Origin of the sequence: Paenibacillus turicensis, from assembly GCF_017873435.1 — a bacterium.
In the GTDB taxonomy this organism is placed as follows: Bacteria; Bacillota; Bacilli; order Paenibacillales; family Paenibacillaceae; genus Fontibacillus; species Fontibacillus turicensis.
In genome coordinates this window covers 173,015-226,209 of record NZ_JAGGKG010000004.1, presented here as the reverse complement: position 1 = coordinate 226,209, position 53,195 = coordinate 173,015, and the positions used below count along the sequence as shown (strand labels likewise).

The following is a 53,195-nucleotide window of genomic DNA, read 5'->3' as shown; positions in this document are numbered from 1 at the left end:
TTCCACACGTACCCATCCCGAACACGACCGTTAAGCCCTCCAGCGCCGATGGTACTTGGACCGAAGGGTCCTGGGAGAGTAGGACGCCGCCAAGCACAAGAACCACTGCCGATCATCCGGTGGTGGTTTTTTTATATTCATACATAGTTTTTAGTTTAATGCGCAAAATGACATATTCACGGCTCAAGGTTTCATGTACAATTACGTTATGCCGAATGTTTTATCTGGAAGGGGAACAGGAATGAAGCCAATTATTGATGTTGCACAAGACTTTGGGATACCTCAGGAAGAATTAGAGCTATACGGTTCTTATAAAAGTAAAATTAATTTATCCATAATGGATGATTACGCGTCACAGCCTAATGGTAAGCTTATTCTTGTTACAGCGATGAATCCTACGCCAGCGGGTGAAGGTAAAACCTTAACCACGATTGGTTTATCACAGGCATTAAATGTAATTGGGAAACGTACCATTGCTGCGTTACGTGAGCCGTCAATGGGGCCTTGCTTTGGAATGAAAGGTGGAGCGACAGGCGATAATAAGGCCAGAATTGAGCCATCTGAGGATATTAACTTACATTTTACTGGTGATATCCATGCTATTTCTTCTGCTCATAATTTGTTGGCGGCTATGATTGATAATCATATTTTTCATGGTAACACCTTAAGTATAGATCCAAAGCGTATTATGTGGAAACGTGTCTTAGATATGAATGATCGTAGCCTACGGCAAATTATAATTGGCTTAGGCGACAACAATGGTTCGACACATGAATCTGGATTTATGATCACGACGGCATCTGAGATCATGGCTATTTTATGTCTTAGTGAGAGCTTGGAAGATTTAAAGGATCGGTTGGGTCGTATTTGGATTGGCTATAACTTCAGTAATGAAATTGTGACAGCAGCACAGATCGGGGCTGTGGATGCGATGTTAGTGTTACTAAAGGATGCCATTAAGCCTAACTTAGTGCAAACGATCGAAGGAACACCTGTTATTGTCCATGGTGGACCCTTTGCAAATATAGCACATGGCTGTAGTAGTGTGCTCGGAACAAAAATTGCACTTAAACTCGCAGATTATGTCGTGACTGAAGCAGGATTTGGTGCAGATTTAGGTGCAGAGAAGTTTTTTAATATTAAATGTAGGCAGTCCGGCTTAACCCCATCTGCTGCTGTACTTGTTGTAACGTTAAAGGCACTAAAATATAATGGCGGAGTCGCTAAGGCAGAACTAGATTTGCCTAATTTAGAGGCAATGCAAAGTGGTTTAGCTAATATGAAAAGACATATTGAAAATATTAAGAAATTTGGAGTCCCTGTCGTTGTAGCAATTAATCACTTTTCTGCTGATTCCAAAGAAGAAATCAATTTTCTAGTACAATATTGTAATGAATTAGGGATTCGTGCTGAAATCTCCAATGTATGGGCAGATGGAGGACAAGGTGGAGTTGGATTAGCAAATGCAGTGGTTGAAGCGATTACTGAAGCTGAAGTTAAATCTATAACCCAGTTTCACCCGCTTTACGATCTAGAACTAAGTATTCAACAAAAAATTGAGAAAATTGTAACGGATATTTATCGTGGTAAAGATGTACAATTTTCGGCAAAAGCAATTAAACAAATTAAGGATGCCGAACAACTAGGGTATGGAAACATGCCTGTTTGTATGGCGAAAACCCCATACTCCTTTTCAGATCAGCCCAAGCTACTTGGTGCCCCAGAGGGATTTACAGTTCAAGTAAATGGCATTTCTGTCTCAGCAGGTGCCAAGTTTATTGTAGTGTACACAGGAGCCGTAATGACGATGCCAGGGTTGCCTAAGACACCAGCAGCGGAGCGAATTTATTTGGATGATAATGGGGAAATTCAAGGTTTGTTATAGTATGAATATTTTGCCTGCTTATATAATTAATTAATCTTATTAATAAATTAATAGCTCGACTCTGTCTCTTCGCTAGTTTGGTTAGCAGTCAAGAGCTTAGCATAGTAAAAGGGAACATATTTCTGCCGTTGTATGGTAAGAGGTTCTCTTTTTCTTTTGATTTTTATCTATCTTATTAACCTTTAAAGGCAATTGCGTCAAGCTGAAATAAAAGTCCCTCTTGTCCGCCACGATGTGCAAATTCAGTTTGGAACGATTTTCGGGCAGGATATTTATGATTAAACCTTTCCTTAAGCACCTTTTCTAACAAAGGGATATCCCAAATATCTCTAAATAAACAATCAATTTTCACAACAGCCTCTAAATTTAAGCCAATTAACTCTAATCTCTTCTCTAAATGATCCACTGCGCCATTAATTTGAGCTTCAATAGGCTGACCAATATTTCCAACACAATAACTTAAAAATGCAAAACCTCCAGCCTCAACAACACCAGCATGAGCCCAATCCTCGTTAACATCTAATCTATTAATAACACTCATACAATTCCTCCTAAAATTAGTAAAACTTATTAAGCATTACTAAGCATTACTAAGTACTCTATACACACTTTAATACCACTTTATACACTATTAAGTAGGAAGTTAAAAATAGGGAACATACGTTCTTTTTAAAAGATATCATAAGCTGTTAAATAATTCAATTATTATATTATAAATTAGTAATTTGAAGTTAATTAGAACTCTGTTGGCAGTCTATTATTAGTACTAAATAATTCGAATAAAAATTCAAACTGTATTTCGCATTATTGTCCCCTCAAAATTTGTAAGTTTTTCTTTTAGACTGATAAAGAAAACATAAACGCGATAGAAAGGGGTTAGAAAGTAAATGAAACATGCAAAATCATGGGCAGTATTGTTAATTGCAGTACTGATGGTAGCTTCACTAGCAGCATGTGGAGGGAATAGTAAATCTAGTAATGACACAAAAAAGCCTGAAAACAGTGCTTCAACAAACACAGAAACGCCAAAGGATGAAAAGGTTGAGCTTACATTTTGGTCATTAGGAACTACAAACTATGAGGAGCTTGCAAAGGAATACACAAGCCTTCATCCAAATGTTACGTTTAAGTTCCAAAACACTTCAGACCAGACTGCGCATCACAATAACTTGACTACAGCATTATCTGCTGGTTCAGGTGCTCCTGATATCTTTATGCTTGAAATCGCATTCATGGAGCGTTTTATTAGTGCACAAGATAAGTTTTACAACTTGTATGACTACGGCGCAAAAGACATTGAAAGTAATTATTTAGATTGGAAATGGAAGCAAGCCACTTCTGTAGATGGTACTTTCCAATTAGGTCTACCTACAGACATTGGGCCAACAGTAGCCTACTATCGTGCGGATTTGATAGAAAAGGCTGGATTACCTGCTGATCCAGACCAACTTTCAGCAGCAATTGATACTTGGGATAAATTTGCTCAAGTAGCTAAAACATTCAAAGAAAAAACAGGTAAGCCATTTGCGGATTTAACAGATTTAGTGTTTAACGGATTGCGTGACCAATCTCCAGATCAAATTTATTTCAATAAAGCAGACGGTGCATTTATTGGTGATACAAATCCTCAAATCAAGAGAGCCTACGACTTCACAGTTAAAGGTATCCAAGAAGGCTGGATTGCAAACTATCAGCTCTGGTCTCCAGAATGGAATAAGGCAATTAACGATGGTGAGTTTGGCGTTATGCTTGGACCAGCTTGGATGGCAGGAACAATTAGAAATGCTAAAGATACAGCAGGTAAATGGAAAATTGCTCAGCTTCCTGAAGGTGCAGGGAACTGGGGAGGTTCATTCTTAACATTACCGAAGGAAGGAAAACATCCAAAAGAAGCTTATGAATTTATTGCTTGGTTAGACAATAAAGATAATCAATTAAAATCATTTGAGCAAAGTGGTTTATTCCCTTCAATTCCAGCATTATATGAAGATCCTGCATTCTTGAAAGGTGACGATTTCTTTGGCGGTCAAGCGATTGCAAAGGAATACTCTAAATCTGCAGTTCGTGTAAAACCAGTATATTATGGTCCATTACATGACCAAACAGATACATTCTTTAAAAATGCGCTTAAAAACGTACTAGAGAAAAAAGCTGACCCAACTGCAGAATGGAACAATGCTATTGACCAAGCTAAAAAGTTAGCGGAACGTAGCTAGTTAAATTGAGAAGTTTGTATTCCTCAAATTCGCAAGAAGGTAAGCTCTTCTTGTGAATTTGAGGTTGTTAAGTTTAGTGAATGTACTTATTTTTATTACTTGTTTGGAGGTGCATGCATCAATGGCTGAACCAGTTGCCGCAGGCTTAGGGGACCCGGTTAAAAATAAGCGCCCTTTTTTAAATGAAACAAGAAAAAGTCGACTGACGGCATATTTTTTTATCTCACCATTTTTCATATTGTTTTCAATTTTTGGACTATATCCAATCGTGTTTACCATATACTTATCGTTTTTTAAATGGGATGCATTAAACCCGATGAAGTATGTTGGGTTAAAAAACTATTCCTTTGTTATTGATGATCCTACCTTTTGGATTTCATTTGGTAATACGTTAATTATGGCAGTGATGGGGACCTTGCCACAATTAATCATTGCCTTGTTTGTTGCAATTATGTTGCACTCAGCCTTAAATCGCTTCAAAAAAACGTTCAGAATTATTTATTTTATGCCAAATATTACATCCATCGTTGCCGTTACATTAGTATTTAGTACGATGTTCGGGAATAACGGAATGATTAACTGGCTACTAAATACGATGGGACTTGAAAATGTCGCCTTCAACTCGGGGTGGTGGGGAGTTAAAATTGCGATTTCTACAATGGTAATGTGGCGTTGGATGGGGTACAACGCAATTATCTTTTTATCTGGTCTGCAAAGTATTCCAACTGATTTATATGAGGCTGCTAAGATTGACGGGGCAAGTAGATGGCAGCAAATGATTTATATTACCTTCCCGTTACTGCGACCATTCATTTTATTCGTAACCTTAGTTTCAACAATCGGGGCATTGCAATTATTTACCGAACCATATGTATTCCTTGGACAATCAGGAACTGGGGCGACACGTCAAGAAGGGGTTACGATGGTAACGTACTTGTACAATGAAGCATTTAGTAATGGATTTTTTGGTACAGCTGCGGCATCTGCGGTTCTACTACTATTTGCAACTATAATTTTCTCTGTTCTTAATATGTTTATTTCAAGCCGTATGGGTGGAGAATCAGGGGGGAACAACTGATGAATGCAGTAGCAAATGTAGAAAAAACGCGTCGTCGGAAACCAGATGATGTACCTGTAGTGGGAAAAGTATTTTTTTGGTTGTTCTTAGTCTTAGGCGGACTATTATCTGTATTCCCGTTTTATTGGATGTTTGTTGTTGCTACAAATGATAAAACTGGTGCTTTTCATGTTCCGCCGTTATTGAAGCCAGGTGGGGAATTTTTTAATAACTTTCAGCGTGTATTAGATCGTACAGATTTCTTTACTGCACTAGGGAATTCACTTATTGTAGCTACAGCCGTTACTTTATCTGTTGTCTTCTTTTGTACATTAGCAGGGTATGCATTTGCAAAATATGAATTTCCATTAAAAAAGGTGTTGTTTGTATTCGTCATTGCAACAATGCTTGTACCTGCTCAATTAAGCGTATTGCCACTTTATGTTATTATGGCGAAGCTACAATGGATTGATAGTTATAAAGCATTAATTGTACCTGCGATGGTTAATGCGTTTGGTATATTCTGGATGAGACAATATATTTCATCTGCAGTTCATACTGAATTAATCGAAGCAGGGCGGATTGATGGCGGAGGGCATTTCCGTATTTTCTGGAATATTGCAATTCCTGTTGTGACACCTGCGATGGCGACATTAGGAATTTTAAACTTCATGAACGTATGGAACGATTTCTTTTGGCCATTAGTGGTATTAAAAAATAAAGAACATTATACCATCCAGTTAGCATTGCAGCAGTTATTTACCAATAAGGATGGACTTGATCTTGGTATGATTATGTCAGCAACCTTTACCGCAACCTTGCCGTTATTAATTGTATTCCTATTATTCAGCCGTTGGATTATTGCGGGGTTAACGAGTGGTGCGATTAAGAGTTAAAAAATATATGGGAACTTGCTAAAAAGTGGCAAGGATTTCATTAGCAAATGAAGAATAATAAGCTTAGAGGATGGATTGTGGAGGGAGGGGTATTAACGCTTGAAACTCCGGCGAAAAATCTTGCTTGCTATTATTCTTCTTGTGTTTATACCTGTAATTTTAATGGGGACAGTGTCCTATTACAGCTTTTCAAATGCGATGGAGAAAAGGTCCAACAACTTTTATTGGATCTCTTTAATGGATAGCGACCGCAAGCTGAAATATGCTTTAAATGAACTAACAGCCATTTCAAATTCTGCAATTACACAGCCTGTTATTCAGCGGGTACTTAAGCAAACAAATTTTATGGTTACGTATGAAACAAAACAGGAAATTAACAATCTGATCAATCATCCCATGATTACGTCATTTAGCATTTATTCAAATGATCGTTTGCTATATCAATATAATGATGCAATGACATTTAAAGAATTAAGCACACAGAGCTGGTTTCAAAGGGTGAAGGCAGCAGAGGGACGTCCAATCTGGATAGGCCCTGGCGAAAATGGTTCATCTTTGGCGGGGAAACCAGTTCTGATTCAGGCTAGGGTGATTAAAGATTATTATTCTTTAGAGAATATTGGGATCGCTGTCATTTACATTAAACCCGATATTTTGGAGCAGGTATTTTGGGAAGCAGCAACACTTAAGCAAGGTGATATTTTATTAGTAAATAAAGAAGGCAACATTGTATTTGATAAATCTGGAAAACACATTGGGGAGCAAAGCAACTTTCCATTTTTAAGAGAAAACTATACCAATCGTAAAGGCTATTATACAGATAGCTATTTAGGTGAAAAATCTTTAATTACGTATTTGCCGTCACATAACAAAGGATGGTATTTAGTAGCGATAACACCAAAGCAACTCATTACATCCGAGTCGGTTTCGATTCGAAATATTGCAGGAATATTGTTGATCGTATCATTAATCGCTGCATTTTTATTTGATCGCTTTTTCATAAGAAGAATGGTTCAAAGTATTATTAGTGCCGTAAATGGAATGAAGCGAGTACAGCAAGGGATTTTTGTTCCTATTAAATCAAAGCGCAGAGCCGATGATGAAACAGATATGTTAATTGACGGGTTCAACCGAATGAGCTCACAAATCAATGAACTAATTCAACAGGTGCAAACAGAGCAAGCGCGTAAGAAGGAAGTAGAGCTACGTGCCTTGGTGGCGCAAATTAATCCTCATTTTATTTACAATTCTTTAGAATCGATTAATTCTTTAGCGGTTATACATGGCAATCGAGATATTAGCAAAATGGTTATTTCACTAGGAAAGCTACTACGTATCAGTATTAGTGAAAACCAAGAATTAATCCCATTAACTATGGAACTTGAGCATGTTCGTCATTATTTGGATATTCAAAAATATCGCTTTGAAGATAAATTTTCATATGAAATTGATATCCCAGATTCACTGAAATATTTTATGACGCAGAAGTTAATTGTACAGCCTATTGTCGAAAATGCACTGTATCATGCCATCGAGCCGATGGAACAAAAAGGTTCAATTGCGATCGTGGCGAGAGAAGCCTCTAATGATATTTTTATTCACGTCATAGACAATGGACCTGGCTTTGATCCAATTACGTTAGATCTTTTATGGGAGAAAAATGATGGCAGTTTAAAAAAGTATCGTGAAAATGGGGTAGGCTTAAAAAATGTGCATGAACGCTTACATCTTCAATTCGGAGGATATTATGGCATTATGATTTGCTCTTCCCCTGGTTTTGGGTCAACGATTTCAATTCGAATACCCAAAATACTTCCATAGGAGGGGGAGAGACAATGAAGTGGTTAAGGAATTGGGGCTGGGGTATTGTTGTCCTCATTATTGTTGGAATAGTAAGCGCATTATTGCTATTAGTGTTACCAAAAAGCTCTGATATGGTGGAGGAAGTACAGGATGAGAAAATTACGCTAACCTTTCGCCATTTTTGGACGAAGGAGCATGATAAACCGATCTTAGCAATATTTGAGCGTATTATTGAACAATTTCAAAAGGACAACCCAAATGTGAAGGTCAGCTTTGAAGGTATGGATCAAACGGTTCATCGTGAACAAAAGCTAAAAAGTGAAATGGTCACTGGAACCCCACCAGATATGTTTGTATTGTTTGGTGGTGCTGAAATTGAGCCTTATGCTCGCAGCAATCGGTTAATGGATTTAACTGACTTTGTCCATAACAATGGTTGGTCTAATTCCTTTCAGGATTTGCAGCTGTGGACATTTAATGATCGAATATACGGTTTGCCCATTGAAGGGAACGCCGAGCCTTTATATTATAATCGCGCCATTTTTAAATCGCTTGGGATTAAAGAGCCAGTTACGATCGAGGAGCTTAATGAGGCGATTGTAACCTTGAAGAAAAATGGCTACACTCCATTTGCTTTAGGCAATGTAGATCGTTGGCCTGCCGCCATATTTGTGCATTATTTAATGGATCGCTATGCAGGACCTAAGGTGTTTGAGCAAATTGTTCAGCATGGTCATATCAGTTATTTAAACGATCAATATTTGCTTGCCTTTAAGCAATTTGAGCAATGGGTTGGAGAAGGGGCCTTTAGCTCCTCCGCAAATACTTTATCAACAGAGCAAGCGATAGAGACATTTACATCAGGGCAAGCTGCAATGTATTTGAATGGAAATTGGGATATTAACTTATTCCAAGATGAAAATGTTGATGCTAGTTTTCGTGAAAAAGTAGGTGTCCTTCCGTTTCCAGCACTGAAGCGTGATAGCCCAAGGTCGATGGCTGGGGGATATACGATTGGCATTGGTGTATCTTCTACGTTAGAGGAAGGGCAAAAGGAAGCGGCGTTAAAGCTGCTTCAATCTTTTTTTAGCACCAAGGTACAAAGTCAAATTGTGTATGCAGGCTTACGTATTCCAGCGGTGAAAATTCCATTTGATTCAACAAAAACCGGTTCTATTTTTATGCAGGTTATGAATGTGATGGAGCATAGTGAGGGTACATTTGTACCTTATGATAATGTGTTATCGCCTGAGGTGAAAAAGTCCTTTTTAAAAGTGATTGAAGAAATGATTGAGGGAAATATGAACGCAGAGCAGGCGCTAACCGCACTTCAATCTTCATCGCTGGATTATTGGAAGCAAAGAGAGAATGCTCTTCCGTAATACAATTGATAGCATTGGGGGAGGAAAGATGAACCAATTAGACCAACCTTTTCGTGTCATTCTTGTTGATGATGAACCTATAATTTTGAGAAGCCTGAAGGTAGCCATTCCATGGGAAGAGCTTAATATTTCGATCGTTGGTGAAGCAAGAAATGGAGAGCAGGCGCTAGCGATGGTGAATGAGCTATCCCCACATATGATTATAAGTGATATTCGTATGCCTGGGATTGATGGGATCACTTTAATGAAGCGGGTGTTATCTGATAATCCTAAACGGCTGTTTATTTTTATAAGTGGTTATGGTGAGTTTGAATACGCGCGAGAAGCATTACGTGAAGGTGCTTTTGATTATTTGCTAAAGCCAATTGATCATGAAGAATTGATAGAAATGATTAAACGTGCAAAAGTTAATTTAGAAAAGCAAATTGAAAATGATCATTTACTTCATTCCGTGCATGTGTTGTCCATGCTTGCGAAGGAGCGGATGATTGCTGAATTTATTGAAGGTGGAGCCCCTTCCCTCCAGCAGCTAGCTTGGCTGGAAAATAGTGAGCTTGAGCAAGAATATTTTATGGCCGTGGTGCAATTAGACCATTATTTGAAGCTAAATGAAGAGTGGGCAATGGAAGAAAAGCGTTTATGGTTATTTGCTATACGTAACATTCTTGAAGAGTGGTCAATCACGCATGATGGATTAACGGTGTTCCCTTTTCATACAGGAGAATGGATTTTGTTGTTCCGTGGCTCTCATCATAGGCGGAAGGAAGCATTAGGTGCTGATATCATTCAACAGATTAAAGCCAATACGAAGCTTCAATGCTCCATTGGGTTTAGCTTAAATGTAAATGGAATAAATCAACTTAGTCATGCCTATACCAGTGCAACCAAGGCGTTGTATAAACGCTTTTATCTTGGTAGTGAAGCTGTATTGGTGGATCAAGCTGTGCACCAAGAGTCAGAGCTACAGCAGACTGAGGTGAAATATCCTAAAAAATTAGAAAACGATATATTGGAAGCGATTCGTACATTAAACGAAAAAGTAATGTTATCGTTGCTAAATGATTTTCAAAGCTACATTGAAAAACAAGCGTTATCAAAAGTCACGGCGGAGGGCATTATTGTTCGTTTAACCGTGGTGATTTATCGTCAATTTGAACAATTAAATTTGTTGTTGGAATGGTCATTAGAGGGGCTTCTTCAGGAGCTACAATCACAAGGAACGTTGGTGGAAATGATTCAGGTGCTAAAAACAAACTTTAGCAAATGGATTAATGAAGGATTAACCAATCACAATAAAGAAAATGTTGAAACTGTGATCGCAAAAGCTCAAGATTATATTCATAACAATTATCATAAGGATCTAAGCATGGAAGAGGTTGCAGAGCTGATCGATCTGAGTATTAGTCACTTCTGCATGTTGTTTAAGCAGGTTTCAGGCTATACCTTCCTAGAATATTTAACTAAAATTAGAATGGATAAGGCAAAATATATTTTGAAAAATAGCAATGTCAAGGTGTATCAGGTTGCACCACTGGTTGGTTATCAAGACCCACGATATTTTACGCAAGTATTTAAAAAAATTACTGGCATGACACCGTCAGAATTTCGCGAGGAAGGCGCGTCCGTAACGTAGGAGGAGGCTGGGACATAACTCATTTTAATGTTGTTAAAGTCGAATAATAGCTACTTCATGTAAGCATTACAAATGATTAAAACCCGAACTATAACGGAATTCAAATAGAATTCCATAAAATAGTTCGGGTTTTTCATTAGCTGAAATGCTTTTGTCCCAGCCGCCTGTAGTTTCGTTCGCTTCTAACGTTTATTCTACTATGCCTTACAATGATTGAGCTTACAATACCCTAAACTTACGATGAAATTTAACGATAGACTTGCTAATTAGCTATGAGCGACTACGTAACAATGAGCTCATAATTAGGCTAACGATAAGCACTAATATGATTGCGCCTAACAGCGTTGGAAAAATATAAAATGTACCTAGCACAGGCCCCCAGCTTCCTAAAAATAAATTACCAATCCAAGCACCAACAAAACCTGCCACCACATTGCCTAAAACCCCACCCGGAATATCTCTACCTACAATGATCCCTGCAAGCCATCCGATACTCCCGCCAATTAATAACGACCATAATAAAAACATAGTTGAAGGCTCCTTTTCTATAACAATTTTCATTCTATTTTCATCATCTACTTCGTTAGCTTTTAGGTTTATTATGTAGTAGTTTGAGCATTTTCTTCTTAAATTATGTATAACTATGGTTGCATTACAATAAATGACGACAAATTATTTGCTCATTTTGCATTTAGCCTTATTTTCCTTCGTGACAGGTCCATATGTACCATATTTTGAAAAATAGTTATTTTAACTACTAAAGTTTGTAGAAAAAATATAGAGACTAGAATAGGATGTTTTAGCATGAACAAAGTTAAGTGTTTTTTAAATAAACTTAAGTGATAAAAAAATAAAGAGAGGGGTCTTGGAAAGTATGGCGATTCAGCTAAACAATGTATTGGTGAATCCGAGCTTTGAAGCAGGCTTTACTGGCTGGTTTCCAGTGAATGCTGTCATAAGCACAGGCTCCAAGGAAGGTTCTCGTTGTGCTGAGATGGCGGGAGGAACCGTCTCAGCATCTGTACAGCAAATAGTTGCTGTTCAACCAATGCAAGGTTATTATGTTGGATTTTCTTTAGCAAAAACTATCTCAACACTACCCAACTCAGGGATTGCCGTTACACTGAATTTTTTTGATTCTAGCATAAATTTTTTGATTACAGGAATTACTTTAGTTATTCCACAGGGCAGTCTGCAAAATACAAGCTGGCAGGTGTATGAAGGGGTGTCTATTCAAGCTCCAGTGAATGCTGCCTTTGCTCAGTTGTCTTTCAGTAATTTAGCAGCTGCCGGTACGAGTAGCACACTGATAGACGAAGTGGTGCTCATGCAGGCCATCAATACTACTCCGGGAATTACAGGCGCTACGGGAGTAACAGGAGCTACAGGAGCGACAGGAGCAACGGGAGCAACAGGTCCAACTGGAGGGGGAGCGACAGGTGCTACTGGGGCTACGGGAGTAACAGGAGCTACAGGAGCGACGGGAGCAACGGGAGCAACAGGTCCAACTGGAGGGGGAGCGACAGGTGCTACTGGGGCTACGGGAGTAACAGGAGCGACGGGAGCAACGGGAGCAACGGGTCCAACTGGAGGGGGAGCGACAGGTGCTACTGGTGCTACTGGGGCTACAGGAGCGACAGGAGCGACGGGAATCACGGGAGCAACAGGTCCAACTGGAGGGGGAGCAACAGGTGTAACGGGAGCAACAGGCGCAACAGGAGCTACAGGAGTGACGGGAATCACGGGAGCAACAGGCGCAACAGGGGCTACAGGAGTGACGGGAATCACGGGAGCAACAGGTGCAACAGGAGTCACCGGTGCCACAGGGGCAATCGAGCCAAATCCGTTTGAAGTTTATGTTCAAGCTGGTGCAGTAGGGGGAGACGGAACACAAGCCAGTCCGTTTGGAACGATTCAGGCTGGGCTTGCCGCAGTATCGCCTACAGGAGTTGTAAATGTATTGGAGGGTACTTATCCCGTAACGTCCACAATAACAGTCAATATAGCGGATGTAACCCTTAAAGGCTATCCTAATACACGAATTGTATTGCAAGCAGCTGTTATTGCGTTCTTGATAACGGGTACAGGAGTTACTTTTGACGGACTGACTATTACCAGTGATCTACCGTATGCCGTGGAGTTTATCCAATTAGCTGGCTCGAATCACAAATTGATGAATAATGTTATTTTCGGGCCTCCTCAGGCTGGCCCCTCTTCAGGTTGGGTTGTAAATCGCGGCTTTCTCACGCAAGGTGGTGTGACGAATCTTATTGCTCAAGATAACCTTTTGTATTCATTAAGACAGCCAGCTTATTTTAATCCTGGCTCTACAGGGTACATTCTAGATAATGTGGTGTATAACACCAGAGGTTGGGTAGTAGATGGAGCTATATTTGTTTTCTCCAACAACTCCTGGGGAATACCCCAAAACGCTGTTGATATCGCCTTATTGGTAGGTACTCCCACTGGTCCTCCATACGATCCAACTACTGCATTGTCCCAATACAATAGTGGTGCAAACATTAGCGACCAGCGTTAATTCTTAATTAGAAGCTGTTTCCAGCAGGGGGAAATTGTAATATATTCAAGAAGAATCAATAACGAAAGGCTGAGAATGATAAATTTTTATAAAGGTTCGATAAGTAAGTTAGTATCACATGTTTTAAATATAATGAAATTAAAATGAGTTCGTATAATACCGAACTCATTTTAATACAAGCTACCTAATGAAATAACCGTGTCAAACTTTTTAGGGGCCTTTTCATTGCTTATGGAGCACCAAGCCTCCATCTTAACCTTGAATGACATAAGTTTAAGATGGAGTAACGACCTCTGCGCCTCGTACTGCAACCTTATGATCTGCTTCTTGAGTTGAGCTAAGTGCCTTACATTCCCGAAAAGCAAAATGCTCACAGCCCAGACACGTTTTTCTTTTAATCTGACTTAAAGCATAGGCTAAGGCATCGCTAGTATGCTTATAAAATTGCTCTTCACCAATCAATTTATAGCAACCCGTCCGTTGTAATAAAGCTAAAGGCTGAGGCTGAATATCTGTAACGGCAAGCTTAATGCCACTAGCTTGAAGTTTTTTAACCAGGCTTGCGAAGTTGGCTTCACCAGTCGTATCCATAAAGGGTACTTTGCCCATTCTAATAATAATAATTTTGTGTCCAGCAGAATGCAGATGTGAATCCTCAAAAGGGCCTGATGCCCCAAAAAATAATGGACCCTCCACATTAAAAATACCGATCTGCGGGCAATTATGATCTTCAGTTACTACATGTGCTTCTACTTTATCATGTAATCTGGAGTGGTCAGGTAATACCTGATTAATTTTTAATGCCTCACTCATTCGTTTTACAAATAAAATGACAGCTAATATTAACCCCACCTCAACTGCAGTCGTTAAAGTTGTAAATACAGTCAGCAGGAAGGTAACTAACAAAATAATGGTATCACCACTGCGTGTTTTGTACATCGCGGCAAACGATTTGCGCTCACTCATATTCCAAGCGACCATCATCAAAATTGGAGCCATGCTCGCTAATGGGATATTTGAGGCATAGGGTGCAAATAAAACGACAATAAGCAAAACAACGACGCCATGGATAATCCCTGAGATGGGGGAAACCGCACCGTTTTTAATGTTGGTTGCTGTTCTCGCAATTGCACCTGTGGCAGGAATACCACCAAATAAAGGCGCAACAATATTAGCAACACCTTGCCCAATTAATTCTCGGTTACTATTGTGTCTGCTATTCGTCATCCCATCTGCAACAACGGCAGATAATAGCGATTCGATCCCACCTAACATGGCAATAATTAAGGCAGGCTGGAGCATTGAGGATATATTAGATAAGCTGAGATCAAGGCTATGAAGCTGTGGTAATCCACCTGGTATTGCACCATAGGAGGAACCGATGGTTGTCACTTTGCCTGGGAATAACCAAATGCTAGCGGCTGTTGATAACAGGATGCCTACAAGTGACGCTGGAACCTTTGGTAAATACTTAGGAGTAATTAATAATGCCGTTAAGCAGATGCCTGCTGTAATAATGCTGTATATGTTTATGGAAGAGATATGTTTTACAATTTCAGCCATGTTGTAATAAAAATATTCATGACGCTCAAGGCCACGTAGCCCTAAAAAATTTCCAATTTGACCACTAAAAATAGTAACCGCAATCCCTGCTGTAAATCCAATCGTAACGGGACGCGGAATGTATCTAATTAAGGCGCCTAACCGAAATACACCCATTAGCACCAAAATGATCCCTGCCAAAAAGCCAGCAATTAATAAATTTTCATATCCGTATTGCAAGACGACCGCTAACAGGATTGGAATAAATGCACCTGTTGGCCCACCAATTTGAAACTTTGACCCACCTAATAGTGAGATTAGAATTCCTGCAATGATAGTGGTATATAAGCCATATTCAGGCTTTACCCCAGATGCGATGGAGAATGCCATACCAAGTGGAATTGCAATGATCCCAACAATACATCCTGAAATTAAATCTTTACGAAATTTACCTGCATTATAGTTTAGATAACGACCGCGCCAATTCATTTTTTGAAAACCTTCTTTTCTGATCATAGTGAAGTTCTACTGTAATGTGTATGCAATGCAAATATCATGTCTAGGCAACGCACACAAAGATTCCCCGCACAGTGACGGGGAGATAGGTAAACAAATAAACAGACTTTACATTGACATAAACTAAATTTCCTTGTTGATTCCTTCTAGTAGTGAAATCGACTCGATTAAGTGATTGTTAAAAATTTGCTTCGCTACATCTAACAAATCCTTAATGAGTGGATCACGAAGAGAATAAACAACCGTAGTTCCCTCCTTCACGCTGTTAACTAAATTTTTAGCACGAAGAACAGCAAGCTGCTGAGATACAGCAGAACCCTCTGAGCCTAAAATGACTTGAAGCTCATTCACATTTTGCTCGCCTTCACTTAACACCTCAAGAATACGGATTCTCATCGGATGAGATAATGCTTTGAAAAAGTCAGCTTTAAATTGCTGAATACTTTGATTCTGATTCATATTTTTTAATCTCCATATATTCAAATCTTTGAATATTTACAATATAGCACAACAAAGCTTATTCAAACGTGATTTTTATTACAACATCATGAACGATTTCAATAAATTAGGTTTTTACGTGCTCAAAATTTACCGTTCACCTATGGACTTGTCTTTATCTGAATTGTGCAAACATCATACGTTTGGGTGAATTCGCGACCACGCCATATTTTTGTATGATAAAAAAAGAATCTAGTGTGTGTGGGGGAAGAGGGATGCTCAAAGAACGCATTGAGTTTCTATGTAAGAAAAAAAACATAACACGTAAGCAGCTGGTAGAGGGACTTGTTACAGGGACGCACTTTGCCAACATTTTAGCAGACCGCTATCCGTTACAAAGCGATCTTGGGGCAGCGGTGGCTCATCGCCTTGGTGTGAAGCCTTCATATATTACAAATGCATCTAAGCAAGATCAAGAAGTAATAAAGCAAGCAGAGTATGTATTTATGGAGTTTTCAAAGCCTTTCAAGGAGCAAACAGAGCACAATATTATTTTATTTGATGATCACCACGATGCCTTAGTAGTAGAGCTAACGGTTGCACTAATGAAAGCCGTTTATTACCAGCAGGTTCGTGATCAGGTGGCATATCAATATATCCATGAGCATTATTTAGATTTTTATTTGCATAAATACATCTACAAAAATGAAAACAGGTTGCCAAGCCCTTTAAACAAAGCATTATTATTTTATAAAATATATAAGCATCGTGAACAAAATGAATACGGGGAGCTTTTACGTTGTGCCAGCAAACTGGTACCACAGCTTGTGGTGGGAAGTGATGTTTGGTATATGATCCGTAGCTTACAATTAGAGGGAAGTGTACATACTACCCAACATGAGCAAGCCTATCATATATTTGAACAGTTATTGCAGCATAATGATGAGTATAATCGTGAGGATCGATTATCTTCTCTCTATATTGCCCATAGTGGAAATTGCTTTGCAACAGGAATGTACGGTGATGCATTAATGGCATTAACAAAAGCAGAACATCATCTTCATAACGCAAAAGAGAGAGAAGAATTGCAAAGTATCATTTTTAATAATCGAATTGTAATGTTGACAATGCTGGGACAAAATGAACAGGCGTTGGCGGAAATTGACGATTATGAAGCATGGCTTGCTAGTAGGTCTGCTGTTATTCAGCAAGCAATGAAGTCTACCTTATTAATTTATCGTGGTGAGCTTGCTTATATTGAAAAAAACTGGGGAGAATTAGGGGCAGTATTACACAGGTTGAATGGAGAGACATTTAATCTGGAGCAAGCGATGGCAAAAATTTTCTATTGTTCTCAATTTGCTTTATCACAAGGGGATTCTGATTCTTTTCTGAAATATAGCCTGGAATGCTTACCTTATTTTGAACAATCGGGACAAAGATTACGGCTAGAGCAGCTGTATGAATTACTTGCAATCGTATCGGAGGAAAATCGAAAATATAAGGATGCTGCGTTTTATTATCGCAAATTGTTAGGTCTAGTTAGAACTAGTGAAGCACGCTAGACAATTTTATGGAAAAGTAGCAAATATTATTATTGTATGAACTATGACAAGAGGATGGAAATATAGACGTATTTAATGATATATTAGTATGTATGATGATTTAGTATCATGAGTTTGGAGGTGGAATATGACACATTTGTTAGAAGTAAAGGATTTGGCGATATCATTTAAAACACATGGCGGTGAGGTTCAAGCTATTCGTGGTGTCAGCTTTCACGTAGATAAAGGGGAGACGCTAGCGATTGTTGGTGAATCTGGATCTGGTAAAAGTGTGACTTCTCAAGCGATAATGAAGCTTATACCTAAGCCGCATGGTCAATATAAACGTGGTCAAATCATTTTTAATGGTCAGGAAATTATTAGTAAGAACGAAAATCAAATGCGTAAAATTCGTGGTAAGGAAATTGGAATGATATTCCAAGACCCGATGACATCGTTGAACCCAACGATGAAGGTAGGCAAACAAATCATGGAAGTGTTAGTTACTCACGAGAACATGAATAATAATGCCGCTTATTTACGTGCAATTGAGCTGCTAGGACTTGTAGGGATTCCTGATCCTAAGCGTCGTGTAGATCAATATCCACATGAATTTAGTGGAGGCATGCGTCAACGTGTCGTAATTGCAATGGCACTTGCTGCTAATCCGAAGCTATTGATTGCGGACGAGCCTACAACAGCACTTGACGTTACAATCCAAGCTCAAATTTTGGATTTAATGAAGGATTTACAGCAAAAAATCGAAACCTCGATTATCTTCATTACACACGATCTTGGTGTTGTTGCCAATATTGCAGATCGTGTAGCTGTAATGTATGCAGGACAAATTGTCGAAATCGGAACGTCAGAGGAAATTTTCTACGATCCACGTCATCCTTATACTTGGGGCTTATTAGCATCTATGCCTAGCTTAGAAGGACATGATGATATGTTAACGGCAATTCCTGGTACACCACCGGATTTAATTCATCCACCTAAAGGGGATGCCTTTTCATTACGTAGTGAATATGCAATGAATATTGATCGTGAGAAGGAGCCACCATTGTATCAAGTTTCTGATACTCACTTTGTGAAATCATGGTTGCTTCATCCATCTGCACCTAAGGTAGAACCACCTGAGGTAGTGAAGAAAAAAATTCGCCAATTGGCAAATGCTTATGCAGAGCCAGTATTAGTGCAATCTTAATTTTGTTATTGTGATGCAAACATAATAAAATTAGTAATAAAAAACCCGACCTAATTTACGATACTCTAAAGGACTGAGTCCTGTGTAGAATGTCGTAAATAGCTCGGGTTATTTTTATCCACTTTGAGAGCCAGATCCTTCCTTACGAGGCCATAACGTGTAGCTAAAGCTGATAAGAAAATCGATCCCAAGTATCATCGTCCAAGTTTGAAAAAATTGCTTTAATGGCTCTGTTCGCTCAGGCGCACCTACGTACCAAATCACGCCGTAGAGACATAAGCAACCAATGACCCATGCTAATAAATGCTGTAGCCAGCCTATTCTTAAATGACGTGCATGAGCGGCTCCAAATTTTGGCTTCTTAACCGGGGCTGGTCCACCGGCAAAACGATGTGCAAAACGGACATCTGCCCATTTAATCATAGAGTGGCCAAAAGCGATAGATAAACCGATATAAATAGCGGCAAGTCCATGTACAAAATCCGCGGTAGCCCCGTTTTTTAAGTGCAGACTGGTTGTTACTAACAATACGATATCTATTATGGGTGTACAAAATAGTAAGAGCGCTCCTAGCCTCCGCATTCGTAACAAATATCGACACACTAATCCAGCTAAAACAAATACCCAAAATAAAACTTCACATGCAATGATAATTGCAAGCATCATTTGCCCCCTTTGTTGATGTCAGGATTCTTTAATTACAAATTGATTCATGGCATTTTATATACATAGACTTCGTAAATGCTCATTTATGATTTGTTCAGCCATGGCATGGGTAACGTGTCCTGGTTGCGTGATTAAGTGAACAGCCAGCCCATCCATTAAAGCACTGAGCTTGTATGTTTCTAAGGCTAGGTTTAAGTTAGGTTTTGCTAGCTTATAGACGGTGAGCTGTTCTAACACAAACTTGACCACACCCCGAATCCCCTCATACATTTGCTCACTAACGGCTTGTAATCCCGGATGTACTAATGTTTTTGCAGTAAACGAAAGCCAAACCTCCATCTCCATTTTTCGATCCTCATCAAAGGGTATAAACTCCATTAATATAGCTTGTAATCCCGTAAAGGGATCATTAGCAAAGAGATCATTATCCATATCCGTATTTCTGACTCGCTCTTGGACACGTTTAATAAATATGTTCATGCAAAAAGTAAACAAATCGGCTTGTGTGGAAAAGTAATGCCGCATTGAGCCTACCGATAATCCAGCCTCAACCGCAATATTCCGCACAGTGGCGTGTTCTAATCCTCCTTTTTTGATTAATCGTATAGCAGCATCGGCGACAAGTTGACGTTGTTTTTCATGATCTACAATTTTAGGCATAGCTAAAGTATACTTGTTTTTTTATTTAATACAATGTGCTAAAATGAAAATGAAATTAAATAATACGATGTATTAAATAAAAATTCTTAAAAGGAGTCCAATACAAAATGATACTAAATAAAGAAATTCAACAAAAAAATCAGCAAAATATAGCTAAGCAATCGCGATCTGATAATCCTACGGGGCAGAGAAAAAAGAAAAGGATGAGATTTTTTTATTTTAGTATTTTATTTATTGTTGTATTGATCACATCTGGATTTATATTTGAATGGATTGCTACTAAAAATGCGGAGAGTAGCTATCCTATGCCAGGGAAGTTGGTGGATGTAGGCGGTTTTTCGTTACATATCAACAAAATGGGGCAAGGATCACCAACGATTATTTTTGAGTCTGGGAGTGGTGAAACTAGCCTTGAATGGTATGATATTCCGAAGCAGTTATCTCAATACGCAACTGTAGTTACGTATGATCGTGCAGGTTACGGTTGGAGTGAGACTGCTACCCAAGAGCGAAGTGGTAAAAATATTGTACAAGAGCTGTATACCGCGCTACAAAAAGAGGGGCTTCATGGGCCTTATATTATGGTTGGTCACTCCTTAGGGGGAATGTATGCACGATTGTTTGCTCAGGAGTATCGGGATCAGGTGGCTGGACTTGTTCTTGTTGATGCAAGGCCTGAAAATGATGAACGTCTGACAGCTTCAATATATAAGCGAGAAAATATTAAGGGTCAACTCTCTTCTGGGTTGATCATGCTACTAAAGCATTCGGGTGTAATGCGTTTATTTAAGAATGTATTACTGGAAGGATTAATTGAGCCAGATAAACGTGATGAATTTATTAATGTGACTGCAAAAGCAAGCTTTTTTAAAGCCAAAGAAGAGGAAGGAACGTTAGCTTATTTAACTGAGGAATTAATTGCTGAACAAAACTTGGGTGAACTTCCTGTTAAAATTATTGCTAGAGGTATTGCTCCTAATTATGCTAGTTTGGGGATTTCAAAAGAGGGAGGGAAGCAATTAGAGCAAATTTGGATGGAGGGGCAACAGCAAATGCTAGCGATATCTAGCAATACGGAAATGATAATTGCGGAAGCTAGTGGACATTATGTGATGTGGGATCAGCCAGAGCTACTCATCGATATGATATTAGGCCTAATAGAGCGATAACCAAATTTCGTGTTTATTTGATTTTAAGCTACAATAGAAGCATAAGGCTTTAGAGGAGGAGAAAAAATGGGCAATAATTTTGATGTTTTATTAGATAAATATGCACAGTTGGTCGTTAAGGTTGGTGTAAATATTCAGCCAGGACAGCTATTACTTGTGCAGGCACCGATAGAAACATTTGAATTCACACGTCTGATCGTTGCAAAGGCATATGAAGCGGGGGCAAAATTTGTTGAGGTCGATTGGATCGACGAGCAGATTACGAAGCTTCGTTATGAGAAGGCTGCTGAAGACACGTTTGATTATTATCCTAAATGGCAAGCCGATAAGATGGAGCAATTGGCTGAAGCAGGCGGTGCCTTATTACATATAAAAGTGCCTGATCCGGAGTTATTTGCCGGTATCGATCCAACAAGAGTATCAAGATCTGTGAAGGCGGCAGCAATCGCACGTCAAAAATTCCAGCCATATACGAGAAACAATATTATTAGCTGGTCTTTAATTAAAGCACCAACAAAGGCTTGGGCTAAAAAGGTTTTCGCAGATGTCCCTGAGGAGAAGCAGCTTGATGCAATGTGGGAAGCCGTATTCCAAATGAACCGCGTAGGTGAAGGTGACCCTGTAGAGGCTTGGCAGGAGCATATTTCTTACTTAAAGCGGAGTCAGCAGTTTATGAATGAGAAGCGTTATAAGAGCTTACATTATACTGCACCTGGCACAGATTTACATGTTGAATTGCCAGAAGGCTACCTATGGTTAGGTGGGGGCGATCACAACGGCGCAGGCCATTATTTCGTTGCCAATATGCCAACAGAAGAAATTTATACGATGCCACTTCGCACAGGCGTGAATGGGACTGTAACTAGTACGATGCCACTAAATTTGAATGGCTGTCTTGTTGAAGGGATTACATTTACATTTAAGGATGGCAAGGTCGTAGAATACGATGCAAAATCGGGACGTGAGCATCTCACAGCGTTATTAGCAACAGATGAAGGAGCATCCCATTTAGGCGAGGTAGCATTAGTACCTCATGATTCCCCAATCTCCAGAATGAATCGTGTTTTCTACAATACAGGGATTGATGAAAATGCCTCCTGTCATTTTGCATTAGGAAGTGCATATCCCGTAAATATTGAAGGGGGAACTAAGCTAACCGAAGAGGAATTGCTTGAGCGTGGCGTGAATGTGAGCCTTACACATGTGGATTTCATGGTTGGCTCTGCTCAATTAAATATTGATGGTGAATTGTCAGATGGAACGATTGAACCTGTATTCCGTCAAGGGAACTGGGTAAATTTAAAGCTAGAAGATCAATAACAGAACAACATAACAACAGAGGGATACTTGGACTTGATGAACTTATCCTTTGCATGGAGGGAACTATGAATATCGTTGTAGGTATTGCAGGAGCAACGGGCACGATTTATGCCGTTAAACTATTAGAGGTGCTTAAAGCACAACCTGATGTGACGACACATGTCATTATTAGCAATTGGGCTAAAACAAATCTAGAGGTTGAAACGATGTACCAGTTAGATTATTTGGAAGGCTTGGCAGATGTATTGTATGACAATGCTAATCTAGGTGCTTCGGTCTCCAGCGGCTCATTTCTAAATGACGGTATGATTATTATGCCATGTAGTATGAAGACGTTGGCTGCAATCACACATGGGTATTCTGATTCTTTGATTTCACGTACCGCAGATGTGATGCTGAAGGAAGGACGCAAGTTAGTTTTATGTCCTAGAGAAACACCACTAAATGCGATTCATTTAGAAAATATGTTAAAGCTAGCCAAGCTAGGGGTTAGCATTGTGCCACCCATGCCATCGTTTTATAACTCACCCCAAAGCATTGATGATCTTGTTACCCATCAAGTAATGAAGGTGTTAGATCAATTTGGCATTCATATCCGACATGATAAGCGTTGGAGTGGGGTGTAAAGTAGTACTTGACAATAAGCAAACATAGCGAAGGGGCAGGGAGATGGTGGAGAAGCGATAGCGGCCGCCTTTAAGGTCACATTTTCATCATCTTTTCTCAAGTTATAAAAGAAAATGGGACCTTAACAGCGGTTGAAGCCACTCCCTGCACTGTAGCAACCTCCTAAGTATTGTCAAGCTCTGTTTACGCCCGATTTAATTATTTAATTTGGATAGCTCTACATCAAGCTCAGTTAGTTTTGTAGATAATTGTAGTAGCTCCTGTTGTAATTTTAAACGAGGTAACACTGCCTCATCTGACCATGCGTCGAAGTCTTGAGTAATGTATTTCTCATAAACGGCTTTATTAAGTTTAAGGATTTCAATTGTTAGCTTTAAACGTTTTTCTAATTCGTTAGTAATAACGACTTCAGAATGAGAACTGTTTTGCATGCTTAGTTGGCCAAACATAGCAATACTTGAATTGAAGTAGATAAGGCCAGGTGCATAGTTAAGGATAATAGGTTCATTAGTGTCTAACGGGAATACTTTTTTTCCATCGGGTGAGTTATAGTCTTGTACATAAGAGGCATAGGTTCGCTGGTCTTTATCTAAGTCAGCATAGAGTTTGTATAAAAGTAATATGTCGTGGCTACTAAGCTTTTTTTGATCTATCCCAGTTTCTATCATGGATATAATATCTTGTGAAATCGATATAATGCTTTGTTCATACTGAGATAACATTGTATTGTATTGCTTTTTCAAATAATCTGTTGAGCTTCTATTGTGTGAATTTGATTTATACAAAAATACATTTGTACCTAGAGAGGTTATGAAACCAAGCGTTAACAAGATGATTAGAATCTTTTTTCCTCGTTTGGACATTAGCGTAGTTTTTCTCCTTCTTACATACAGTTAAAAAATGATTACCCCATAACCTTAGTGTAGTGGGTAATCATCTTTTATGTCAAAATAGACAGTTAACCAATCGTTTCAATTACATTTCCATCCTGGTCTTTAATGTACGAGGGTTCGATATTAAATAAAAGCCCATTTAATTGAGGTATTGTAAATTGATTTGTGATAGGTTGTAGTTTAGGAAGTAACTCATTTACTAAGTCATGATTTAATATAATGCGAACAAAGTCGTTTTCTTCTATAATTTGTGGTTGTTCACCTGGTTCTAAAACGATCGAATGGTCTTTATTAGACAAGGTGAGATTTCGTCCCTTTAAAATACGGCCTTGGAGCATTTTCCCTAAAATAATGACTTGATTCGCTCCAAGCGTAAGCATCGCTGGAGAGCTAGGTGCATCATCTACAGCAGATTTCCATGAAAGCTTCTCGATAAATAAATAACCAGTGCTTGAACCGTCGGACAATATACCTTGCTCTACGGCTTGGCTAACTGCTGGAATAGACATCAATGAAGAGCGGTCCAAATCTGTAATCCATAAAGGCATATATTCCTCGCAGGCTTGTAGAAGCGCAGTCCCTGACCATAGATGCATCGCCTCAAACTCCTCTAAGGTTATCCCGACCATCTGAATAAACTCAACTTGCCCATTTGGAGTTTCCATTGGAGGTAATTGAGGATCGCTAATATATGCTAACGCTTTAAGCTCTGTATCAGAGCCTAAACAAATAGGGCCATTGGCATTTAAATAGTCACCAGAACGAAAAATATTTCCACTCTGAAACACATAACGCCCCATATTTTGCAACAAGTTTAACGCCCATGCAGGTGGTTCTGTTTCATCGCTATTTTTCCGTAAACGAAATGTAAGCTCGAAGCCATAGCCACTATATTCAAGATTGCTAGATTCCTTTTCATATAATTCTGAGAAGCCATACGTAACAAAATGCCAATGTGGAAAAGGAGCGCTGGCTTCAAACACACTGATCCCATCTAAAGGGTCTTCGCCACCAAGCATATAGGGGATCATCGTTCCATAATGCTTAGGTTGTTGATCACCATATAAGCGATGGACGGTCTCATCAATCGCATCCCAGCCTGGGGCTTGCACGTCTTCCGCCCCTAAGTCATGGTTTGCGTTAACATTGTCTTTTTCATCATGTTTATCTGTCATTTAAATCGCTCCTTTTTTAACGTACCTATGGAATTCCCACTATAAAATATATTAATATTAAATATATTTAATTTGAATACGCCCAAAGGTGGTTTTTAATATGGATTGGTTATCAATATGTAAGACAAAAGATGTGAATCAAGTATATGAAGCTGTAAAAATACTTGATGTAAACGAACGTGATGAAGCTGGTCGAACACCACTTATGTTGTTTTTAACCTACCGTATGCCGCTTGAAACGATTGCGTTACTTATTGAGCAGGGAGCGGATTTGGAAGCGGAGGATAGGCTAGGGGATAGTGTATTAAAAAAGGCGATAAAATTTAAGCAAAAGGACGCAATCTTGTTACTATTGGAGCATGGTGTACAGCTTGATTCTCCCAATGGGATTACCGCTACCGCTTGGTATTATGCTAAAGAAAAAGATCACAGCATTGCAGACATGCTACTTGCCACAAAAGGATCGGTGAGATCCAAGCTGACGCCACAAGAGCAGGAGATTGTGGATGAGCTATTATATGAAGAAAATCTAACTACGATTTGTGACAAAGTGAAAACTATAAATAGTGCTGAAATTTTACATGCCTTTGTAAACGAGTTTAACTGGGATGATGACCCCACCCCGATGGAGCTAGTGGCAACTAACCCTGCTTGTATGGAGGTAACTTTACATGATATGTATAAGCTAGTAGATGGGGATATGTGGCTTGAAATGGATGAGTATGCAGTTGATGAGGCTTACGATGGAACTCGGTACCGACAGCTAGCATTAATGTTAAAGGACAAGCTCACGAAGAACTGACCTCTATGGTTAAATAGAGATCAGTTTTTAGCGTAGCTTTGAATAAAGTGTACTCGTTATTTAGCTAGTTTCACAAGCTGATCGACAAGGGAATCAAGCACAGCATTAATCGTATAAACGTCTGCATACCAAGCCATTTTACTATTAATTCTAGCAATTTTGTTGTTTTTAACTGCCTCTAAGTTGTTCCAGATCGCGTCGCCACTTAGCTGTGTAGCAATCTCCTGATCACTTTCCTCTAAATAAACGATGTAATCTCCACTATATTTATCAATGACCTCCATGGAGATGTCTCCCCAATATTTGTCCTTGTCTATAACATCCTTTTGCACGGCTGGTGGTGGATTAAGACCTAGTGTTGTATATAATAAAGCACCGATTGAATATTTTTTCCCAGAAACATAAGGTGTTTTAGCGCCACCCATAATGGTTATTGTTTTATCATATAAGCCGGCTTCCTTCAGCTTCGCTTTCGCCTGTTCAACATTTTGATTAAATTTGCTGATCACATCCTTTGCCTTTTGTGGCTCATTAAAGATATCAGCTAACAAGGTTAGGCGATCCTCCATCGTCATATCATTGTCATAAGGAATGTAGATCGTAGGCGCAATCTGAGAATACATATCATACTTTTCTTTTTCAATGATAATAATGAGGTCAGGATCTTGGGCTAATACCGTTTCTTGCCCCCACTCTGTGTGGAAACCTAAATCAATGGAGTTAGCGGAAAGTGTCTTAAATGCGGCCTCCTTGTTCACCTGGGATACAGCAAGTGGCGTAATGCCCATTGCGTATAAATCACCCATCAAATATTGAACGACCACCCTTTTAGGGTGAGCAGGAATTTTAACATCGCCCATCACAGTTTTAATTACTCTTTCTTCGTTGGTAGCTTCTGTTGTTTTTTCTTTGTTTGATGAAATGCTTGGTGAACAAGCAGCTAATACCATGATGCAGATTATAGCAAACATAAACAGCTTGCCTTTAAAAAGTTTAGACATGAACAATGCTCCTTTTTCTCTATAATGAGTGTTAAAAACTTGAATTTAAGTTGATAAGATGTTTGATTATTAGCTATAGTAGATCCATAGAAAGTTTTTCCAAAGGAGGTATTCATGTAGATCTTCTCATTTATTATAATGATAATCATTCTCAATGTAAATAACATAAATTTTAATATAATTGGAGGTTCAGATGGACGCAAAAGCTAAAAAAATACTACAAACCACGTTTTGGTCCGCGCAAGGATGGAAGCCTAGAGGGAATTCATCACCTTTCCAAGGGGAAGATTTTGAATATGCTAAAAGCAAGGGGGTTATGTTCGATCCTGTTACGATGACTCATGATGAATGTGTAACGAGAATCCGGTATTTGCTTGAGCACGAAATTACAAAGGAAAAGGTAGCCTCAGCCTTTTTGCATAGTTTATCCACTAGAAAGGTATATTTGCGGAGCAGCTTATCTAGTTACGATTTAACAGCGTCATTAATCCAACATAATTACAATGATAAGTGGCTGGAGCGTGCTAACTATAGTCATTGCTTTTATTGCAACGATGCTAAGCTGATGTCGAAAGACGGTTGGGTGAATGAAGATATTAATATACTAAACTTTGAGCGTGTAAAATGGGGTGGCGTTCGCTTGAACTGGCTACTGTATTGCTGGATGGATTTAGAGCTGTTGGCAAAGGAAGAACCCGTAGAAGTAACCCCTGCTGATATTCAGATTCTCAAAAATTTATTGGCAGAGGTAGAGGCCTGTGCGGAGAAGGACACTGCACGTAAATTAGAGAAACGCTGGAAGGATGTATTGCCTTCTAATCAAAATGAGCGTGATGTCATCATGGAGGTATGGGGATTTGCAGGTATACTAGCTTCAGAGGAGCGACTTGGGCCTGAACGTGGTAGAGGAACAGATTTTGTATCTGTAGATTCATGGCTTGGAATAGATCGTTATGATAAACAAAAGGTTGATTTTTATTTTGGGGCTTATTTATAGGTAGGGAGGCTAAGTTTTGGGGCACTTTGGTTTTTCGTATATCGGACTTTTATTTCTACTTATGCTATTTATCCCAAATATAATTTATGCAAGTGATAAATCTGCACCTAAACCCACATTAGATGAAAATAAAGTTCTTGTATGGTTAGAACGTATAGGTCAAGCTTTAGTGACAACAATTGTCTTGATATTTTCAGATTTTAATGTGCAAGGCTGGTCACTCTGGACGATTTGGCTTGTTGTCGCCGTCATTTTTATGCTGATGTATGAATTGTGGTGGATTTGTTATTTTAGAAGCAGCAAAACATTAGCCGACTTTTATAGCTCCTATGCAGGTATCCCGGTTGCAGGGGCGACTCTACCTATCATTGCCTTTTTTCTATTAGGTATTTATGGTCAAGTAGTATGGTTAATATTTGCTGTGATTATCTTAGGCATTGGACATATTGGCATTCATATTGAGCATCGTAAAGCTTTAAAGTTATAGTAGTTGAAGAGAGGGGAAAGATAATAGATATGGGAAAACTGACAAACATAACAAACCAAGAAATGTTAAAAATAGCTATGGCTCAATCTGCGATTGATGCGAGTTGTAACGAACTAGATTTTACACGTAGTGATAATATGATTGTAGAATCTGTTAAAAATGCAGAGGCTAGAAAATATTTAGAGCTACCCTTTTACTGTAATCTAGTATCTTATGGTAATAATATCGTTGCATCGGTGAATACTGAAATTAAAGAGGTTGTAAAGGCTTACTTAGATAAGTATAAAGACTATCATTGCTTTGAAACTCCAAATATGCACATTCTTAATGATGAGCTTCAAAAGCGAAATATGCGAATTTGCCATATGGCGCAATACTTTTTACCAGATATGAAAGTGCTTCAACCAACACCATGTGATTATGAATTAAAGCTGTTATTGCCCGAGGATTTCACTGAGTTGTATTTAGATCAGTGGAGTAATGCGTTGTGTGAAAAACGTAAGCATTTGGATGTTCTAGGTGTAGGTGCCTATGATGGTGATAAGTTGATTGGATTAGCTGGTTGCTCTGCAGACTGTGATACGATGTGGCAGATTGGGGTGGATGTAGATCCCGAATATCGTAGACAAGGGATTGCATCTGCATTAACGAGTCGTTTAGCCATTGAAATATTAGAGCGTGGTAAGGTTCCTTTTTATTGTGCAGCATGGTCAAATATTAAATCGGTACGTAATGCGATCACAAGTGGATTTAGACCTGCTTGGATTGAGATGACAGCTAAAAGCAACGAGGTTGTTGCTGAGATGAATACGATAGATTGGTTATAATAGATTAGAACTAATAAATTGAAACTAATAGATAATACTTTAAACTATCAAACGACTATAGAATGAAGATGATCACATAGAAGAAAATTAAAGTAAGGAGAGATTAAATGACAGAGGTTACTCGATGTGACTGGGCAACTAAAAGTGAGCTTGAACAAAACTATCATGATGCGCATTGGGGGGTTCCCGTTCATGATGATAAGCAGCTATTTAAAATGATAATTTTAGAGGGTAAGCAGGCGGGACTTAGCTGGTTTACAATTTTGAAGAAAATGGAAACTTTATGTGAAGCCTTTGATAACTTTGATCCAGACCTGCTCATTCATTATGACGAGGATAAAGTGGAAGCGTTACTGCAAAATGATGGGATAATAAAAAACAAGCTCAAAGTTAAGGCTGTAATTAGCAATGCAAAGGCGTATTTCAAGCTGCGTGACAAATATGGCTCATTAGATCATTATTTATGGTCATTTGTAGATCATAAGCCGATTGTGAATGCGTGGACAAGTGTTGAGCAGGTTCCAGCAAGCACACCTTTGTCAGACAAAATTAGTAAGGATTTGAAAAAGCATGGCTTTAAATTTGTGGGATCAACTACAATTTATGCACTTATGCAATCGATTGGTATGGTCAACGATCACCTGACAAGTTGTGCATTTTATCATCGGTGATCTAGTAATATTGCTACCTTATTACCGACAATCTCGTTATATATTATGGATATATGATAGAAAATACAAAAAAAAGCGGCAATCGCCGCTTTTTCCCTTTACTTATAGTCATTTGTCTAGCTACATTTATTTATTCCACCACTGAAGCATACAGCTTTTTAATTTGGGATGAAAACTTAGCTGCACCTGGAATGCGTGTACGTTTATAATATGCGGTTAGTTGTTTAGGGTGGTTTTTGACCAAATCATACTCAATAATCGTATCTGCAATCACGGATCTTACAAAGCCTAAAACCTCAATAACCTCGGAACGATCCCCTTCAGCAAGCTCTTCACCCTCTGGAAATTCTCCATCTGGATCATCATCTAATTGCTCACTAAAGGTCAAGCGCGCCACAACGTAAGATATGATGTTCTCCTTCTCGTCGTTGTATAGTTCCATTAGCCAATTCACGCATTGTTCTTCTGTTGGTATTGATGCATTAAAGTCATGAAGAACATGGTTCCGTTCCTTAAACGAAGACATTAAAAAATCAGCCTCATAACTAGCATGATCAACAAACTTGATATGAGGTTTAAGCTGAATCACTTCAGTTAAAACCGCTTGATACCAGTCACTTGTTAAAAATTGTTCGATTGTTTTCATATTCATCCGACCTCAATCCCACCAGAAGTGCCAAATTTTGTGTTTCTTTAAGGAGTCAGCATATTGTCCTAGTGAATCCCTAGTTTCAAGCACATACGGGCAAAAGAAAAAATGCTCTCGTGCCAACCTTATGGCTTCCTCATCACTTTGTGGTGTATGATCCACTTGAAGCACCCAGCTACTCTCTGTAACAAGAATGGGTACTGCTCCATATTGGGTAAACCATTCCCTAAAAATAGCCGTTTGTACAATTGGCGTTGGGCATTCGTTGTATCCTCCCATAGGAACCCATAAAGGACTTAAATAGCTCTCTGAGAGCGGAAGCTGGAGTGAAATGCAATCTCCTTCAATGCGATTAGAAAACCACTCCTGATCTTTAAGAGCTTCGGGAACAGGATCACTATCGATGATCTTTTCATCTACTAAATCTGAATCCCAGCCTTTACGGAATATACTGTAGATTTCATCAAATGAAAGATTAGCTACGTTTTTTTCTTCTTCAGGTAAGTCCCAGAATTGAAAGTGAGAGTCGGCAATTTGTCTGAAGACATCAAGCTTATTTAAAGATTCAATTTGCTCTATTCCGTGTTCAACATATTGGGCTAACGTCTCATGTTCTCCTTCTTCCATGTACATTTCAAGCATTTCAGAAATATTATCATCTGGAATAATACATAAAGGCTGATCATTGCCTACTCGGGGGAGTGGGCAAGTAAATTGCGCTTGGTGAATGATTGCTGTATTGCCATAGGTAAGATGCTTCATTAAACTTTCAGGCATGTTTGAACCTCCAAATATTAATAATAAACTTATAAAATATTATGTATTTCTATGAATGAAAGGTTGTGAATACAGCCTGTTATCCCCAGGCGGAGATTAGTGTACAATAATATAAAGTTCTAAAAATAGATTTACCCATTATTTTGAAGTTAGAAACTAGTTTCCGTTAAGGGAGTGTTACTTATGATTATAAATGAACAAATCCGAGTGAGTGAGGTTCAGCTTACAGGTATCAACGGAGAGGACCTAGGCATTATGCGTACCGCAGATGCACTTGAATTAGCGCGTAAGCATAAAACAGATCTAGTCTGCATCTCGCTCATGTCCAGCCCACCTCCTTGTAAGCTGATGAAAAAGGGAGCTGCGAAGCAAGAGAAAACAAGCCAACAGTCAAAACAAAAGCAAAATCACCAATCTCAGAAGGGTTCTGGAGGGCAAGGGTCTAAAGTGAAGGTGAAGGAGATTAGGCTGACTGCTAATATTGAAAAGCATGATTTAGATACAAAGAAGAGACAAGCGATTAAAATGCTAGAGGCTGGAAAACCTGTACAGATTGTTATCGCAGCCAAAGGCAAAGAAGGTATCAGAGCAAAGGAAACACTAGAGGAATTGTTAAAGGAGCTTGCTCCATTTGGGAAAAAGGAAACAGGTATTCAGCAAAGTGGCAAAGGGGTTACGGTGAAGGTAAACCCTGTATAATGAACTGACTAGATGATAGGTGGGTACTAAATGAATATAGTTAAATTACTAATGACCGTCATATATCTTATAGTAAGCATGTCAATTATTTGGTTTATGGATGCTTACTCATCATACCGTAATGGGGCTTTAGTTGTTTGCATATTGCTCTATTATATTAGTGTGAGATTGTATAACAAGAAATTGAGAAACCAAAAAAACGAAAACAAATAGAAATGTAAATAAATAGTGATTAAAATAAATAAAATTTAGTCCTAAACTATAGAATGGAGGTCATGGAAAATGGCTGGAAACAAAAAAATTCCAAAGGAAAAAACATACTCCAGAGAGCAACTGAAGAAAAGAGCAAAATTATTTCGATTAATGTCTTCCTTTTCTCCTGCAGGTAGTAGTGTAAGCAAAAAACCAGCAGGCAAAGAGTTACTTTTGCCGACAGAAGCAGGTCAAGTTAGAGTGCTTACTTACAATATGGAGTCAGAACAAAAGCTTCCTTTATTTATTAATATCCATGGTGGAGGTTTTGTAATTGGCAGTCCTGAGATGGATGATCCCTACTTAATGAATGTGGCGCACCAGGCCAACGTTAAAATTATTAGTATCGATTACAGTCTTTCACCAGAGGTTGTATTTCCTACGGCACTTAATGAATGTTATGCAGTCGTGAAATACGCGAAACAACATGCCGATCAGCTAGGGATTGATCCAGAAAATATTGCGGTGGGTGGACATAGTGCGGGTGGTAATCTTACCGCGGCCATTTGCTTGAAGGATGCACTTGCCCCTGAACTAAATCTCAATCTCAAATGTATTATTTTAGACTATCCTCCGCTAGATTTACATAGTGATGCTTATTCAAAGCCACAGCCGAAGGGAGCAATACCTCCTAAAATGGCTAGAATGTTTGATGCTTGCTATACGATGGAAAAAGAAGAACGTTTAAATCCACTAGTATCACCCCTGTATGCATCACTAAATGGCTTAAAAACATTCCCACCAACGTTACTTTTAACAGCGGGTCATGATTCCTTGCTTCAAGAGGAAGAGAGGTTTAGAGATAAGCTTGTTGAGGCAGGTGTGGAACTGACGTATAAATGCTTTGAAAACTCCTATCATGGGTTTACGCACAGCGATAAAGAGGATGCCGTAGCAGGTTGGCAGATGATGATTGACCATCTTAAACGCTATTTAATATAAAGAGGTTCATCAAAGAATTCGATTTTAGCTAGAATATAACTTTAATAGCTTTTGCGCAGATAAGTTGTTTTTACTTATGTCTTTCAACTTGTTTTAACTATATTTTGCTGGAGAAGAACCTCATTTGGGAAAACAAATTGTCCGAAATCATTATTTCTAGTAAAAGTATTAATAACCAATAAATCAGTAGCCTTTTCATATGAAAAGGCTTAGTTTTTGTTATCCTGATCTTTTTCCCAAAAAGCAACAAACTGATTTACGCACTCATTTGCTGAGGTTTAATCACCTTAGGCTGGAGGACATGACTTCTACGACCTGCAAAGTTATTAAAGACTAAAGCAAATATGATCAGCAATGTGCCGTATAATTCATACATATTAATATGATAACCTTGCAGTGCCATAATTAAAAACGTAGTTACAGGTACAAAGTTAATAAATAAAATTCCGTTAATTGGTGATAACAGCTTGAGACCTGCATTCCAACATAATAAAGCGGCTAAGCCGGGCAATAAGATCATAAAGCTCATTTCATATTTAATAGTTCCTAGCTGTTGGAGGGTAGGGATATTCAGCACACCTATACCTGTGCCAATACTAATAATGACAAACGAAACCAAGGAGCCAAGCAAGCAAGTCAACGTCGAATAACGAAGGATTGACCAATCACTATAACGTGAACCTCCCATAGAATAGATCACCCAGCCAACCACACCAATAAAAATAAATAAGAGTGGAAATACATTTTGAGCAGCATTGGAGAAAAAGCTCAAATCCCCACGTGTACTAACTAAAAATGCCCCAAGGGTAGCAATGACAATGCTAATGATCGTAAAAAATGGAGGAGCCTTTTTCGTTGTAATCCATAAAAAAGCAATGGAGATCATTGGCATCATCGTTTCCATAATCGAAGCAGAGATGGGTCCCGATTCCCCTGCCATATGTTGCCCCATAAACACACACATGTTATAAACCGTAAAGGCCATACTGCCATAAAACGTTAGCATAAGCCCTCTTTTTTCTAAACGGAAAGCTTTTTTCCCTTCCTTTAACCCTAACATGATCGCTAAAATGATCCCTACAACGAGGTATCGAAGAAATGAAAAATAAAATGGGTCAATATGCGCTAGTGCCACATGTGCAACTGGAAACATTGCCCCCCATGAAATACTTGCGATTAAGCAAAAAATCGCCCCTAATATAAGCCGTCTCGATGTCATAATTCGCTGTGCTTCCTCCTGTTAACTTTATTCCGATTTAAAGACCTGCAACTAATCATAAGGAAATAAATCACAGTTGTAAAATGATTGAAAATGATCTGTTTAATCATTTATGATGATATCTAGATAGAAATGGGAGTGAGAAGGGAGGAATAGCGTGGACATTAATGATTTACGTATTTTTCAGGTGGTTGCAAACCATGCAAGCATCAGCAAGGCAGCCAAGGAGCTGTCTTATGTACAATCCAATGTGACAGCAAGAATTAAGCTACTAGAAAAAGAGCTGAAGACGCCATTATTTGATCGACATAAACGGGGAGTTAGTTTAAATAGTGAGGGTAAAAGGTTGTTGGAATATACCAAAACGATTTTAACCGCCTTTGATGAAATGCAACGTTATTTCCATAGCACTTCACAGCCTGCGGGCATTATGGATATTGGTGTTGTAGAAACCGTGAGTATATTTCCTGCGCTTTTGTCCCAGTATTGTAGTAAATATCCCGATGTAGATTTATCGATACAAAGTGGGGTTACCAATCATTTAATTGAAAAGGTATTAGAAGGTGAGCTTGATGGCGCCATCGTGACTGGGCCGATCCAGCATCCATTTATTGAACAACATGAGGTCATTCAGGAGGAGCTTGTACTTGTCTCAAAAAGTAAACATTTTTCATTAGAAGAAATTACGCAAAAGCCCATGTTATTATATAATAAAGGATGTGGGTACCGTCAAAGGCTAGAAGGTTGGCTCAAGGATGCCGGCATTATTCCTAAACGGATTATGGAATTTGGTACATTTGATATGATATTAGCTGGAGTACAGGCTGGTATTGGCTTAACGATTTTGCCAAAAACCGCAGTCGCTCATCTAACGGACTCATCCGCTGTCTTCTGTCATCCAGTTCCTGCATCTTACCGCAAAATTACGACGGTATTTATTCATCGCAAGGATATTTATTTAACGAGTACGATTCAAGCCTTTATTGACATGATTAAAGTAAGCAAAATTTAAGGAGGTACCAACATGAGTGTTCATATTGGAGCTACACAAGGACAAATTGCAGATACAATTTTGCTTCCGGGAGACCCGTTACGTGCAAAATATATCGCAGAAACGTATTTAGAGGATGTAACGTGCTACAATCAGGTTCGAGGCATGTTAGGTTTCACTGGTACATACCAGGGCAAACAGATTTCTGTACAAGGAACAGGCATGGGGATTCCATCCATTAGCATTTATGTAAACGAATTAATTTCTGAATATAAAGTGAAAAACTTAATTCGCGTTGGAACATGTGGCGGGATGCAAAAGGATGTACACGTCAGAGATGTCATTTTAGCACAAGCATCCTGTACGGATTCAAGTATGAATCAGCACATCTTTGGTGGCTTTGATTATGCACCAATCGCTAACTTCTCCTTGCTAAAGGCGGCTTATGATGAAGGCACAGCGAGAGGGCTTAAATTGCAAGTAGGTAACGTATTTAGCTCCGATATGTTTTATCGTGATGATAAGACCTATGTACAAAAGCTAATGGATTACGGCGTGCTTGGCGTAGAAATGGAAACGACTGCGCTTTACACATTGGCAGCTAAATTTGGTGTACATGCCTTAGCAATTCTTACAGTAAGTGATCATCTTATTACAGGGGAAGAAACGACTGCAGAGGAACGTCAAACCTCCTTTAACGATATGATTCAAATGGCGTTAGCTACAGCAGCATCACTATAATCTAATAACGCATAATAGACCATAATCGACGCATCACCACGAAACATCATGAGCATTTCCAAATTAAGATTAAGTCTTACTGGAGGAATGTGGATTGATTTTCACTGTGGGGATGCGTTATTTTATTTATCCTAGTTCATATTCTGTTCATCTTGCCGTCATTTTAAGCACATCTTTGTTCGGTAAGCTTAAATAATAGCCTTAAGCAAATAAGTCAGTAGCACTTAGATAACAGCCTGATAGGTTAATATATTTGTTATAACAGGAGTTGATTACATTTGATTCAAACAGCAGATAAGGGAGCTTCTAGAGGGAAAAAGGCAAAAAAAGTGTTAAATATTTTACTTAAAATTATCGTAGGTATCATCATAGCAATTTTGCTTTTTATAGCTATCGTGTTTGCCGTTAATAAAATTAGTGCCAGTTCAGAGCAAAAAAGGCTAGAGTCTTATGGTCAGCAGGTTGCTGTGGATGGCAAAAAGATGAATGTGTTTATTCAGGGACAAGGGGCGGAAACCATTGTTTTATTGCCTGGGTTTGGAACAGCTTCACCTGTTCTTGATTTTAAGCCATTGATCGAAGAGCTAACACCCTATTATAAAGTAGTTGTAGTTGAACCGTTTGGGTATGGTTTAAGTGATCAGACCGATAAAGAACGCACCACAGCAAATATCGTAAGTGAAATCCATGAGGCATTACAGAGCTTGAAAATTAACAATTATACCTTGATGGGACATTCGATTTCTGGCATTTATAGCTTAGCTTATGTGAATCAGTATCCTAATGAAGTAAAAGGATTTGTAGGGTTAGATAGCAGCGTTCCAGCGCTAAAAGAAGAACAGAAAATTGACTCATCGGTGACAACTCCAATTAAATGGTTCCGAGACTTGGGTTTCCATCGTATTCAATTAAAGCTGTCAGACGACCAATATGAGGGACTTCCTTATGATGAAGCAACAAAAGAGCAAATTAATATTTTGATACGCAAAAATATGTACAATAATACGCAATTAAACGAAGCAGAGCATATGAATGCTAACTTTACTGCTGCTGAATCGTTGGTTTTTCCTGAAAATCTACCTCTGCTATTCTTTGTACAGGCTAACAATCCGGCCACAGATCGATGGATTCCTGAGCATGAGAAGCAAGTGAAGCAAACTAACCATGGAGAGATGGTCTTATTGGAAGCAGGACATTACGTACATCGTACTCATTTTAAAGAAATCGGTGAAAAGGTAAGAGCGTTTATAAGCAATGCTACTACGAGCGGAACTAACAGCAAAGATGCTAACAATAACCATGCTGACACTAACCAGACTAACAATATAGAAAGTAGCTTATTAACCGAATCTGAGCAAAAAATTTATGACGAACTACTTCAAAAGCTAGATAAGCAAAAGCTAAACGGACTTGAACCACTTAGTGTTGCCAAGCTGTACGTTCAGGCGAGCTATGACCAGCAACACGATTTGCAATATTTCCTTTATACGACGAGAGAGGGACATGTGCAATGGACAAAGGAAGAGCATGATCAAGATTTACAAAAAAAAGATACCTCTAGCCTTGCTGATGAGTTAGAAAACAGTAAACGACAGTTCCAAAATATTGAAAAAGGTACCTTTGTGTCTACTAGTGACTATGAAGGATATATTAAGTTTGAACCATCCGCTGATAAGGATGCCGGGTTTCAAATGATTCAGGATGAAGATGGAATTTGGAAGGTTGCCTTCATGCCTATTCAATAGTTATTCCTCAATGTGATTTTCGATAAAGTGTTCTTTAGCAACCTCTAAGGTTCCCTTTTTCGGATTCTTTTAAATAATCTTCGTAATATTGCATTAGTGATTTAGCAAATGGCGACATATTTACATGCTGGAATAAATCCGTAATCATTTTAATGTTATCAGGATTCCTATGAATTACATGATATGTTTCATTTGACCGATCATTTTGCAGTAGTGTCTCATAAAATAAAGCCATTACTTTATAAAAAAACAGCTCAGGAAGGTTGGGGGCATCCCTCAATACTTGCAAGGGCTGTTTTATTTCATTTTGTTTATGATGCTTAATACATGCGGCAATATAGTTTAAACAAATCGTTAAAATAATTTGCTTGCTTCGGTTATCTTTATTTAAGCGCTGTAATGCTTTAGGACGTAGGATGGTTTGAATCAATAAAGTTGCTCGTTCAAAAGGAAATAAATATAACGTGTTGGCAAATAACATCAGCGAGTAGGGTGTCCACGATTCTATACGTATAATCTCTTCGTAAATAAGGTCAATTTCGACCTGCTCTAATTGTGTAAATGTCCCTTCTAAATTCGCAATCGTCGTTTTTAGTTGAGCAATCCATAAGGATGGGTTAACAAGGCTAGTGAGTTGATTGTCCGTTAGTAGCTTCTTTAACGCCTTAATGTCTCCATTATAGAAATGCTGATATATGAGTTGGCGCATCTGTGCTTCATGATCCTCGACCTGGTAGGAGGCAAGTGTGTTCATAAACGTCTCGATGGGAATCTCATTTTTACTCAAGATTTCAAATAAATCCTCTGCACTAATACGGTGCTCCCCATGCTCCACTTTAGAATAAAAAGGAACAGAAACAACCCCTTGTGCAAAGTCCACTTGCCGTAAATTTTTTAACGTTCTAAAATGCTTTAATGCCTTCCCAATCTCCATCGTAATCCTCCATTTTAGGTCGTGTCCCCAGTAGTTCCCGTCTGATGTTCTCTATTTTCTAGCATGAATTTCATGATTTTCGTATACGAAAATAATATCACAGGTTCATCGGTTGATGTTAATTTTAAAAAAACGAGAATGAAATGGAAATGGGGAATGATGATGCATTTATTTTTAAGAAATGCTAGCTTTAGAAAACTGTCTTTAGCCAATATTTTTTCTGTTTTTGGTGATAAGCTGTATTATTTGGCTTTAATTACATTTGTAAGTACATTTGAGCAAGCCAACCTTGCAATTGGTTTAGTGTCAATCTCAGAATTATTTCCGCCCTTGTTATCTACCTTTACAGGGTATAAGGCGGATTCTACCGTAAATCGAGGTCGATACTTGTTAATCTCAGGTATAGCCCGTAGCTTTATGTATCTCATTATTGGTTTGACCTTTACGCTCCAGCTATCTCAGTGGAGTATTTTAATCATTGCGGTCATCTTAAATTTTATATCTGATACATTAGGGAGCTACTCCAGTGGCTTAACAACACCCTTAACAGTAGAAGTGACTGGAGAAAAGGATTACCCGATTGCATCAGGATTTATGACAGGGATTGGCCAAATTGTTGGCTTAATTGCTCAATTTATTGGGGTTAGCTTATTATTTATCGCTTCTTATTCTCAATTAGCCTTTATCAATGCTTCAACCTTTTTTATATCGGTGCTCATTTTGTTATTATTTTTCAAAACCAATGCATCACTGTATAAAAGACAAGTTTCACAATCAGCTCAATCGACTAAGCAATCAGCACAATTAGCCCAATCCGACGAGTCGGTGTCATCTACCGGATACCTTTCAGCGTTAAAGCAAAGCTTCACTTATTTAAAACAAGAAAAGCAACTGCTACCGATCATCATCTCGATTTTAATGCTTAACACAGCGTTATCTAGTATTACACCTATTTTGCAAATGATGATTGCTGGCAATGTGAATTTAATCATTTTTTCTTATAGTTTAACTGTCACAATTGTTGGTGCTGTTATCACGGTAAGTATGTCTATAGGTGGTGTGTTTGGCGTACCATTGCTTAAAAATTATAGGCTCCAAAGCATTACCTTTAACTGTCTCATTGCATTAACTGGCTTTTTTCTAACCTTATTTCTACAAAACATTTATATGATATGTGTATTTCTAATACCTGTTGGATTTTTAGTTGGGGTATCGATCCCGAAGCTCTCCGCATGGATTGTAGGTGCTGTAGCTAGAGAAAACTTAGCGACCTCAATTGGGATCATTAACACGATACTTGTTGGCATTGCCCCGTTATCTACGTTAGTTTTTGTTACAGTGGCTAGCACCACCTCACCGATGGTGTCCGTAACGATTTTGATTATGTTCTCTGTTGTTATGGCAGTGATACAAGTAGTGAGCACATTAAAGGAAAGAGGAAAAAAGTTGGGAGTACGAGTGGGAGGATAACAATTAAGAATGAATTAAGAAATGCATAAAGATCAATTAAGTATTTCCTTTGTAAGATTAAACAAAATCACTGCAAAGGAGATTGAAATGAAAAAGTTAGTTATACTTGCACTCAGTACAATACTGTTAACCACGTCACCCCTTTTAGCTGTAGGATCAGAAAGTCAAATACCAGTTGATTTGAATAAAGAGAATGTGGTGAAATTTTCTGATAACTTTTTTAAACAACAAGAGGTAAAAGACCAACTAGCGGGTGCTGGAGTTGTTATTGTGAAGGACAACAAGATCATACTTAATGAGGGATATGGCTATGCGGATGTTGAAAATAAAACCCCGTTTGATGCTGAAAAGACAATATTTCGGCTAGCATCTGTATCTAAGTTTCTCACCTCGATTGGGGTTATGCAACTAGCAGAAAAGCAGCAGATTGATTTAGATCAAGACATAGGACAGTATTTACCTCAATTAGGTATTGAAAATACTACGGGTGCTCCGCTAACTGCTAAGCATTTAATGACAAATACATCAGGCTTTGATCTCGGTCGCTCAGCGGTTCGGGGGAAAACCTACACCTTAGAGGAATATGTAAAACAAACAAAGCCAAGTGTTGTGCTTAAACCTGGAGAAGCTTATAAATATAACAATTACGGATTTGCATTATTAGGTTACTTAATTGAACAAAGAAGTGGCCTGTCTTTTGAGGCGTATATGTTGCAGCACCTATTTAAGCCGCTTGGTATGGAACAAAGTTATGTTCTGATGAATGAGGAAGTGAAAACCAATCTTGCCACTCCATACGATGCCATGCTTAATCCGTTACCACAGATGCCTAATATTCCTGACAGCTTACCCGAAGGGGGGATGTTTTCTACTGGGAACGATGTGGCGCAATTACTTTTAGCCGTTCTTAATGGTGGGGAGCTTCAGGGCAGACCAGGTTCATCGATACTCAGTAAAACTTCACTACAGCAAATGCAAAAGAATAGCGTATCAATAAATCCTGCTATTGCAGGTAGTGGCTATGGACTGGAAGCTTCATATCCACATTTATACAATGGATACAATGTAGTAGAGAAAGGCGGAGATTTGCCAGGATTCCACACCAGCTTGTGGTTAATGCCTGAGGAAAATGTAGGTATCTTCATCGTGTTAAACCGAGATCAAGGTAATTTGCGTCAGTTGTTCCTTCAGCAATTTATGAATCGATATTTCCCTGCCAAGGACAGTCAGGCTCCACCCTCTGTAATTACGAAGCCAACAAAAGGAGTTTTGCTGAGCTATGAAGGCATGTACAAGGATTTACGATTTCCAGCATGGCGATATGATATTAAAGCAAACGTTGAACAGGGTACACTTATCGTTACTAGCCCATTAGGGAAGCATGTGCTTACTTGGGCAGATGATCATTTATTTTATGACAGCAATGGTACGCCTGCGGGGTTTAAAGGTAATAAAACAGGAAATATGTATTTTTTCTATAACAAACCAGGCAGTTGGTCACAAAAGATGCCAACACCAATTTTGTATGATGATGTTCCAACAAATTATCCCTATGCTAATTATATTTATAACCTGACACAGATGGGATTGTTTGCTTCTGATTCTAGTCTGTTTCAGCCAGAGAAACCTATGAGTAGAGGAGATTTTATTGCACTGCTACTCAGATTAACTGATTTCCCCTTGTCTGTAAGTCCGTCTTCATTTGAAGATACAATAGGTAATCGAAATGAAGCAGCAATTCAGACCGCGATTGAAGCTGGTATTGTATCTGGTTTCTCTGATGGAACATTTAGACCAGATGAAGTCTTAACTCGTGAGCAAGCAGCTACAATATTGTGGAAGCTAGTTAAGTATGGATTGGGGGCTACTCCTGTAGAAGCGAAGCTCCAAGGTGAAGTATCACCGTGGGCAAATGAAGCAGTTCAATATGTAGTAGGACGTAAAATGTATGGACCCGATGTGAACGAAACAGCAGATGGAGTTGATTACTTAGCGAAAAACTATTTGCTGAAGCAAGAAGCAGCTGTGCTTATTGATTTATTTTCACAAAATTTATACAAAAGATAGAGGTAGAGTGGGGGAGAATAACCATTCTCCCCTGTATGTGGAGGCAAGTTATTCACTACACATATCCTTTGCTATTTTTAGAGCCGTTGCGGCGCGTGGCCAACCTACGTAGAACGCAAGATGTGTGATCACTTCAACGATTTCTTCCTGTGATATACCATTTTCTCTAGCTAACTTTAAATGGTAAGGAAGCTGATTCGTGTGTTCGCCTGCGATTAATGTGCTTAGTGTAATAAGACTTCGTTCTCGTAGTGGTAAATTTCCTCTACGCCATACATCTCCAAATAATATATTTTCGGTATATGCTACAAATGCAGGTGCGAACTCTCCAAAATTCGCTCTTGCAGTAGAGGTGATTTTTTTGTTTTTCATTGTACTCCTCCGTTATTTAGCTCAAAAGCTTGCGCAAGCCCATTGCCAAAGGACCAGTTTTCACGTTCAGATTCTACCAACATAATAAATACATCTTCTTGTCTGATGCTACATGTAGTAGATAAAAGGCAGGAAAGCTTTTGATAAAATTCAAGCTTTTTGAGTTGAGACCTTCCAGGGGCTAATGTCACGTAGATGTATAAAAGCTTGTCTGTTCTGGCAACATTGAAGTATTCAGGGTCATAATAAAATTCAAAATCTTCATGTTTCTGATAAATTTGAAAGTAATCTTTAGATGGAACATTGAATTGTTCAATTAGAACGCTTTGTATAGTTTTACTAATGCTACCTAACTGCTCCTTAGTATACTGACCTTTCATGTAATCCACTCGTACAAAGGGCATAACACATACCTCCTTCTGTTTTTATAGTTGAATTGTATAGTACATATGTTTATTTGTATAATTGAATATAGTGCACAACATTATCGAAATTATAGATGGAGATTAATATTATGGATTTAAAGGAATTAATCACGTTCCGTACAATTATTGAGGAAGGAACTTTCTCCAAAGCAGCTGAAAAGTTACACTATGCCCAATCTACAGTTACAAATCAGATCCAACGACTTGAAAAAGAACTTGGATTAACACTATTTAAAAGAGGATGGGATGCCGAATTAACGGAATCTGGTAAAATCTATGCGAAAGAGGTAAACATGCTAATTAACCATTGGTATGCAGTTGCACAAAAAGCCGCAGCCTTACAAAAAGAGGAAATTGGAAATATCCATATTGGTATTAGTGAAATATTAATTGATAAGGTGCTTCCCAATGCATTAAAGAATTTTAGTGTATATAAGCCAAAGGTGAGTTGTCATTTTGTAGTTGGAAATACGGATGAACTATCAAAAAAATTAATGGAAAAACCTAATCTTGATTTTGTTATCTCAGGAGAACCGATGGATATGTCTCAGTTGCAGTTTCAGCATTTATATCATGAAGAAATAAAGTTTATTGTCCACGGCGATCATCCACTTACTAAAGAAGAGGGTATAGAACTGAGTGATCTGATTACATATCCTTTAGTGACGGGGGGATCTAATTGCTTATACAGATTACAGTTAGAACGAGAACTTTCGGTTTATAAGGAGACACCATTTTTTCATTCAATAAGTCAAATTTCCGCGATTCCTGCTATGATTACTCAGAACGATTATGTAGGGGTTGTGTTATCATCAACACCACTGCCGCAAGATGTAGTCATTTTATGTGTTAAACTGATAAATCCTTTGATCTCAATAGGTATCCTACAAAGTAGGCACTCTAATTATATGTCTGAAACAAAAAAGCTTTTACTTCAATGCTTTACAGAGGAGTTCATGGCGTTAACTGTAAAATAAGAAAACACCTACAAGCGTATGCTATTCACATTGTTTTTATTATTTATAAAAAAAATGTGGAAGCGCACACATTTATGCTTGCCAAATAAAAAAAACAGTGGTAATCTAAGTGTGGGATTGTTACTGAAAAGGCAAAACCCAGGGCATGTTGAAGATCTAACATGTTTTGGGTTTTGCCTTTTTTCTTATCCCTGATATATGCCGTACAGGTTTAACCGGTAAACATTTTGCCGAGGGGTGTGTGATGTGTAAATGGCTAAGTAGATGAAAATTATTATTTGTCCGCATTGCAATGTATACGTTTTCATCATTTGGTTAAAGTTGACTTTGAAGGTGTGCAAACGTGATTACGCCCAATGTCTAAATCCTATCCTTAAGACGAATAATAGGTAAAGGGGGGCGCTCAAATGATTATCGAAAAAGTGTTTAATAATAATGCGATCATAGCAAAGGATAAAAATAAAGATGAATTTGTTGTGATGGGACGTGGAATTGCATTTAAAAAAAGTGCAGGTGACCTTGTCCAACAAGATTTAATCGAAAAAGTGTTTATTCTTAAGCAGAAGGATGCTTCAGAAAAATTCAAATTGCTACTAGAGGATGTACCTTCAGAATATGTAGAGTTATGTTATGACATTATTGAATATGCAAAAAATATTTTAGATGTACATTTGAGCGATTATATTTATGTTTCCCTAACGGATCATATCAATAATGCATTTAAACTTTTGGATCAAGGCTTTATCAATGTGAATCCGCTATTGTGGGAAATTGAGAAGTTTTATCCTAAAGAATATGCAGTAGGAAGCAAAGCGCTTGAATTTATTGAAGAAATGACAGGTAGGCAATTGTCCAAGGATGAGGCGGGGAACATCGCCATGCATTTCATTAATGCACAAATGAACAGCCACAATGGAAAAATCGCTGATATTGCTAAGCAAGCTGAAAAAATACAAGATATATTTAATATCATTAAGTATTCTTACAATATTGTGATTGATGAGAAATCGATCAGCTATGAACGATTTGTAACCCACTTAAAATTTTTCTTTCAGCGTTTAAATAAGAGGGAGAAAGTGAATTCCCTAGACGATTTTTTGCTAAAGCAGGTCAAGTCGAAATATAAAAAGGCTTATAGCTGTATGCTTAAAATCGAAAAGTATTTAAAGGTTGAGCTGTCAGATGATGAGAAATTATATTTAACCATTCATGTACATCGTGTTACTCATCGGGATACAGATACAGATTCAGAAACTTGAATAAAATAACGGATCGTTACTGGTAACGCAGGCGAAACCACCTTTCAGATTAAGTAATTGGTCTGGAATGTATGGTTTCGCCTTTTTTATAAAATATTATAAGTAGCATTATTACTTCAGGAGGGATTCCTATGAAATACGAAGATTTAGCCAAAAGCATTATAAGCAATGTTGGTGGCAAGGAAAACGTGAACAGCTTAACTCACTGTGTAACTCGTTTACGCTTTAAACTAAAAGATGAGGGTAAGGCGAACACAGATTTTCTTAAAAATATGGACGGTGTTGTAACCGTTATTCAAAGTGGTGGACAATATCAGGTTGTTATTGGGAACCATGTACCAGAAGTATATGCAGCTGTAACAAGTGTTGCTGGAATTAGTGATGGTTCAGTGGAAGATAATAGCTCTAACGAAAAAATGAGCATGTTTAGCCGCTTTATTGATATCATTTCAAGTGTATTTGCACCAACCTTAGGTGTACTTGCCGCAACAGGGATGATTAAAGGTTTTAACGCTTTATTTGAAGCATTGGGATGGCTAACCAAAACGGATGGTACGTATCAAATTTTGAACGCAGTTGGTGACTGTCTATTCTACTTCTTCCCAATTTTCTTAGGATATACGGCTGCGAAGAAGTTTAACATGAACATATTTATAGGGATGGCAATCGGTGCGAGTCTTGTGTATCCTTCATTCACAGGTCTAATGGATGCATCTAATACGCCTTTATATACTTTGTTTACAGGAACCATTTTTGAATCCAATGTATATATTACGTTTTTAGGGATTCCAGTTATTTTAATGGGGTATTCATCCACTGTAATTCCGATTTTGATATCAACTTATGTTGGTTCTAAGCTCGAAGGTTTTTTTAAACGAGTAACTCCTAGTGTAGTTAGAACATTTTTAGTTCCATTCTTTACGTTGTTAATTATTGTTCCATTATCTTTAATTGTGATTGGTCCAATTTCAACATGGGCAGGCACATTGCTAGGCCAAGGGTTGTTATGGGTTTATAACTTAAGCTCTGTTGTAGCAGGTATTTTAATTGGTGGCTTCTGGCAAGTCTTTGTTATTTTTGGTTTACACTGGGGACTTGTGCCAATCGCGCTCAACAACCTCGCTGTATTGAAATATGACCCGATTCTTGCCGCAACATTTGGTGCATCCTTTGCACAGATTGGCGTAGTGTTAGCAATTCTGTTGAAAACTAAAAATCAAAAATTAAAATCAATTTCAATCCCAGCATTTATTTCTGGTATCTTTGGAGTTACTGAACCAGCAATTTACGGGGTTACGCTTCCTAAGAAGAAGCCATTTATTATTAGTTGTATTGCAGCGGCAGTAGGTGGCGGTATTATTGGCGGACTTGGTGTTAAAGGTTACATTATTGGTGGTTTAGGTATTTTCGGTATTCCGAGTTATATCGGTCCTAATGGTATTGATATGAACCTATGGGGCGTAATTATCGCAATCATCGTGAGCTTTGTATTAGGATTCTTGATGATGTACTTTGCAGGCTTTAAGGATGACGAAGAAACAGATAACAAATCAAGTAATAACAATGGCCCTACAAAAGGTGAAACACTAGTTACCCAAGAAACAATTAGCAGCCCAATTAAAGGTGAAGTAAAAGCTTTAAGTGAAATTACAGACGAAGCTTTCTCCTCTGGCGCTATGGGTAAAGGGGTTGCTATTGAGCCAAGCGAAGGAAAAGTATATTCGCCAGTCGATGGTGTGCTTACTTCATTATTCTCTTCTGGTCATGCCATTGGCGTAACAAGCAACAACGGAGTAGACATTCTGATCCATGTTGGTAAAGACACTGTAAAACTAAAAGGTAAACACTTCACTGCGAAAGTAGCACAAGGAGATACCGTTAAAAAAGGTCAATTACTAATGGAATTTGACATGGCAGCAATTAAAGAAGCAGGGTACACATTAACAACACCAGTTATTGTTTCTAACACTGCTAATTATCTTGATGTGATTGAGACCGACAAGAAAACAGTAGACCTACAAGATGATTTGCTGACTGTCGTGATTTAAAAAATATTTTAAAAGCCTAATGTTTAAATGAAGATGATGAAGCCTCTAAACCACCTTAAGCCAGTGGGATTAGAGGCTTGTTTTATGCTTGTTAGCTACTCGAAAATTTGATGTGTAATTTGTAGGGATTCTTTCATCACTTTTTTATCCACCAGCTAGAGGTCTGATAAGGGCGGAAACCAATACTATAATAAAATTGCTGCGTTGAGCCAACGATGGCTTCTTTTGCGCCTAGTGCCCCACATCTCCGAATGCCCTCTAACACTGCTGCTTTTGCTAAACCAAGTCTACGATAGTTTGGATCAGTTGCAACAGGTTCAACGACGGCATATTGGGACTGAGGATCGTACCACATCCCACAATAGGCTACAAACTCCCCGTCTGTATTCACAACGGCTATTTTCAAGTCAAGGTTCACATTAGGGCGTTTCATCTCATTTTGCAAAGCAACTAACTGCTCCTCGGAGGGATTAAAAGGTCCTTCTCCATCTAATTCATGGTTAAAACCCCTCCAAAGAACGTTCCCATATTGAGTTAAGTCATAATTGTCTGCCATACTTGTGATTCTAAAGCCATCCGGTAAGCTATAGCTTAATGGATGTGAATCTATAGGTAAAAGTGCCTCTTCTTGTTTCCCTTGTGAAGCGATAAAGCCAGCAGTAGCCGCAATATTTTGAAACTCATAGTCAGAGTCTAAAATTAAAACCTCAAATTTCTCCTTCGTAGACAAATGTTGCTCTGCATAAGCTAACATTTCTGACTTTAAATGCTTAAAGCCGTCTAGAGTATAAATGTAGCTTTGCCCAAGCTCACAATCAAATGTAGCTAGCGCCACGATTTCTGAATCATGCTCCCATACTCCAATTTTACTTATTGCGGATTGATCGAGGTCACTATGTGTAACCATCCAATCCCATCTGCCAAATGTAAAGTTGGGTTGGTTTAGCTTTAAGAGAAAGTCTCTAATTTTATAATAATCCTCACCAAAGTTAACGATACTGCAGTTGTTTCTAAAATGAATTTGCATAGAACAAAACCCCCATAATTATTGGCTAACAATATTATGGAACAATGTAGGAGCCAAAAATATGTAAAGGTTATTTTTAAATATACTGTACCTAAATAGCCAAAAAGCCCAACAGAAATATTAATTTCCATTAGGCTTCATTTATTTGTTTATTTACGATATACAATTTTTTTAATGCTATCTACGGATAAATAAAAACTGCTCGATAGCTGTTCTATTCCTTCACCCGCTTTGAAGCGTTGCTTAATTTGATGATTTCGATTGGCTATAATTTTGCGGCTACCTGTTGCTTCTCCCCACTTTTTATGGTCTTTCTTAGGTGTAGGAATATATAACAAACCACTCGGAACATATTTTTGTAGTTCCACTAGAAGTTTGGTCGGTAAAACCTCATCTGCTTTAACATATTTCACTCTTGCCAGCTCCTTATTTTAAAGTGCAATAAGGTACAAAGCTTTTACCAAGAATGAAGTTTACTTTTATGGCGATGGTGTTAAGTTACTCCATGCAAAGTATCGCCTTCATCTTAATATTGGCTTTGCATGAAGAGCTTTCTGTACATATCCGATACATACATGGTATAGGTTATACATATCTTTCAACTCCTTGAGTGAAATTGAGAATTGCATCCTACTGATAAATTAAATCCTACTGTCAAAGTATCACAAAGAGGAAAATATGTGTATATAAAAAATCACTCCAATGGGGAGGTTATCTAAAGGAAATTGTAAATAAATAGCGAATAGTAAATGAAATTATATTTTCGTCTCATGAATACAACGTTAACGTATAAGGAGGAATAATAATGGCGCTACAGGCAGAAGCTTTGGTGGAGGAATGGCTTTCTAAAAACGGTTATTTCACCATTAGAGGGATGAAAGATAAGCTTGATGAGATTAGCTTCCTTGCAGTTCGTTATCATGAAGAAACAGGTTGGCAATATGTGCATTGTGAAGTACAGGTGAGTGTTCGTCCTGTCACTTATATTAGTAAGCTGACGAAGTCGCAAATGGAAAAGCTAGGCGTGAAGTCTAAAACTAGCTCGAAGCTACGTAATTCAGACAGCTTAAAAACTAGTGTAAAGGCATGGACAGAAATCAAATTCACCTCGGATAAAAAACGTAAAATAAGAGACAGCCTTGTTCCAGGTGTAGAATGGGAGTATTGGTTTGTGCATGGGAAGGTAAAGGATGAAAATGAACTGGAGCATATTCAGAATGCATCCGTTAAGTTGATTCCAATCCAAACCGTGCTGGAGGATCTTACTCAAAATGATACTTCATTTAGCTATGGTACATCTTCCGCTGGCGATTTAGTGGCATTACTTCGATTATTAAATGAACCAAATGCAGAATAGATTAGCTTAGGTTAATATAAAACGATGTAAGGTGAGAAAATAAATCTTACCCTACATCGCTTTTTAATTTTATTTATTATTGTCGCCAAACGTAATATTAATTTGCACGATTTCTGAGCGACTCCCTAGACGAATAGGCGGTCCCCAAAAACCATATCCTGAGGTGACAACCGAATGCATATTACCCTTTTTTAAATAACCCCAGTCATTTTCATAAATGGCCTTCGTAATGAGATGAGCAGGTGCAATTTGGCCCCGATGTGTATGTCCAGACACCATAAGATCGATTCCTTGTTCATTTGCAAGGTCTAAATCATACGGCTGATGCTCTAACAAAATAAGTGGCTTAGACTTGTCGATGCCTGCCATAAGCGAAGAAAGTGGATTGCGATCCTTTTCCGTTCGATCCTTGCGTCCAACTAGGGTAAACTGGTCGTTAATCGTAATGTTCTCGTCATACAATACAGACATATTGCTTTGCTTCAGTGTATCAATAATATTTTGAATAGGACCATCGTATTTATCATGATTGCCAAGTGAAGCAAACACACCGTATTTGGCTTTTACATCACTTAATATTTTTACAAAATCACGATTGCGATACGCATCTAAATCATCATCAATAATATCTCCAGGGTATAATACAAGATCAGGTTGTAACTCATTAATCGTAGATACCATCCGCTTTGCATGATTTTCGCCTGATAATAGACCAAAATGCATATCAGATGCCATCACAATTTTTAATTGGTCTAACCCATCCACTTTTTTATTGATATGAAGGTTATATTCCCTTACAACTGGATTGTACGCCTGATAGGAACCGTATCCAAGTAACAACAGTAAGGTTGCTAACGTAATGAATCCTACCCATTTTTGTACGCGATGCCTAGGCAGTGGGGTTAAGCGGGATAACCAAATACTTAGATGTGCAATAGGTAATAATAATAGTAGTAATGAGAACACCGCTAACCAATAGGAGCCAATCATGGACAGGATGGAAATGCTTCCAAATACTCTGCCTAATATTAATGATATCGCAAGGAAGGAAATGATTACGATATAAAATAGCTTAAATCTCGCAGATACAACAGGTCTCATCCATCGCCAGCCACTCCACCCGATATAAAAGACGAGAACCCCATAAATAAGTAAAAAAACAAGACCAATCAGGATAAACATATTTCAACTCCTCTAAGTGTAAAAAATACATACAAAAATAGTCGTTCATATTTGTTACTTTATTATGCTTACTTACTAAAGTATCATGTTTAAGTATGATTTCTCAAGTTTTGAAAATAAAGCATGTACACGGTATATTTAGTTCAGTATGTAAACATGTTAAAATAACCGAAGAAAGGTGGGATCGTGATTCCATGTCAAAGCTATTATGGATTACACCAAAGGATTATGTTGCATTTGAAAATGAAGCTGAAGCGATAGATAAATGTAAGGAATGGGGCTTAGTCACCCCTAAAGCAACAAAAATGAAAGCTTTTTATCATAAAGGGACAGGGAAAAATATAGCTTGTGAAATTGTTGGTTATGTGGATGATATTACGTCAGTGATTAAACTGGAGACAGGCGAACTCCACCTCATTCATCCTTCTTATCTCAAGGAAATGCAGGCGGCGAGCTATGGCAATAAGGGCACTGGGACGGGTAGTGAATCAAGGGATAATGAGTCAACTAGTAATGAAGGAATCAGCCATAAAACAGTAGATGATGAAGCTATAAGTGATGAAGCTGCTGAAATGGATCTAGATGCAGTAGCTAAGATAGAGGAAGTGGTTGGAGAAAAGCCATCCTTAGCCACCACTGTAGAGACTTTAGAGGGTGTTGTTGATATTAGCTTTCCATCAGAGGATGAAGCTTTGTCTCCTGAGCCGATTGTGAAGCTGAAGGAAAGTAAGGCGAAAAAAGCGAAGCAACCCAAGCTGGAATTACCTGTTGATAAGGTGAAAATGAGTGCAAAGGTTGCTGAGTTTACAACGGTTCCGAATCACTTCTCTGAAAGTGAGGATGAGGTGATTATTTACGAAGAGGTGAAGGTGATTGAACCTGAGCTATTGATTGGCGAAGCTTGGTCAAGCCATAGTGCCACCATGAAAAAACAAGAGTTGGAAGTCGGTGATGTGCTTACATTTGAGGCTAAAATTGTAGCTAAAAAGTTAACGAAGCATCCTGTCGCTTATAAAATAAATAACCCTTCGAAAATTCAAAAAAATGAAGAATCATAGTGGGAAAGTAATAACTGTAATTTAAAAATGTAAGACGGTAAAGGTAGAGATCATGTGCCTTTAACCGTCTTTTTTCGTTTGATTTGTACTTGGTTTGATGTTATCAAAAAAAGAGCATTATATATTTCTATTGACAAAGTGTATTAACTGTACTAATAATAGTAATACAGTTAATACACCTGATCGACAGAAAGAGAAGGGAGGGACAACATGTTTGAACTTGACGTGCGGAGTCGGAAGCCGATTTATGAGCAGCTAATGGATAAAATTAAAGAAATGATCGTATATGGCGTACTTCAGGTGGATGAGCAGTTGCCATCTGTACGTACTTTATCAACCCAACTCACAGTGAATCCAAATACAATTCAAAAGGCGTATAGAGAGCTGGAACGAGAGGGCTATATTTATTCCATGCAAGGAAAAGGGAGCTTTGTGGCTGAATATACGGGAGGGCAAAATTCAGAGATGTTGATACAATTACAAGCTGGATTTGTGAAGCTAATTGCGGAAGCAAGCTATTCGGGATTAAATCATCAGGATGTCGCGCAAGCTTTTGAAGCCGCGTTAAAGCAAGTGCAGGAAAGCCACACAGATAAAGAAGATAAAGAAGAAGACGAGGAAGAAGATAAAGAAAAAGAGAAGGAAAAGGAGGGTCCTCATGATTCGCATTAATCAGCTATCTAAATCATTTGATAAAGAGCGAGCTATAGACGAAGTCAGTCTTCATATACGAAAAGGCTCAATTTACGGCTTGTTAGGCTCTAACGGCGCAGGCAAAACAACCTTGCTGAAGGTGCTTGCAGGTATATATCGCGCAGATCATGGCAGTGTTCAAATTCATAAGCAGGATGTATTTGAGAACATAGAGTTAAAAGGGAAGATTATGTTTATGGCGGATACGCCGTACTTTTTTCCGCAGTCATCCATTTTACAAATGAGTAATTTCTATAAGCGGATTTACCCCTACTGGAGTGAGCAACGTTTCCATGAGCTGGGTCAAATATTTAAGCTTGATCCGAAGCAAAAACTACACCGTATGTCTAAAGGGATG

Annotated in this window: 49 protein-coding genes, 1 rRNA gene and 2 pseudogenes (1 of these 52 cut by a window edge); 33 read left to right on the top strand and 19 right to left on the bottom strand. The window is 38.4% G+C overall.

The features are described 5' to 3' along the window. Positions 1 to 95, top strand: a 5S ribosomal RNA gene (rrf, locus tag J2Z32_RS06625); the annotation flags it as partial. A gap of 146 nt (positions 96 to 241) precedes the next feature. Then, positions 242 to 1,885, top strand: a complete 1,644-nt coding sequence (locus J2Z32_RS06620; RefSeq protein ID WP_210088384.1) for a formate--tetrahydrofolate ligase — start codon at positions 242 to 244, stop codon at positions 1,883 to 1,885. Between the two features lie 175 nt (positions 1,886 to 2,060). On the opposite strand, the gene J2Z32_RS06615 is transcribed toward J2Z32_RS06620, so the two are convergent. Continuing rightward, a complete protein-coding gene (locus J2Z32_RS06615) occupies positions 2,061 to 2,426 on the bottom strand; it encodes a RidA family protein (RefSeq protein WP_210088383.1) in 366 nt (121 codons plus the stop codon). Positions 2,427 to 2,772: 346 nt separating this feature from the next. Between J2Z32_RS06615 and J2Z32_RS06610 the strand changes: the two genes are divergently transcribed. The 6 genes from J2Z32_RS06610 (at position 2,773) to J2Z32_RS06585 (ending at position 10,872) form a co-directional block, all read left to right on the top strand. After that, entirely contained in the window at positions 2,773 to 4,101 is a 1,329-nt protein-coding gene (locus J2Z32_RS06610) for an ABC transporter substrate-binding protein (protein WP_210088382.1), read from the top strand. Positions 4,102 to 4,222: 121 nt separating this feature from the next. Beyond that, positions 4,223 to 5,179, top strand: coding sequence for a carbohydrate ABC transporter permease (locus tag J2Z32_RS06605; protein ID WP_210088381.1), 957 nt, complete (start codon positions 4,223 to 4,225; stop codon positions 5,177 to 5,179). Next, on the top strand, positions 5,179 to 6,054 hold the full coding sequence (locus tag J2Z32_RS06600; protein ID WP_210088380.1) for a carbohydrate ABC transporter permease: 876 nt from the start codon (positions 5,179 to 5,181) through the stop codon (positions 6,052 to 6,054). The genes J2Z32_RS06605 and J2Z32_RS06600 overlap by 1 nt, the downstream gene beginning before the upstream one ends. A gap of 99 nt (positions 6,055 to 6,153) precedes the next feature. Next, positions 6,154 to 7,875, top strand: a complete 1,722-nt coding sequence (locus tag J2Z32_RS06595; RefSeq protein WP_210088379.1) for a sensor histidine kinase — start codon at positions 6,154 to 6,156, stop codon at positions 7,873 to 7,875. A 14-nt stretch (positions 7,876 to 7,889) separates the two neighbouring features. Beyond that, on the top strand, positions 7,890 to 9,239 hold the full coding sequence (locus J2Z32_RS06590) for an ABC transporter substrate-binding protein (protein WP_210088378.1): 1,350 nt from the start codon (positions 7,890 to 7,892) through the stop codon (positions 9,237 to 9,239). A 28-nt stretch (positions 9,240 to 9,267) separates the two neighbouring features. After that, complete coding sequence (locus tag J2Z32_RS06585) at positions 9,268 to 10,872, top strand: response regulator (protein ID WP_210088377.1); 1,605 nt, start codon at positions 9,268 to 9,270, stop codon at positions 10,870 to 10,872. A 270-nt stretch (positions 10,873 to 11,142) separates the two neighbouring features. Here J2Z32_RS06585 and J2Z32_RS06580 read toward each other — a convergent pair whose 3' ends face one another. Beyond that, positions 11,143 to 11,400 (bottom strand): GlsB/YeaQ/YmgE family stress response membrane protein, encoded by a 258-nt coding sequence (locus J2Z32_RS06580; protein ID WP_210088376.1) that lies wholly within the window; start codon positions 11,398 to 11,400, stop codon positions 11,143 to 11,145. Positions 11,401 to 11,746: 346 nt separating this feature from the next. Between J2Z32_RS06580 and J2Z32_RS06575 the strand changes: the two genes are divergently transcribed. Next, positions 11,747 to 13,411 carry an NTTRR-F1 domain gene (locus J2Z32_RS06575; RefSeq protein ID WP_210088375.1) on the top strand — a complete coding sequence of 555 codons (1,665 nt, stop codon included), beginning with the start codon at positions 11,747 to 11,749 and terminating at the stop codon, positions 13,409 to 13,411. A 273-nt stretch (positions 13,412 to 13,684) separates the two neighbouring features. On the opposite strand, the gene J2Z32_RS06570 is transcribed toward J2Z32_RS06575, so the two are convergent. Together J2Z32_RS06570 and J2Z32_RS06565 are read right to left on the bottom strand one after the other, a co-directional pair. Further along, the gene (locus J2Z32_RS06570) at positions 13,685 to 15,442 is read right to left on the bottom strand and encodes a SulP family inorganic anion transporter (RefSeq protein WP_210088400.1); all 1,758 of its coding nucleotides are present in this window, start codon (positions 15,440 to 15,442) and stop codon (positions 13,685 to 13,687) included. Between the two features lie 150 nt (positions 15,443 to 15,592). Beyond that, on the bottom strand, positions 15,593 to 15,928 hold the full coding sequence (locus J2Z32_RS06565; protein ID WP_210088374.1) for an ArsR/SmtB family transcription factor: 336 nt from the start codon (positions 15,926 to 15,928) through the stop codon (positions 15,593 to 15,595). Between the two features lie 254 nt (positions 15,929 to 16,182). Between J2Z32_RS06565 and J2Z32_RS06560 the strand changes: the two genes are divergently transcribed. After that, positions 16,183 to 17,472 (top strand): XRE family transcriptional regulator, encoded by a 1,290-nt coding sequence (locus tag J2Z32_RS06560; protein ID WP_210088373.1) that lies wholly within the window; start codon positions 16,183 to 16,185, stop codon positions 17,470 to 17,472. Positions 17,473 to 17,599: 127 nt separating this feature from the next. Then, positions 17,600 to 18,658, top strand: coding sequence for an ABC transporter ATP-binding protein (locus J2Z32_RS06555; protein ID WP_210088372.1), 1,059 nt, complete (start codon positions 17,600 to 17,602; stop codon positions 18,656 to 18,658). A gap of 114 nt (positions 18,659 to 18,772) precedes the next feature. Here the strand turns inward: J2Z32_RS06555 and J2Z32_RS06550 are convergent, their stop codons facing one another. Next, positions 18,773 to 19,324, bottom strand: a complete 552-nt coding sequence (locus tag J2Z32_RS06550) for a hypothetical protein (RefSeq protein ID WP_210088371.1) — start codon at positions 19,322 to 19,324, stop codon at positions 18,773 to 18,775. A 54-nt stretch (positions 19,325 to 19,378) separates the two neighbouring features. Beyond that, positions 19,379 to 19,984 (bottom strand): TetR/AcrR family transcriptional regulator, encoded by a 606-nt coding sequence (locus tag J2Z32_RS06545; RefSeq protein ID WP_210088370.1) that lies wholly within the window; start codon positions 19,982 to 19,984, stop codon positions 19,379 to 19,381. A gap of 203 nt (positions 19,985 to 20,187) precedes the next feature. On the opposite strand from J2Z32_RS06545, the gene J2Z32_RS06540 reads away from it, so the two are divergent. The 3 genes from J2Z32_RS06540 (at position 20,188) to J2Z32_RS06530 (ending at position 23,099) form a co-directional block, all read left to right on the top strand. Beyond that, positions 20,188 to 21,153 carry an alpha/beta fold hydrolase gene (locus J2Z32_RS06540; protein ID WP_210088399.1) on the top strand — a complete coding sequence of 322 codons (966 nt, stop codon included), beginning with the start codon at positions 20,188 to 20,190 and terminating at the stop codon, positions 21,151 to 21,153. A 66-nt stretch (positions 21,154 to 21,219) separates the two neighbouring features. Further along, positions 21,220 to 22,473, top strand: coding sequence for an aminopeptidase (locus J2Z32_RS06535; RefSeq protein ID WP_210088369.1), 1,254 nt, complete (start codon positions 21,220 to 21,222; stop codon positions 22,471 to 22,473). A gap of 65 nt (positions 22,474 to 22,538) precedes the next feature. Continuing rightward, positions 22,539 to 23,099, top strand: a complete 561-nt coding sequence (locus J2Z32_RS06530) for a UbiX family flavin prenyltransferase (protein WP_210088368.1) — start codon at positions 22,539 to 22,541, stop codon at positions 23,097 to 23,099. Positions 23,100 to 23,294: 195 nt separating this feature from the next. Here J2Z32_RS06530 and J2Z32_RS06525 read toward each other — a convergent pair whose 3' ends face one another. Together J2Z32_RS06525 and J2Z32_RS06520 are read right to left on the bottom strand one after the other, a co-directional pair. Continuing rightward, complete coding sequence (locus tag J2Z32_RS06525; RefSeq protein WP_210088367.1) at positions 23,295 to 23,963, bottom strand: hypothetical protein; 669 nt, start codon at positions 23,961 to 23,963, stop codon at positions 23,295 to 23,297. Positions 23,964 to 24,058: 95 nt separating this feature from the next. Further along, the gene (locus tag J2Z32_RS06520) at positions 24,059 to 25,168 is read right to left on the bottom strand and encodes a suppressor of fused domain protein (protein WP_210088366.1); all 1,110 of its coding nucleotides are present in this window, start codon (positions 25,166 to 25,168) and stop codon (positions 24,059 to 24,061) included. 100 nt (positions 25,169 to 25,268) lie between these two features. Between J2Z32_RS06520 and J2Z32_RS06515 the strand changes: the two genes are divergently transcribed. Beyond that, the gene (locus J2Z32_RS06515; protein WP_210088365.1) at positions 25,269 to 25,970 is read left to right on the top strand and encodes a DUF4274 domain-containing protein; all 702 of its coding nucleotides are present in this window, start codon (positions 25,269 to 25,271) and stop codon (positions 25,968 to 25,970) included. Between the two features lie 56 nt (positions 25,971 to 26,026). Here the strand turns inward: J2Z32_RS06515 and J2Z32_RS06510 are convergent, their stop codons facing one another. Further along, on the bottom strand, positions 26,027 to 26,971 hold the full coding sequence (locus J2Z32_RS06510) for an ABC transporter substrate-binding protein (RefSeq protein WP_210088364.1): 945 nt from the start codon (positions 26,969 to 26,971) through the stop codon (positions 26,027 to 26,029). 193 nt (positions 26,972 to 27,164) lie between these two features. On the opposite strand from J2Z32_RS06510, the gene J2Z32_RS06505 reads away from it, so the two are divergent. The 4 genes from J2Z32_RS06505 (at position 27,165) to J2Z32_RS06490 (ending at position 29,953) form a co-directional block, all read left to right on the top strand. Then, positions 27,165 to 27,968 carry a hypothetical protein gene (locus tag J2Z32_RS06505; protein WP_210088363.1) on the top strand — a complete coding sequence of 268 codons (804 nt, stop codon included), beginning with the start codon at positions 27,165 to 27,167 and terminating at the stop codon, positions 27,966 to 27,968. A 16-nt stretch (positions 27,969 to 27,984) separates the two neighbouring features. Continuing rightward, on the top strand, positions 27,985 to 28,455 hold the full coding sequence (locus tag J2Z32_RS06500) for a hypothetical protein (RefSeq protein WP_210088362.1): 471 nt from the start codon (positions 27,985 to 27,987) through the stop codon (positions 28,453 to 28,455). A 29-nt stretch (positions 28,456 to 28,484) separates the two neighbouring features. Then, the gene (locus tag J2Z32_RS06495) at positions 28,485 to 29,282 is read left to right on the top strand and encodes a GNAT family N-acetyltransferase (protein WP_210088361.1); all 798 of its coding nucleotides are present in this window, start codon (positions 28,485 to 28,487) and stop codon (positions 29,280 to 29,282) included. 107 nt (positions 29,283 to 29,389) lie between these two features. Then, the gene (locus tag J2Z32_RS06490) at positions 29,390 to 29,953 is read left to right on the top strand and encodes a DNA-3-methyladenine glycosylase I (protein ID WP_210088360.1); all 564 of its coding nucleotides are present in this window, start codon (positions 29,390 to 29,392) and stop codon (positions 29,951 to 29,953) included. Between the two features lie 130 nt (positions 29,954 to 30,083). Here the strand turns inward: J2Z32_RS06490 and J2Z32_RS06485 are convergent, their stop codons facing one another. Both J2Z32_RS06485 and J2Z32_RS06480 read right to left on the bottom strand, forming a co-directional pair. Continuing rightward, a complete protein-coding gene (locus J2Z32_RS06485) occupies positions 30,084 to 30,605 on the bottom strand; it encodes a hypothetical protein (RefSeq protein ID WP_210088359.1) in 522 nt (173 codons plus the stop codon). A gap of 6 nt (positions 30,606 to 30,611) precedes the next feature. Next, on the bottom strand, positions 30,612 to 31,379 hold the full coding sequence (locus J2Z32_RS06480; protein ID WP_210088358.1) for a DUF4253 domain-containing protein: 768 nt from the start codon (positions 31,377 to 31,379) through the stop codon (positions 30,612 to 30,614). A gap of 183 nt (positions 31,380 to 31,562) precedes the next feature. On the opposite strand from J2Z32_RS06480, the gene infC reads away from it, so the two are divergent. Next, complete coding sequence (infC, locus tag J2Z32_RS06475) at positions 31,563 to 32,078, top strand: translation initiation factor IF-3 (RefSeq protein ID WP_210088357.1); 516 nt, start codon at positions 31,563 to 31,565, stop codon at positions 32,076 to 32,078. Positions 32,079 to 32,360: 282 nt separating this feature from the next. Further along, positions 32,361 to 33,272, top strand: a complete 912-nt coding sequence (locus J2Z32_RS06470) for an alpha/beta hydrolase (RefSeq protein WP_210088356.1) — start codon at positions 32,361 to 32,363, stop codon at positions 33,270 to 33,272. An 86-nt stretch (positions 33,273 to 33,358) separates the two neighbouring features. On the opposite strand, the pseudogene J2Z32_RS06465 reads toward J2Z32_RS06470, so the two are convergent. Next, positions 33,359 to 33,532 (bottom strand): annotated as a pseudogene (locus J2Z32_RS06465) (MepB family protein); the annotation flags it as partial. Then, entirely contained in the window at positions 33,529 to 34,491 is a 963-nt protein-coding gene (locus tag J2Z32_RS06460; protein WP_210088355.1) for a DMT family transporter, read from the bottom strand. The gene J2Z32_RS06460 and the pseudogene J2Z32_RS06465, both read right to left, overlap by 4 nt. Before the next feature lie 157 nt (positions 34,492 to 34,648). Here J2Z32_RS06460 and J2Z32_RS06455 point away from each other — a divergent pair, with 157 nt between their 5' ends. The 3 genes and pseudogenes from J2Z32_RS06455 to J2Z32_RS06445 all read left to right on the top strand — a co-directional run. Further along, positions 34,649 to 35,503 (top strand): LysR family transcriptional regulator, encoded by an 855-nt coding sequence (locus tag J2Z32_RS06455; protein WP_210088354.1) that lies wholly within the window; start codon positions 34,649 to 34,651, stop codon positions 35,501 to 35,503. Between the two features lie 12 nt (positions 35,504 to 35,515). Then, positions 35,516 to 36,223 carry a purine-nucleoside phosphorylase gene (gene deoD / locus J2Z32_RS06450; RefSeq protein ID WP_210088353.1) on the top strand — a complete coding sequence of 236 codons (708 nt, stop codon included), beginning with the start codon at positions 35,516 to 35,518 and terminating at the stop codon, positions 36,221 to 36,223. A gap of 278 nt (positions 36,224 to 36,501) precedes the next feature. Continuing rightward, a pseudogene (locus J2Z32_RS06445) lies at positions 36,502 to 37,473 on the top strand (alpha/beta hydrolase); the annotation flags it as partial. 529 nt (positions 37,474 to 38,002) lie between these two features. On the opposite strand, the gene J2Z32_RS06440 reads toward J2Z32_RS06445, so the two are convergent. Next, positions 38,003 to 38,902, bottom strand: a complete 900-nt coding sequence (locus tag J2Z32_RS06440; protein WP_210088351.1) for a helix-turn-helix domain-containing protein — start codon at positions 38,900 to 38,902, stop codon at positions 38,003 to 38,005. Between the two features lie 63 nt (positions 38,903 to 38,965). On the opposite strand from J2Z32_RS06440, the gene J2Z32_RS06435 reads away from it, so the two are divergent. Together J2Z32_RS06435 and J2Z32_RS06430 are read left to right on the top strand one after the other, a co-directional pair. Continuing rightward, positions 38,966 to 40,372 carry an MFS transporter gene (locus tag J2Z32_RS06435; protein ID WP_210088350.1) on the top strand — a complete coding sequence of 469 codons (1,407 nt, stop codon included), beginning with the start codon at positions 38,966 to 38,968 and terminating at the stop codon, positions 40,370 to 40,372. Positions 40,373 to 40,459: 87 nt separating this feature from the next. Further along, on the top strand, positions 40,460 to 42,439 hold the full coding sequence (locus J2Z32_RS06430) for a serine hydrolase domain-containing protein (RefSeq protein ID WP_210088349.1): 1,980 nt from the start codon (positions 40,460 to 40,462) through the stop codon (positions 42,437 to 42,439). A 48-nt stretch (positions 42,440 to 42,487) separates the two neighbouring features. Here the strand turns inward: J2Z32_RS06430 and J2Z32_RS06425 are convergent, their stop codons facing one another. Both J2Z32_RS06425 and J2Z32_RS06420 read right to left on the bottom strand, forming a co-directional pair. After that, positions 42,488 to 42,811, bottom strand: a complete 324-nt coding sequence (locus J2Z32_RS06425) for a carboxymuconolactone decarboxylase family protein (RefSeq protein WP_210088348.1) — start codon at positions 42,809 to 42,811, stop codon at positions 42,488 to 42,490. Next, positions 42,808 to 43,215, bottom strand: coding sequence for a tautomerase family protein (locus J2Z32_RS06420; RefSeq protein ID WP_210088347.1), 408 nt, complete (start codon positions 43,213 to 43,215; stop codon positions 42,808 to 42,810). Before J2Z32_RS06420 ends, J2Z32_RS06425 begins: the two co-directional genes overlap by 4 nt. Before the next feature lie 95 nt (positions 43,216 to 43,310). Here J2Z32_RS06420 and J2Z32_RS06415 point away from each other — a divergent pair, with 95 nt between their 5' ends. The 3 genes from J2Z32_RS06415 to J2Z32_RS06405 all read left to right on the top strand — a co-directional run bounded on the left by J2Z32_RS06415 (position 43,311) and on the right by J2Z32_RS06405 (position 47,520). Continuing rightward, positions 43,311 to 44,213 carry a LysR family transcriptional regulator gene (locus tag J2Z32_RS06415; protein ID WP_245251250.1) on the top strand — a complete coding sequence of 301 codons (903 nt, stop codon included), beginning with the start codon at positions 43,311 to 43,313 and terminating at the stop codon, positions 44,211 to 44,213. A 407-nt stretch (positions 44,214 to 44,620) separates the two neighbouring features. Beyond that, the gene (gene licT, locus J2Z32_RS06410; RefSeq protein WP_210088346.1) at positions 44,621 to 45,472 is read left to right on the top strand and encodes a BglG family transcription antiterminator LicT; all 852 of its coding nucleotides are present in this window, start codon (positions 44,621 to 44,623) and stop codon (positions 45,470 to 45,472) included. A 131-nt stretch (positions 45,473 to 45,603) separates the two neighbouring features. Next, complete coding sequence (locus J2Z32_RS06405; protein ID WP_210088345.1) at positions 45,604 to 47,520, top strand: beta-glucoside-specific PTS transporter subunit IIABC; 1,917 nt, start codon at positions 45,604 to 45,606, stop codon at positions 47,518 to 47,520. A 136-nt stretch (positions 47,521 to 47,656) separates the two neighbouring features. Here J2Z32_RS06405 and J2Z32_RS06400 read toward each other — a convergent pair whose 3' ends face one another. Both J2Z32_RS06400 and J2Z32_RS06395 read right to left on the bottom strand, forming a co-directional pair. Beyond that, positions 47,657 to 48,547, bottom strand: a complete 891-nt coding sequence (locus J2Z32_RS06400) for a GNAT family N-acetyltransferase (RefSeq protein WP_210088344.1) — start codon at positions 48,545 to 48,547, stop codon at positions 47,657 to 47,659. Between the two features lie 149 nt (positions 48,548 to 48,696). Beyond that, entirely contained in the window at positions 48,697 to 48,960 is a 264-nt protein-coding gene (locus J2Z32_RS06395) for a CD3324 family protein (RefSeq protein WP_210088343.1), read from the bottom strand. A gap of 392 nt (positions 48,961 to 49,352) precedes the next feature. Here J2Z32_RS06395 and J2Z32_RS06390 point away from each other — a divergent pair, with 392 nt between their 5' ends. Beyond that, positions 49,353 to 49,904 (top strand): hypothetical protein, encoded by a 552-nt coding sequence (locus J2Z32_RS06390; RefSeq protein ID WP_210088342.1) that lies wholly within the window; start codon positions 49,353 to 49,355, stop codon positions 49,902 to 49,904. A gap of 69 nt (positions 49,905 to 49,973) precedes the next feature. On the opposite strand, the gene J2Z32_RS06385 is transcribed toward J2Z32_RS06390, so the two are convergent. Continuing rightward, positions 49,974 to 51,086, bottom strand: a complete 1,113-nt coding sequence (locus J2Z32_RS06385; protein WP_210088341.1) for a metallophosphoesterase — start codon at positions 51,084 to 51,086, stop codon at positions 49,974 to 49,976. Between the two features lie 194 nt (positions 51,087 to 51,280). Between J2Z32_RS06385 and J2Z32_RS06380 the strand changes: the two genes are divergently transcribed. The 3 genes from J2Z32_RS06380 to J2Z32_RS06370 form a co-directional block, all read left to right on the top strand. Then, positions 51,281 to 52,144, top strand: a complete 864-nt coding sequence (locus J2Z32_RS06380; protein ID WP_210088340.1) for a hypothetical protein — start codon at positions 51,281 to 51,283, stop codon at positions 52,142 to 52,144. A 210-nt stretch (positions 52,145 to 52,354) separates the two neighbouring features. After that, positions 52,355 to 52,816 (top strand): GntR family transcriptional regulator, encoded by a 462-nt coding sequence (locus tag J2Z32_RS06375; RefSeq protein WP_210088339.1) that lies wholly within the window; start codon positions 52,355 to 52,357, stop codon positions 52,814 to 52,816. Beyond that, positions 52,803 to 53,195, top strand: partial view of an ABC transporter ATP-binding protein gene (locus J2Z32_RS06370; RefSeq protein WP_210088338.1) — the 5' portion only. The gene runs 510 nt beyond the window's last position; only the first 393 of its 903 coding nucleotides appear in the window; its start codon is at positions 52,803 to 52,805; its stop codon lies off the right edge, out of view. Before J2Z32_RS06375 ends, J2Z32_RS06370 begins: the two co-directional genes overlap by 14 nt.

Excerpts from the sequence above, each read along its gene's own strand:
- J2Z32_RS06620 (WP_210088384.1), top strand. The coding sequence starts at position 242 with ATGAAGCCAATTATTGATGTTGCACAAGACTTTGGGATACCTCAGGAA.
- J2Z32_RS06615 (WP_210088383.1), bottom strand. The coding sequence starts at position 2,426 with ATGAGTGTTATTAATAGATTAGATGTTAACGAGGATTGGGCTCATGCT.
- J2Z32_RS06610 (WP_210088382.1), top strand. The coding sequence starts at position 2,773 with ATGAAACATGCAAAATCATGGGCAGTATTGTTAATTGCAGTACTGATG.
- J2Z32_RS06605 (WP_210088381.1), top strand. The coding sequence starts at position 4,223 with ATGGCTGAACCAGTTGCCGCAGGCTTAGGGGACCCGGTTAAAAATAAG.
- J2Z32_RS06600 (WP_210088380.1), top strand. The coding sequence starts at position 5,179 with ATGAATGCAGTAGCAAATGTAGAAAAAACGCGTCGTCGGAAACCAGAT.
- J2Z32_RS06590 (WP_210088378.1), top strand. The coding sequence starts at position 7,890 with ATGAAGTGGTTAAGGAATTGGGGCTGGGGTATTGTTGTCCTCATTATT.
- J2Z32_RS06585 (WP_210088377.1), top strand. The coding sequence starts at position 9,268 with ATGAACCAATTAGACCAACCTTTTCGTGTCATTCTTGTTGATGATGAA.
- J2Z32_RS06580 (WP_210088376.1), bottom strand. The coding sequence starts at position 11,400 with ATGTTTTTATTATGGTCGTTATTAATTGGCGGGAGTATCGGATGGCTT.
- J2Z32_RS06575 (WP_210088375.1), top strand. The coding sequence starts at position 11,747 with ATGGCGATTCAGCTAAACAATGTATTGGTGAATCCGAGCTTTGAAGCA.
- J2Z32_RS06570 (WP_210088400.1), bottom strand. The coding sequence starts at position 15,442 with ATGAATTGGCGCGGTCGTTATCTAAACTATAATGCAGGTAAATTTCGT.
- J2Z32_RS06565 (WP_210088374.1), bottom strand. The coding sequence starts at position 15,928 with ATGAATCAGAATCAAAGTATTCAGCAATTTAAAGCTGACTTTTTCAAA.
- J2Z32_RS06560 (WP_210088373.1), top strand. The coding sequence starts at position 16,183 with ATGCTCAAAGAACGCATTGAGTTTCTATGTAAGAAAAAAAACATAACA.
- J2Z32_RS06555 (WP_210088372.1), top strand. The coding sequence starts at position 17,600 with ATGACACATTTGTTAGAAGTAAAGGATTTGGCGATATCATTTAAAACA.
- J2Z32_RS06550 (WP_210088371.1), bottom strand. The coding sequence starts at position 19,324 with ATGATGCTTGCAATTATCATTGCATGTGAAGTTTTATTTTGGGTATTT.
- J2Z32_RS06545 (WP_210088370.1), bottom strand. The coding sequence starts at position 19,984 with ATGCCTAAAATTGTAGATCATGAAAAACAACGTCAACTTGTCGCCGAT.
- J2Z32_RS06540 (WP_210088399.1), top strand. The coding sequence starts at position 20,188 with ATGAGATTTTTTTATTTTAGTATTTTATTTATTGTTGTATTGATCACA.
- J2Z32_RS06535 (WP_210088369.1), top strand. The coding sequence starts at position 21,220 with ATGGGCAATAATTTTGATGTTTTATTAGATAAATATGCACAGTTGGTC.
- J2Z32_RS06530 (WP_210088368.1), top strand. The coding sequence starts at position 22,539 with ATGAATATCGTTGTAGGTATTGCAGGAGCAACGGGCACGATTTATGCC.
- J2Z32_RS06525 (WP_210088367.1), bottom strand. The coding sequence starts at position 23,963 with ATGTCCAAACGAGGAAAAAAGATTCTAATCATCTTGTTAACGCTTGGT.
- J2Z32_RS06520 (WP_210088366.1), bottom strand. The coding sequence starts at position 25,168 with ATGACAGATAAACATGATGAAAAAGACAATGTTAACGCAAACCATGAC.
- J2Z32_RS06515 (WP_210088365.1), top strand. The coding sequence starts at position 25,269 with ATGGATTGGTTATCAATATGTAAGACAAAAGATGTGAATCAAGTATAT.
- J2Z32_RS06510 (WP_210088364.1), bottom strand. The coding sequence starts at position 26,971 with ATGTCTAAACTTTTTAAAGGCAAGCTGTTTATGTTTGCTATAATCTGC.
- J2Z32_RS06505 (WP_210088363.1), top strand. The coding sequence starts at position 27,165 with ATGGACGCAAAAGCTAAAAAAATACTACAAACCACGTTTTGGTCCGCG.
- J2Z32_RS06495 (WP_210088361.1), top strand. The coding sequence starts at position 28,485 with ATGGGAAAACTGACAAACATAACAAACCAAGAAATGTTAAAAATAGCT.
- J2Z32_RS06490 (WP_210088360.1), top strand. The coding sequence starts at position 29,390 with ATGACAGAGGTTACTCGATGTGACTGGGCAACTAAAAGTGAGCTTGAA.
- J2Z32_RS06485 (WP_210088359.1), bottom strand. The coding sequence starts at position 30,605 with ATGAATATGAAAACAATCGAACAATTTTTAACAAGTGACTGGTATCAA.
- J2Z32_RS06480 (WP_210088358.1), bottom strand. The coding sequence starts at position 31,379 with ATGCCTGAAAGTTTAATGAAGCATCTTACCTATGGCAATACAGCAATC.
- infC (WP_210088357.1), top strand. The coding sequence starts at position 31,563 with ATGATTATAAATGAACAAATCCGAGTGAGTGAGGTTCAGCTTACAGGT.
- J2Z32_RS06470 (WP_210088356.1), top strand. The coding sequence starts at position 32,361 with ATGGCTGGAAACAAAAAAATTCCAAAGGAAAAAACATACTCCAGAGAG.
- J2Z32_RS06460 (WP_210088355.1), bottom strand. The coding sequence starts at position 34,491 with ATGACATCGAGACGGCTTATATTAGGGGCGATTTTTTGCTTAATCGCA.
- deoD (WP_210088353.1), top strand. The coding sequence starts at position 35,516 with ATGAGTGTTCATATTGGAGCTACACAAGGACAAATTGCAGATACAATT.
- J2Z32_RS06440 (WP_210088351.1), bottom strand. The coding sequence starts at position 38,902 with ATGGAGATTGGGAAGGCATTAAAGCATTTTAGAACGTTAAAAAATTTA.
- J2Z32_RS06435 (WP_210088350.1), top strand. The coding sequence starts at position 38,966 with ATGAATTTCATGATTTTCGTATACGAAAATAATATCACAGGTTCATCG.
- J2Z32_RS06430 (WP_210088349.1), top strand. The coding sequence starts at position 40,460 with ATGAAAAAGTTAGTTATACTTGCACTCAGTACAATACTGTTAACCACG.
- J2Z32_RS06425 (WP_210088348.1), bottom strand. The coding sequence starts at position 42,811 with ATGAAAAACAAAAAAATCACCTCTACTGCAAGAGCGAATTTTGGAGAG.
- J2Z32_RS06420 (WP_210088347.1), bottom strand. The coding sequence starts at position 43,215 with ATGCCCTTTGTACGAGTGGATTACATGAAAGGTCAGTATACTAAGGAG.
- J2Z32_RS06415 (WP_245251250.1), top strand. The coding sequence starts at position 43,311 with ATGGAGATTAATATTATGGATTTAAAGGAATTAATCACGTTCCGTACA.
- licT (WP_210088346.1), top strand. The coding sequence starts at position 44,621 with ATGATTATCGAAAAAGTGTTTAATAATAATGCGATCATAGCAAAGGAT.
- J2Z32_RS06405 (WP_210088345.1), top strand. The coding sequence starts at position 45,604 with ATGAAATACGAAGATTTAGCCAAAAGCATTATAAGCAATGTTGGTGGC.
- J2Z32_RS06400 (WP_210088344.1), bottom strand. The coding sequence starts at position 48,547 with ATGCAAATTCATTTTAGAAACAACTGCAGTATCGTTAACTTTGGTGAG.
- J2Z32_RS06390 (WP_210088342.1), top strand. The coding sequence starts at position 49,353 with ATGGCGCTACAGGCAGAAGCTTTGGTGGAGGAATGGCTTTCTAAAAAC.
- J2Z32_RS06385 (WP_210088341.1), bottom strand. The coding sequence starts at position 51,086 with ATGTTTATCCTGATTGGTCTTGTTTTTTTACTTATTTATGGGGTTCTC.
- J2Z32_RS06380 (WP_210088340.1), top strand. The coding sequence starts at position 51,281 with ATGTCAAAGCTATTATGGATTACACCAAAGGATTATGTTGCATTTGAA.
- J2Z32_RS06375 (WP_210088339.1), top strand. The coding sequence starts at position 52,355 with ATGTTTGAACTTGACGTGCGGAGTCGGAAGCCGATTTATGAGCAGCTA.